This is a genomic window from Psychrobacter sp. G, from assembly GCF_000418305.1.
Classification (GTDB): Bacteria; Pseudomonadota; Gammaproteobacteria; order Pseudomonadales; family Moraxellaceae; genus Psychrobacter; species Psychrobacter cryohalolentis.
Genome location: NC_021661.1, coordinates 2,882,301 through 2,939,971 on the forward strand (window position 1 = coordinate 2,882,301; position 57,671 = coordinate 2,939,971).

A 57,671-nucleotide genomic window follows, 5' to 3' on the forward strand; every position below is an offset into this window, starting at 1 on the left:
TGGGCGCTCAATCAATTGAGCATTTTCGATGACCTGAACCAATGGATGCTTGTTGCTCATGAGAGTTATCTCCTCACATTAGATAATAGAGGCTTGACGCATATCACCTGTTTGTAATAATTAATTATATCTCTTTTTAATAAGACACAACGTAAGTAGGTTATGACAAACGGCCATTATGCTATGACTCGTTTTGTTATTGCTCAAAATTTTATTACTTAACTGTTTATCTTTTTAACCGCTATTTTTTATCAGCTTTTGCTAACGCCTTTAGCCACTTTGCTTGCTCTACCGTTGGCGTAAACGCCTGCCATAAGTCTGGACGACGCGCTTGCGTACGTTCGACTTGCTGACTAAAGCGCCACTTCGCGATATTGGCATGGTGACCTGAAAGTAACACTTCAGGCACTGCCATACCCGCAAACTCATGCGGCTTAGTATAATGTGGACAATCAAGCAAGCCATCGACGAACGAGTCTTGCTCAGCTGACTTATCATCACCCATAATATCAGGCAGACGACGTATCACACTATCCATTAGCACCATTGCTGGTAGCTCACCACCGGTAAGCACGTAATCACCAAGTGATATTTCCATATCGACATACTGCGACAGTAAGCGCTCATCAATGCCTTCGTAACGACCGCATAATATAATCATGCCGTCATACTCGGTCATATCGACCACACTACTCTCACTCAGCGTCTGTCCTTGTGGCGACATATAAATCACCGGACAGTGCGCTTTGTCGACACGGCAGCCATGCTGACTTGCTCGTAGGCGCGCATCCTCGATCGCTTGGGATAAGGGCTTAGCCATCATCACCATGCCAGGACCGCCACCATACGGACGTTCATCAATACGGCGATAATTATCACTGGTAAAATCACGCGGGTTGATGCATTCAATCGTTACTTGCTTCTGAGTGACTGCCCGACCTGTGATTCCAAACTCACGAATCGTGGCAAACATTTCAGGAAAAATACTAATAACGGCAAAATACATCAGATGTCTACTTGCGCAGTGGCTAATATTGGCTAAATAAATCGGTATCACTATTAACAATCTTAAGCGATAAAGTTAAAGCTTATACCACTAAAGCTTGTTTTAATAATTTCTTATTAATCAGTGCTTATTAATAGTCACTTGGCCATGCCACTAGCACTGTCTTTTCAGTCAGATCGACTTTCACTACAGTTTGCTTGTGCCATGGAATTAGGCGCTCTTCTTTATCCAAGCTGTCTGTCGTTGCCGCAACCCGCATAATAGCGTGGGCGCCAGTCTCAAACATCTCAGTAATATCGCCTAGATATTCATCCTGCTCGTTCATCACGCGCAGGCTGACCAAATCCGACCAATAGTATTCATCCTCAGCAGGTTCTGGCAAGATGTCTTGCTCGACCCAAAGAGTTACCCCATTCATGGTCTCAGCAACATTGCGATCAGGAATCTGCTCAAACTGAGCCACAATTCCAGTGCCTTGCTCACGCCAAGCCTTTACTGTCAAAGGTTTCATACCGGTAGCGGTTTTCATCCACCAAGGCTTGATGTCAAATATCGCCGTACGATCGTCTGTTTCACTAAAGACCCAAAGCCAACCTTTGATGCCATAAGGCTTTTTGAGCTGACCAATTTTCATAAGGGCACTAGTGTTTGGAGCAGACGACATAACGGCTAACCTAACAATGATAAAAACAGCGATGATAAATAAAAAGCTATTAAAAACGATAAACGTCGTCAAAAGCGATAAACAGTTAATGGCGTACCCTGGTTAGACCAGTTACGCTAGGTATTCTTAAGCCAACTGATGGATGCATAAATGCACTATCAGTCTATTGCAGCCAAAACTTAAGCAGTAGCTTCAGTTTGAGCAGCAGACTTATTATAAGCTTTTGCTAATGAAGCAACGCGATCAGAAGGTTGTGCACCTTTTGCGACCCACGCATTATACGCTTCCATGTTCAAGCGCACTGCTTCTTCAGAATCTTTAGCGAGTGGGTTAAAAAAGCCGATGTTTTCAATATAGCGACCGTCACGCGCGCGGCGTTGATCAGCAACAACTACTTGATAAAATGGGCGTTTCTTGGCACCGCCCCGTGCTAAACGAATAACAACCATGTGAATTCTCTCTTTCGCAGGTATACCAAAAAGGGCATAATTATACCACAGTCTTATTTTATTGAAAACATAAACTGTGCTTATTTAATTATTTATTAACAATAGCTTAAATCGTTATGGCTGTAAATAAGATTCATCATTCACGCTGCTAATATGATGGATACTCCTCTATCATATGCCTTTATCTTAAGCGGATGATATTGCCAGCGTTGTCGATGAAAGCTGGCAGCGTTATTAATGGGTTATGCTATCCTAGCAATAGCATCTGTCACTTCCTCATTATAATTTGGATTCCTATGACCACGCCAAACCCACCATTGCCTCATAAAAGCTGGTTACCCCGCTCTTACTCTAATAGTCTGCTAACCACTCTAATGGTGGCTTTTATTGTTCTCATTAGCGTCGGGGTATCAATTTTGTTTTTTTGGCGCAGTCTATATTTACCAGAGCTCAAAAGCCATGCGCGCTATTTGACCAGCGAGCTTCGGCTGATGAACAGCGCCAATCGAGACTGGCGGGACAACCCTGAAGTCCGTCAGTGGATTTATCAGCACTCACATGTAGTAGTGGTGGATAATCCAAGTGACTTTCCAGAGGTTGCGGACAAAGCTTTTGTCAGTGTTTTTACGGATGTATTACAGCGAGAAATCAGCGCACAATTGGGGCGACCAGTTGAAGTATATTTTAAATTTAAACCAACCCCTCAGCTTTGGGTACAAGACAGTCGTGATAGCAGTTTTTGGATACGCGAACCTGTGGTCTATTATTCGCAGTACAGCCCTACTTTATTGATCTTGTTTTTGTTTGGGCTACCTATTTTGACACTGTTGACAATTATTTTATTAGCCCGTCAATTAAATCGTCCTCTACGTTATCTTCAACGTGCTGCTACCAACTATATTCAGTTGGGTCATGCAACAACGCTACCGACCCGTCATGGTCCTACCGAGATTCGCCAAGTAAATATGGCTTTTAACCGTCTGTTTACTACTCTCAACCAAGCGCAAAAAGAGCGTACGATTATGTTAGCTGGCATCTCACACGATTTGCGTACCCCGCTGACTCGTATGCGCTTAACTGCTGAAATGCTGCCCGATGATTTTTTTCGTGAAGGGTTGATTTACGATATCGAAGATATGGATGCTATTCTAGAGCAATTTATCTCGTTTATGAAAGATGGCTCCGATGAGCCTGTACGCCTTACCAATTTAGATACCATATTTAATGAGATTATGGTGCAATTTGCGCCGCTAGAGTTTATTTATCAGTCAGAATGCAGCAAGCTTGTGCCCGTACGTCCTATGTCGATTAAGCGCCTGATTATCAATCTGGTGAATAATGCCAAGCGTTATGGTGAGCCGCCTATTTATCTGTCTGCTGTTGTCATGCCAACCTTTGTAGAAAAAGAGGTGATAGAATACAGCGATGTCGTGACCGAAAATACGGTCAATAAAGAAGCAAAAGAGCAGTTGATTATATGTGTGCGAGACTGCGGCGATGGGGTAGCAGAAGACCAACTCGAGCGTGTCATGCAGCCGTTTGAGCGTGGCGAATCAGCGCGTACCACTCAGGGTAGTGGACTCGGCTTGGCGATTGTTGACCGTATCGCGCGCTTGCATCATGGAACAGTTGAGGCTATTAATCATCCAGATGGTGGTCTGCAAGTCTGTATTCGCATCCCTCTCATTTCAGAAGTTGCCGGAGAGCAACCTTTGGATGTCAATCCCGCTACAAAGTCATTCATTGAGAAAGTTGATATTAAATAAAATAGATACGTGATTTTATGGGGCGAGACTGGGACGAATTTTTCTCGCTTAATCACTTTTATATTGAACTAATCATAATAGTGTCAATCAATCATACTAAAAAAGCAACGACTGGCTATCGTTGCTTTTTTTGTCATTTTTCTTTAAATATAAAAACTTCAACGGTTATAAAACTTATTACTTGTTGCCAATAGCCGGTGGAATATACTCAGCACTGTTAGTAAACGCTAAAGGCTGGGTAATTTCATCCTGTGCTACCTTTAGCGTCTGAGTAGTACTTGGCTGCTGTAAGAATAAATAATATCCTAGTATCACAGCATTTAATACCACCAAACCCCCAAATAAATACGGCATACGTTGCCCTCCTCCATTAAAGACTAAATAACAGCAATAAATAACTTGTTAGCCTCATTTATGATCAGTTAGAAATAACATAGCTACAAGTGAAATAGTATTTCGATAGGCGTTTTGATACCTTTATAAAAGTCATCTTAACAGCACTGTTTTATTTCAAAAGTATATTAACGATGCTTATGCATCAAACTCACGCTCACTCTTATCTTGGGTTAATTCATCGGCTGCTAGAATTTGTGTCAGTGGTTTGATAGGCCATGTCATCACAAACCGCGCGCCACCAAGATCTCGGCTCTCATCAACCTTCATACGACCATTAAACCAAAAAGCAATGCGTGATACGATAGACAAGCCCAAACCGTAGCCACCTGAGGCACGCGTCCGACTATCGTCTAAGCGGGAGAATGGAATAAAGACCTTTTCGCGATCTGCTTCTGGAATACCGTGACCATCATCTTCAACGCTGACAAAGGCATTGCCCTTTTTGACCCCAGCACTAATGATAATCGTAGTCTCTGCATAACGCAGAGCATTACCAGCCAAATTCTGAATCACGCGATGTAAGTAGCGTCTATCTGCTATTGCTTCTACTTTAGCATTTGGCAGTTTGGTGACAATTTTAATCGGTTTACCCAAGGCATTGGTTTCACGCTCAATCTGCTCAAGCAGCTCTCGAAGATTGACTGGTTCCAAATCTAGTTTGGGCGAGCCTTCTTCAAGTTTCGCATAGGTGAGAATTTCATCAATCAAGCCATTAAGCGCTTCGATATCTTCATCAATAAAGTCACGCTGCATAAAACGCGAATCTTCATCATCAGTATCTGCCAGCATATCAACAGCAAAGCGAATACGTGCAACGGGCGTACGTAGCTCATGTGACACCGCTCGCGTTAGCTCTCGCTGCGACTCAATCAAACGCTTAATATGAGAAGTCATGGCATTAAAGGTTGCAGCTAAACGGGCGATTTCATCTTGACCAATCACCTGTACTTGACTTTCAAGATTACCTTTACTGACCTCATTTACCCCGACCTGTATCAGTTGTAACTTGCGCTCAAGCGGGAAAATCAGTGCATACACACCCAAACTAATTAAAAACATACTGATCAAAATCATACTGACGATCAAGTTTAGTGGAAACCAATTAAATAAAGGTACTGGACCGATCAAAATTGCCATATCACTAATTTCAGACGGCACAATGACTTTGATAGACGAGTTACTTTTACTGGTATTGGTATCTTGCAATAAGATAACCACCTCATCACGGCGCAAGCGTGCCATCTGATCAGGATCCAAATTGAGCGCCGCTACTGCTTTAAATGCTAAAGGAAATGAAAACTTTTCTTCTAACTGTGCCAAACGTGCACGTTTATCAGACAAAGTAATATAATAGGACAAATCATCTAGCAAAAATACGGCGATAGCTCTGACTTGCTGCTCAGTCACTTGTGAGATACGCGCAGTCAAAACACCTTGATTGTCTGGTAGGCGATAATAGACATCGGCAGTGGTCAGTTGGCTGATATAGCGTACGACCGTGTTTTCTTTCTCAAAACGGCGCAGCTCGCTGGCATTAAAATCAACTTCATCGATAGACACGATCTTAAATTCTGAGCCAAACAAACTACTGGCATCAGACAACCAATAATCACGTTGCGCCTCGTTTTCTTGGTGAGCCAAACCCTCACTCACGATATGAAACGCCCCTGTCGCCATATTTTCACGATAAGATTGGACACGCTCTTTATTGATAGTATCCATCAATAGCTGGGCAAATAGTGCCACACACAAGCAGACTATCAATAGCCCTGCATAAATACGAACAAAAATACTGTGTTTAAGAGAAGAGACTAATGACATACGTGCCGTGACCAACCTGATGAGTAAGCGTTATCAATAGAATAATACCTATTATAACCACTATAGGATAATAGTTGCTGTGATATATATTTAATGATAATTAAACTGGTGCATAAAATTATCGCTTAATTAAACCACATAACGCAGCAATTAAGGTTAAAAACTTAATATTTAAACCCTAAAAAACCAGCTTTACGCTGGTTTCTTATTGCATAACGAGGAACAATCAAGACTTATAGCAAAAGTCGGCGATTAGTTGCCTTCTTTTACGAATAGATAGCCTTTACTACGTACGGTTTTGATACGTTTTGGGTTTTCTGGATCATCACCAATTTTTGGACGGATACGTGAGATACGGACGTCAATAGAGCGATCTTGACCATCATACTCAATACCACGTAGACGCTCAAAGATATCTTCACGTGACAAGATACGACCAGCATTAGAAGCAAGCAACCATAGTAGATCGTATTCTGCACTGGTAAAATCTACTAACTCATCACCTAGATTCACTGAACGACCACCATTATCGATAACCAATTCACCAAACTCTAGACGCTGTGGCACATCTTCTGACGGGGCGTTTTCTGAACGGCGTAATAATGCACGAATACGCGCTAATAAAACACGTGGCTGAGCAGGCTTTGCGACATAATCGTCGGCGCCCATCTCAAGACCCAATACTTGATCCATATCTTCTGTGCGTGCAGTCAGCATCAAGATAGGGTTTTGGTAATGTGGACGTACTTCACGGCAGACTGTCAAGCCATCGCTACCTGGAAGCATAACATCAAGTACAACCAAATCTGGCTGCTCATTGACAATACGACGAATGGCGCGATTACCATCCGTTTCAATCGCCACTTCTAGACCGTTTTTGACCAAATAATCTTGGGTCAACATGGCCAGACGCTCATCGTCCTCAACAATCAAAATTCGGGGGGTGTTGTCATCATCATTCGTTGTCATTGTTATATCCTCTAATACATCTCATTTAAAAGTAGTCAAAATAAGAGCAGTAAAATGAATAGCACTACAAAATAGTGCAACTGCTGTTTATATAGCTGTTACAAACTTGGCAGCACAGTATACTATTAATCCTGCAGCTTCCTATACTATAGCTTATAGTCGTTAACAAAACCTATAAACTACGACCATTAAAACTTTATTTTACGTGCAAAAATCATACCGTTTATCGTATTCAAAAAGCGTCAAATAACTTTATTTGCTCATAACCGTTTTGCTATGTCTAAAGCTTTTGATCATAAGCCTGATCATTAAGTAAAGCGCATAAAACAGCTCAACTCTATAAGTTAGCAAACTATTTTTCAACCCTTAATATAACCATATATTGCCGTTGTTGCTAGTAGCTTTTTGGCTAAAAGCTAAAAACCATCACTATCCAATAAAACCAACAGCCATAAAAAAACAGCCCATAAAGGACTGTTTTTTTATTATTGCTTACAAGAGTAAATATTTACTCTTACAAACAAAAAATATTAAGCACGGTTTTTGTACTTACGGATGGTCTGTAGCTGTGCAACAGATTCCGCTAATGACGCCAAGGCAGCATTAGTTTGTACGGTATCCGACTGGTTGACCAGCATTTGCTCCGCTTTCGTACGTGCTTCAACGATTTTACTTTCGTCAAGATTGTGCGCACGCATGGCAGTATCAGCAAGTACAGTGACCATTTTTGGCTGTACTTCTAGTACGCCACCTGAGACGTAAATCACTTCTTCTTCGCCATTTGGCGTTTGTACGCGCATTGCACCTGGCTTTAGCAAAGTAATAAGCGGAGTGTGACCTGGCAATATACCAATCTCGCCTTCGGTACCACTAGCTATTAACATGCTAATTTCGCCTGAATACAACTCTTCACGAGCACTTACGACGCGACATTGTAACGTTGCCATACTTAATTCCTTACTATCAAAGCGCGATCAAAAACGCAACACGTTACTAAAGAGTAGATATAAAGTTTATATTACACCTACTTTTTAGCGAATACTAATACCACTTACGCAGCAGAAGACTTCATTTTTTCAGCTTTAGCAACGACTTCGTCGATACCGCCAGCCATATAGAAGGCTTGCTCTGGTAAGCTGTCATATTCACCTGCGATGATTGCTTTGAAGCTAGCAATGGTATCGCGTAATGGTACATATTTACCAGGTGCGCCAGTGAAGACTTCAGCGACATGGAATGGCTGTGATAAGAAGCGCTGAATTTTACGAGCGCGATAAACAACCAGTTTATCTTCTTCTGATAACTCATCCATACCCAAAATCGCGATGATGTCTTTTAGTTCTTTATAGCGCTGTAGAACTTCCTGAACACCACGAGCAACGTTGTAATGCTCTTCACCAATAACCAATGGATCAAGCTGACGTGACGTTGAATCTAGTGGATCAACCGCAGGGTAGATACCTTGTGAAGCGATATCACGGCTTAGTACCACAGTTGCATCCAAGTGAGCAAACGTCGTTGCTGGTGATGGATCAGTCAAATCATCTGCAGGTACATATACCGCTTGTACAGAAGTAATAGAGCCTGATTGCGTAGAAGTAATACGCTCTTGCAGCATACCCATCTCTTCAGCAAGTGTTGGCTGATAACCAACCGCTGATGGCATACGACCTAGCAGTGCTGATACTTCAGTACCGGCTAGTGTATAACGGTAGATGTTATCAACAAACAACAATACGTCACGACCTTTGCCAGTAGCAGGATCTTTCGTATCACGGAAGTATTCAGCCATGGTCAAACCAGACAGTGCAACACGTAAACGGTTACCCGGTGGCTCATTCATCTGACCGTATACCATCGCAACTTTAGATTTGCTAAAGTCTTCAGTGTTTACAACGCCAGCTTCTTGCATTTCGTGATAGAAGTCATTTCCTTCACGCGTACGCTCACCAACACCCGCAAATACTGATAGACCTTCGTGCTTAAGCGCGATGTTATTGATTAATTCCATCATGTTGACGGTTTTACCAACACCAGCACCACCAAACAGACCAACTTTACCACCTTTAGCAAACGGGCAAAGTAAATCGATTACTTTAATACCAGTCTCTAACAGCTCAGTACTGTTTGATTGTTCTGCATAGCTTGGCGCTTCACGGTGAATTGACCAGCGCTCATCTGCTTGCACTGGACCTTCTTCATCGATAGGACGACCAAGAACATCCATGATGCGACCTAGCGTACCGATACCAACTGGCACAGAAATTGGGCCACCAGTATTGGTAACTGGAAGGTTACGCTTGAGTCCTTCAGTAGAACCCATAGCAATCGTACGTACGATGCCATCACCCAGCTGTTGCTGTACTTCTAAAGTAGTTTCGGTGCCATCAACTAGCAAAGCATCAAAAATCTTAGGTACTTCATTACGGTTGAACTCAACGTCAAGAACCGCGCCAATAATCTGTACAATACGACCGCTACTCATTGCGTTCTCCTGGAAATTCTGTATATATTGGGTTTTATAAAGGGTTTCAATTATGAAACAGCAGCAGCACCGCCAACGATTTCCGATATTTCTCGGGTAATCGCCGCTTGACGCAGCTTGTTATAAACCAACTGTAAATCGTTAATTAGGTCGCCAGCATTATCTGTCGCCGCTTTCATCGCAACCATACGTGAGGACTGCTCAGAGGCAATGTTTTCCATTACCGCTTGATAGACGATAGACTCAATGTAACGTCCAAGCAATTCATCAATCAATGTTTTGATATCAGGCTCGTAGATATAATCCCAACTAAGTTCTGTCTGAATGCCACTCTCTTCTTCACCAAATGCGCTCTCTGGTAAAGGTACCAACTGATTGACCGTTGGCTTTTGGGTCATTGCATTGACAAACTTATTATAAACCACATAAATGCGATCTATTTTACCGTTTGTATAATCGTCAAGCATCGCTTGAACTGGTGCATTTATCTGCTCAAAAGTAGGTTTATCACCATAATCAGTTACGGCTGAGGTGACTTTACCACCAAAGCTTTTAAAGAAGCTGACACCTTTAGCGCCAATGACAGCAAATTCAGCTTGTACAGACTGCTCTTGGTATTTCTGGATATTCTTAGATAAGGCTTTGAATAAGTTGATATTCAAACCACCCGCTAGACCACGGTCAGATGTGATGACAATATAGCCAACTCTATTGACTGGACGGCTTACCATATACGGATGTTTATAATCGGATGAGGCATGCACCAAATGCGAAATAACCCGGCGCATACTATCAGCATACGGGCGACCCACTTCCATGCGCTCTTGGGCACGGCGCATTTTACTGGCGGCTACCATTTGCATAGCGCGAGTAATTTTCTGGGTGCTTTGAATACTGGTGACTTTGGCACGTATTTCTTTTAAGTTTGCCATAATGATTCCAATATAAGAGGGTTAAAAAAGCATTGGCGCATGCAACAATATTTCAATATAAAACGGTATTCTCATTAACAATGTACAATTTAGCATTGCATCATTGTTTAAATGTTTTAATATCTTGTGGCATGACGCAACCATATACCATGAGTTGTGACTAAAGTGGCGCTGCTGTCTTAATAAAAAGCTTATCAGACAACGCGCCACTCCATAAGCTCTAACACTAAAGCCACAACAAAACTGGCTTAACCCGTTAAATTAATAACTGTGATTTTGTTTAAAAGTCTCTAAAGACGATTTTAAACGACCTGCGATATCATCGTTATAATTCGCAGTGTCATCAATCTCTTTCATTAAGTCGGCTTGCTCATCATGCATGTAGCGTAAGTAAGCTTCTTCAAAAGAACCGATTTTTTCAACTGGTACGTCTGCTAAGAAACCTTCGTTTGACGCATAGATAACAGCGGCTTGCTCAGAGATTGACATTGGCTGATACTGTTTTTGCTTCATCAATTCAGTCACACGCTCACCGTGGTCAAGCTGTTCACGAGTCACATCATCAAGATCTGATGCAAACTGAGCGAATGCTGCAAGTTCACGATACTGAGCCAGTGCGGTACGGATACCACCAGACAGTTTCTTAATAATCTTAGTCTGAGCAGCACCACCAACACGTGATACCGAAATACCAGCGTTCACAGCCGGACGGATACCTGAGTTAAATAGGCTTGACTCTAAGAAAATCTGACCATCAGTGATTGAAATCACGTTAGTCGGTACAAATGCAGATACGTCACCTGCTTGGGTTTCAATGATAGGTAGCGCAGTTAAAGAACCTGTTTTACCAACCACTTCACCATTAGTGAATTTTTCTACGTACGCCGCGTTTACGCGTGATGCACGCTCAAGTAAACGTGAGTGTAAGTAGAATACGTCACCAGGATACGCTTCACGACCTGGCGGACGACGTAATAGTAGTGAGATTTGACGATACGCTACTGCTTGTTTTGATAAATCATCAAATACAATCAGTGCATCTTCGCCGCGGTCACGGAAGTATTCACCCATCGTACAACCTGAGTACGGTGCGATATATTGTAGTGCTGCTGGCTCTGATGCTGACGCTACTACAACAGTAGTATATTCAAGGGCACCAGTTTGCTCAAGCTTACGTACCACGTTAGCAATGGTAGAACGCTTCTGACCGATTGCAACGTATACACACTTAATGCCAGATGATTTCTGTGCGATGATCGCATCGATAGCCATCGCGGTTTTACCCGTCTGACGATCACCAATGATAAGCTCACGCTGACCACGACCGATTGGAATCATAGTATCAACAGACTTATAACCTGTCATTACTGGCTGATCAACTGACTGACGATCGATAACGCCTGGGGCGATCTTCTCAACTTTGTCAGTCATTTTGGCATTAATAGGACCTTTGCCATCAATAGGGTTACCTAAAGCATCAACAACACGGCCTAGCAACTCAGGACCTACCGGAACTTCAAGGATACGACCAGTACAATAGGCTTTTTGACCTTCTTGTAGTTTTAGGAAGTCACCCAGTACTACTGCGCCAACAGAATCACGCTCTAAGTTGAGCGCCATTCCGTAGACTTCACCTTCAAACTCAATCATTTCGCCGTACATGGCATCTTCAAGACCATGAATCTGCACGATACCGTCAGATACTTTGACAATCGTGCCTTCATTCTTTGCAGTTGCACCCGCATCAAGGTCTTGAATGCGCTGCTTAATCAGGTTACTGATTTCCGCTGGATTCAATTGTTGCATTGCCTTGTTTCCTTTAATTTATGATAACCCGCCACTGACGTAAATGCTCTTATATCACGCATGCTTACTTAAGCTACGTTAATGATTGGCATTAGGCCGTTAGCTGTGTTTTTAACTGTTGTAACTTGCCGCGCATCGAATCATCGATGACTTTGTCACCGACTTTGATCGTAACGCCTGCCAAAAGACTGGCATCCACCGATTCATGAATCACTACGCTAGCATTTAGCGAAGCAGCAAGACGTGCTTGTAGCATATCACGCTGATCATCGGTTAATGGATAAGCAGAGGTCACATAAGCGTCAAGCTGCTTTAAGCTTACTGCCTTGTGACGGCGATAATGCTCATAAACTTCAGGAAGCAGCGCCAGACGCTCTTGTTCTGATAACTGTTTAACGAAGTTACTAAATGCTACTGATACTTTTGGATAGCTGGCGTTGCTGTCAGGGCGAACCCCTTTATTTGCATCTAACAACTGCTTAAAAGCAGAATCATTAGCGCTAGCTACTTGCGTATCATAAAGATCGACCAAAGCAGCTGACTTATGCTCAGCAGAAACAGCTGGATTGTCTAGCCAAGTACTGAACGACTTGTCATTGACAACGGTGGCGGCAACAAATAAGAAGTCTTCCCACTCATTTACTGCCCCGTTTTCATTGGCATAGTCAAACGCGGCTTTAGCGTACGGTCGTGCTAAGGTTGATAAGTCAGCCATTATATCCTCACAATTACAGCTTCGCCGCCAGTTGGTCTAACATGCTGGCATGTTTTTGCACATCGACTTTGTCTTGCAAAATCTTTTCTGCACCAAGTACCGCCAATTCAGCAACTTGGGCACGTAATGATTCACGTGCTTGATTGATTTCTTGGTCGATAGAGGCTTGCGCTTGTTGACGAATGCGCTCGCCTTCCACTTGGGCTTGCGATTTTGCATCTTCAACAAGTTGATTGGCGCTTTTATTTGCTTGCTCGATCAGAGCAGCAGCTTTAGTCTTTGCAAGATCAAGCTCCTGCTGTACATCTCGCTCCGCGGTCGCCAAATCTGCTTTTGCTTTTTCTGCGGCATTTAAGCCTTCAGCAATTTTACGCTGACGGTCATTAATTGCGCCGATAAGTGGTGGCCACACGAATTTCATGCAGAACATCACAAAGATTGCAAAAGCAATGGCTTGACCGATGAGGGTAGAATTGATATTCACGTGATCACCTCTTTGTTAATGAAAAATCAGTTTCATTGATCATATTTGATAGCCAAACTTTGGCTATGGTTAAGATACAAAATTTGACTACCAAACATTTACAACTGAGCTTTCTGATTAACCTGCTAGAGGGTTAGCGAACAACAATAGCATAGCAATACCAACACCGATCATCGGAATAGCATCAAGAAGACCTGCTACGATGAACATACGAGTTTGCAACTGTGAACCAAGTTCTGGCTGACGTGCAACGCCTTCTAGGAATTTACCACCTAGAATAGCAAAACCAATACCTGTACCTAGTGCACCTAAACCGATAAGTAGTGCTACTGCGATAACTGTGTAACCACCTAATACTGGATCCATGGATGTATCCTCATTTACCTATTGAATGTCTAATTAATGTTCAGTTGATGATGCAAGTGACATATAAACTATCGTCAGCATCATAAATACGAACGCTTGAAGTGTAATAATTAAGATGTGGAAAATAGCCCACGGTACTGATAACGCCCATTGAATCCAAAACGGCATTAAGGCAATCAGTATGAAAATCAACTCACCAGCATACATGTTACCGAATAGTCGTAAACCTAAAGAGATAGGTTTCGCTATCAAAGTAACAAACTCTAAGATAAAGTTGATGGGTATTAAAATAATTTGTACGATAGGGTTTTTGGCACTAAACGGATGCAGTGTTAGCTCGCCAACAAAGCCGCCCAAACCTTTTTCTTTGATACTATAAAATAGAATCAGTATAAAAACAGAAAAAGACATGCCAAGCGTGATATTAGGATCCGTGGTTGGAACAATCTTAAAGTACACATGATGTGGATCATGTCCCATCAGTGCGCCGATTTGGCCAGCAATCATAGGGATAAAGTCGACGGGTAGTAAATCCATCAAGTTCATTAAGAATATCCATACAAAGATAGTCAACGCCAGAGGCGCAATCAGCTTTGAGGTACCACTATACGAATCACGAACGTTGTTATCAACGAACTCAACGATCATCTCAACCGCAGCCTGAGTTTTACCCGGCACGCCTGAAGTGACTTTCCTAGCGACCATCCAAAAGATGGCGCAGAAAACAATGCCTAGACCAATTGACCAAAGCATAGAATCAAGGTGGATAGCTTTAAAGCCCATTGCACTAGCTTCTTCAGCATTATAGGCAACTTTCCAACCTTCGCCCGGCAGATAGCCGTACGTCCAGTTCGTTAAGTGGTGAGAGATATATTCTGTTGTTGTTTGCTCGCCTGCCATAATGTCAGCTTCTTATTAATCAACGATTTAATCAACTACCAAAAATATGGTTGTCATCTGATGAGAGTTTAGTATGTTTATCTGCCTTACAACAAAGCAAGCAAATGACTCATGCTAACACGCTCATGTAACCAATAACATCCAACCCATAGTTCTATGACTCATGCTGATTTGATAGCGTAAGATAAATTTTAGCTATCAAAAAAGGGCTTATGATAGTTCAGTAATAGCCCTTTACATGTGTACGCAAAATTCTTATGTATATGTTTACTTATTACTGTGTTTTGACAGTTGACGCTTAATACAGCGCTGTTAAGTAAAATATTTAGCTGCATATATTAATGCAGGGTTGTATTCGTGTAAAGTCAATTGTGACTTTTTTATCCGCTGTATGAATAAGTTAGCTGCTAGTGGCGTTTAACACCGTTGCTTCGCATCTATAATTAAATTGTAAGAATTTAATTATAGATAGTAGTAAACGCTCATTTCGCGCTCCCCTACCCGCACATTACTGCACGCTACCTTATATCAAACGCTCATATCACGATAGTTGGTACTGTCCTAAGACAATTATTATGCTTCGACTTTCTAAAATCAGTCATAGAGAAGCTGGACGGCAGGGTGACTTGCTAAGCGCAATGAATACTGTAACTATGTATATAGTTATCATTTATTAACACTAGCGTATATGCCACAACATCCAACTGTGACTAATTTGCATTACCATAAAACCGATAAACAGCGCTGGCGCAGATAGGGGTTGTACGGTAATAAAAATTAGTGCGAAACCAAACACAGTCAATAGCCATTTGGCCATCTGACCCCGATAAAGCTGGCTAACAATATGTAAGCGCGCGTGATATCCGGTATACCAAAAGATAAAAAAGGCAAAGACCGCTTGCGTGGCAAAACTTAGCAAGGCACCAATAGCGGTGCTTTTTGCAACGGTTAGCGAACTGTGCAGCCACATCGTATCTACAAGCCAAGCAATAATAATAAGGATAAACAGTATCCATGCTTGACGTTTGATATAAATACCAACCTTATCTTTCTGTGTGCGTTTGGCAGGCTTGGTCATCGGTATTCCTATAGCCTTAAACATTTGGATTATATCGCTATCTAATATCATTGCGACACTATTATCCGTGAATGGCTCACTCTACAGATGTTACCTTTTAACCAAAATTAAACGCCACTTATTATAGGGAGCGAGCCCCTTTTAAGCAAGTAAAATATACCTTTTATCAGTCACCTAGCTCAATCATCCAGAATTCGGATACTTAAGCGTAGATAACCAGTCTTTGACCAGCACTATATCACAGTCTTTAGGGATTCTTAATTAACAGTTTCAATCACTTATTCTAATAAGTCCATTATGATATACATTGGCGAATCTGCTGTGCCATTGTTTGCCACCCACTGACAAAGTCTTTACTATTACTCATATCTTCTGCCTGAACGGTGTCTTGAACGGGCTGTAACTTGGCAAGTAAACCTTTGGCAGGCACACTTGGACTGACCAGACACATCTGCTTAGCTGGGCGCTGCTCGTTAAGCCAGCGTAATTGACTGGCTTTTGGTGCTAAATGATCATCAGTACTTAAGCTGCCAATGAGCTGTAGGTTGATGCTGTTTTCCATATATTGATAAGCATCATGATAAGCCCAATACGGCAAAGGTTTTTGTTTAGCACTACTGTTTGCCACTGCTGCATCCATACGTTGGGCAAATTTTTGTGCATTGGCATGATAAAGTTCTTTATATTGCGGATTGGCATGACTATGTATGACGGCAAGCGCACGGGTAATGGCTTTGGCGTTGTTAGGATCCAACCAAATATGTGGATCAAGCGTGCCAGCGATAGGCTTGCCTTTGATATCACGCAAAGGATGGCGATTAAAAGCATCAAACTTAAATAAAGCGATAGAGTTAGGCGCGTCGTTTAAATTTGCTGCCAAGTTATTTTCTAGTGACTCACCAAACCAAACCACAAAGGTGCTGTCTTGAATTGCCTTAATATCGCCGGGGCTGATACTACCATGATGCCCAACCTCTCCTGCTTGTAGCAACTGCTTAGCAGGGGGCGCGCCTTCAGTAACTGCTTGGCTTAACAAAAATAATGGATAATTACTCACACTCACCGTTGCCGCTTGAGCTGGTAACGCCAAAAACCCTAACATCAACAAGCTAGCTATTAAGCAGTACTGCTGTGTTAATTGCTGCACTTTATGCAAAAGGTTCTTTTCTTGAACGTTTAAGCTGTTATCTACAATCGGCGTGGCTTTATGAGCATTGGCAATCATGCGTTATTGATCCTATTAAGTCATTGAACTGCGATATCTTTAATATATTAAATTTCTAATCATTATGTTATACTATAACATAATAAAATCCCACTTTTATTTTGCATTTCAGCTATTCTGTTTTTGCTAACCGCAGTCCAACCTATAAAAGCAATGTTGACTAAAAGTAATAGTAAGGTTTGGCAAATCTACGTATTGCTATAGCCATTTACCGTTATACTGTGCGGAATTTAATTAAAACCGAATGCTTTCTGCATTTATTGAAAATGCTTTTGGGAGTTTGTGCTATGCCGACCACTTCATCGAACTGTGAGCATGCTCATGACGTGCAAGATTTTACGCCACAGGATGTGACCGAGCGTTTAGAAGCAGCAAAAGAGCAGTCTCGTATGCGAGGTGTGCGTTTTACCCCCTTACGGCAGCAGATATATACGCTGGTATTGCAAGCCAATAAACCAGTGGGCGCTTATGATTTAATCACTCAGTTACAGCAAATGCGACTCTTAGATAATGACAGTGAGCTTGAGGGCAAGAAAAATGTCGCACCGCCAACTGTATATCGCAGTTTAGAGTTTTTATTGAGCGAAGGCTTGATTCATCAGCTGACCTCTATCAATGCTTATGTACCTTGCTGTCATCCACGCGCTCATCATACGGCAGCCTTTTTAATTTGTGAGCAGTGTCAACGCGTACAAGAGTGTAGCAGCTTACCTGTGCAAGAGATGATGAGCTTTGCTGAAGAAGATATCGGCTTTACCGTTGCTCGTAGTGTGATTGAGCTGAGCGGTCGTTGCCAAGCCTGTCAGTAAAAATTTAGATTACTGTTATATTTAAACCTATTCCCTATCCATATGCGCGGTCATCTGATGAATAATACAAGTAAGCTGCTGAACTTAAGCAATGTCAGCTACTATATTGGTCAACAACGTTTACTGTCTAATATTAATATTGACATTGCAGTCAATGAGACGGTAAGCGTTATTGGTCCCAATGGTGCGGGCAAGTCGACGCTGGTTAAGCTTATTTTGGGACTGATTGTACCAACATCTGGACAGGTCACGCCTTCTGAGCCTTTACAGATAGGCTATGTGCCGCAACGATTTTCTGTGCCACCAATACTGCCATTACGTGTCAGCGACCTTTTAGCGCAAGCCTGTAAAAAACGCCTTACGGCAGAGCAGCGGCAGTTTATATTTGATAAATTATCATTGACCCATTTACTCTCGCGGCAGATGCTGCACCTCTCTGGTGGTGAAACTCAACGGGTATTATTGGCAAGGGCGTTATTAGATAAGCCCAACTTATTGATTTTAGATGAGCCGATGCAAGGTCTTGATCCTGAAACGGAGGTTTGGTTGTATCAATTTATTGATGAACTACCGGAATTTTTACGCTGTGCTATGTTAGTAGTCTCGCATGATTTGCACTGGGTCATGAAAGGCAGTCGACGAGTGATTTGCTTGAATAAGCATATTTGCTGTGAAGGTCAACCGAGCGAGCTTGCCATCAGCAGTGAGTTTCAAAAGCTATTCGGTCATCATTACGAGCAGCCGTATGTCCATCAGCCGCATGCCTGCGAGCATCACGCACCAAGCTAGCTATCATAAAGTCAGATGGCTTAAATCAAAAACGACCTGATTACCTTTTTTATAAAAATTTACGGATATGTATTATGAGTGCTTGGTTAGCCATTATTGCGCCTGCTTGGATTGCCGGTAGTATTTTAGCATTGCTTTCAGCACCTTTAGGATGCTTGGTGTTGTGGCGACGTATGGCTTTTTTCGCTGATGCATTAGCACATGGGACATTACTAGGTGTGGCACTGGCGGTATGGTGGCAGATGCCAATGGGTATCGGTATTGCATTGGTCAGCGTGATGGTGGTATTGGGACTGGTATTTATGGATGATGAGCGCTTACCAGCCGATGCTGTACTAGCAGTGGTTGCCGTATCCTTACTGTGTCTGGGATTATTAACTTTAACCCAACTAACCGATCAGCAAGCAAATGTCTTAGGGTTCTTGTTTGGTAACTTGCTTGAGCTTGATTGGGCAGATTTGCCCTTAATTGCTGGCAGCGTACTAGTCGGATTAGCATTACTCATTTATATATGGCCTGCCCAAATTAAATTGGCAACCCATGAAGCTTTGGCACGTATACAAGGCATTAACCCTACTCGCCAACGTCTGTTTTTTATGGGCGTATTAGCAGGGTTCTGTGCCATCGCTTTGCAAGCTGTTGGCAGCTTATTGATCAGCGGCTTACTGGTATTGCCAGCTCTTACTGCTCGCCTGTGGTCAGCGTCACCAAAACAGATGGTAATTATCGCCCTATTTACAGCACAACTTGGTGTGACACTCGGTGTATGGGGTAGTATTTGGCTTGATATCCAAACTGGACTCTCTATCGTCTTGGTCTTAGCCAGTTTGTTCTTTACCGCTTTAATCATCTCAAAACTGACCACATCAAAATCCATATTGGCAAAGTTTTGGTCGCCACGCCGTTAGAAGGTAGGCCATTTGCTATAACACACTATAGCCACAGGTAATGCTCTCAAATATCTCTTTCCCTTGCACAACTTTATTTCATTAAAATTACTAAAGCTTTCATACGTTTAATGTTGTAAAATTTCACTAATGCTATCAATATGATAGTTAATGGCGCTTTACGCAAGAGGGAACACCCTTCTTATCAGCAGTCTAAAATGCGCTCTATAAAAACGACATTGAGAAATCAGGTGAGCTGCCATGCTGCATTTAATTATCTGAATATCCTAAAAGTGTTCATTGTTAGTCTTCGATAAGGGACAAAATTTAATGCCAAGCTATCCTGTGAGTGCCGTCAGCACGCCAGACGGACAGGTGAATGTATTGCAAATCACTGATTTGCATCTATCATCACATGTGCCGGCTTCTGCTGATGAAACCAGTAGTGAAGTCGCTGTTTGCCAATATAGTTTTGAGGCAATTATCAAGCAAGCATTGAGCAAAGAGATACGGTGTGATTTAATTATTGTAACAGGCGATTTGGTCAATAAAGTAGAGCCTGCTATTTATGACCATATTTTTACAGTATTGAAGGAGACGGGCATTCCTTTTGCCTGTATTGCTGGCAATCATGACGTGACTGATGAGATGGGTGAGGATTTACCTTTTTACCAACGGACGCTGATTGCGAGGGCTTCTGACCCACGTCTGCTTAGCCGTCATTTGATTGAATCTGAGCATTGGCAGCTGCTTTTACTAGACTCGTCGATTACTGGCAAAGTAGAAGGCGAGATTACGGCGACCGACATTGATTGGGTACGTGAGCAGCTAGCATCTTGTGCTAAGCCCGCGCTCATCGCGCTCCATCATCATGTATTGCCCGTAGATTCCGAATGGATTGATAGCCATATGGCAGAGAATGCAAAGGAGTTCTGGCAGCATATAACCCCTTTTGAAAATCTTAGCGTTATTATCAATGGACATACCCATCAAGAGCAAACACGCCATCATCAAGGTGTTGCTGTATATAGTACTCCTTCTACCTGCTATCAATTTAAGCCGTTTGAAGACAATTTTACCTACGATAAAAATATGCGCCCAGGGTATCGTTGGTTGCAATTAGCCAACAATGGAAAGGTTGCAAGCTGGGTTGAAAGACTAGATACTTGACGACCAGTTTTATTGACTAGAATTGATTACTTGTCTGGCTATAATGGTGCTTTGAGGCTGTCGGCTATATTGCTCGCTGATTTTGCTTGATTCGTTATAGAATGGCTGGCACAGTATAGGTTGATATCAATATAACTAATCGCATTTTTGTCTTGAGAGCTATATTTTGAAGACAGCATTACAAACGATAGATAGTGATAAAAATGACAACAGTTTAATATATCATTAGGCAATATTATAATAGCTAGGATGGCTACATCGACCACAATTTAAGTGTTCACAGTCAGTGACTTATTATTTTATTTAGGCATAACCATTTAAATAAAAATATTTATGACAATATACTTGACCATTGATACGTCATTATCAGCATATTGAGACAAACATTTTAATCAGATCAGTTGTGTTACTAAGTGGTAAAACGTTTTATAAAGGGAAAATTTATAGCGTTTGGTAAATTGATAACGTCTGGTCTTTTGACAGCACGTTTTATTGAATTAATTTGAAAAAGTAGGATACCCATATGAGCACCCTGACCACGAATCCAAGTGATGTTAAGTTTACGCCTTATGCACCTGCCAAAGACGAAGAGTATATGTCTGATGAGCAGTTGGCACATTTTAAGGCAATGTTATTAGACTGGAAGCATCAGCTTATCGGTGAAGCGGATCGCACCAAGACTTATATTCAAGATGAGTCGAGTGCCATGCCAGACATCAATGATCGCGCCACTCAAGAAGAAGAGTTTGCGCTGACTTTGCGTACACGTGACCGCGAACGTAAGCTTATTCGCAAAATTGACAAGTCTATCTCAGAAATTGAAAATGATGATTATGGTTTTTGTGAAACCTGTGGCGTAGAGATTGGTTTGCGTCGTCTTGAAGCACGTCCAACAGCAACTCAGTGTATTGATTGCAAAACATTGTCTGAGATTAAAGAACGCCAAAACCAAGGTCATACCTAAAAGCGCTTAGGTTTGCTAAATACAAGATATAGTGAACTGAAGCCATTTTGATTAAGCATGACAATAACGACGAGCGACCATTGATTGGTCGCTCGTTGCGTTTTATAAATAGGCTTTACGCAGGTTGACGAGTCACCAACAAAATAAGCGTATTTGTTAAATATCTTTTTATAATGGGATTGTTTATTCTATTTATCTCTCCAGTCATTTTACAATAACTGTCTATGTTGAAAACCTCTACCCCGTCTAAGTCAGAAAAAACTATGCCAACCAATATTGAATTGACGCAGCCTATCGGCCGTTTTGCGCCTTCACCCACAGGTGAGCTGCATCTAGGTTCGTTAACGACCGCGCTTGCAAGCTTTTGTCATATCAAATCACTCGGTGGCAAATGGTTATTACGTATCGAAGATACGGACACCGAACGTTGTGACAGACAGTTTACCGAGCAAATTTTGATAGATTTAGAGGCGCTTGGGCTCAACTGGGATGACGATGTTATTTTTCAGTCTGAGCGCATTGATATTTATAATGATTATGTCTCTTCAGTATTAAGTCCTCTGACTTATGGCTGTCAGTGCTCACGTAAGCGTTTAGAGCATTATTGGACACAGCAAGAACAAAAAATAGCGCTTAATGATGTAAAATTATCCACTGACTTGTCTATTAACGATAATAGAAAAGTAGATAGCGATCTACAGCCTAATAGGCAACGTTATCCACGTTTTTGTATTGAGGAGGATTTAAGTCCTATACAACATAAACTGCGTATACAGCTGCCAGATTACTGTATTGGATTTAATGATGGTATTCAGGGCATACAGTGGGATAATCCGCAGCAAACTTTAGGGGACATGGTGGCTCGACGTCAAGATGGCATGATTAATTATATTTTGGCGGCAAGTCTTGATGATGGACTACAGCAAGTCACCCATATCATGCGTGGTTTGGACATCTTACCGATGACGACTGCTCAAATCAGTATCATGCAAGCAGCACGCTTACCGACGATTAATCATTGGTATCATCTGCCTTTGATATGCAATTCAGATGGTCAAAAACTTTCCAAGCAAAATCTTGCGCAGCCTATCGATACCCGTCATCCAAGTAAATTACTTGCGTATGCGTTAAAGCTATTAGGGCAGTTACCAGTCGAGCATGACTCGCCAGAGCGTATGCTAAATCAAGCAATTGCTCAATGGGATAACACGCCATTACAAGGTAGGCAGTCTTTAAATGTGCCCACTATTTAATAAAAAAACGCCGCTATAAGCGACGCTTCTCTAAATCAAAAACACCAATTAGTAATAGCGACATTGGCTCTTTTCAATCTCAGGACTTTCTTTATAAATCTTTAGTAGTACCGCCACCATCACTAAGCTAATCAGCATTGATGAGCCACCATAACTAAAGAAAGGCATTGTCAAACCTTTAGTCGGAATTGCACCCATATTCATTGCAGCATTGATAATGGTCTGTGCAATAAATACCACTGCAATGCCAAAAGCAGTATAGCTCATGCGCATCTGCCGACGCTTTAGAGCGGTATAACTGATACGCATGGCACTACCGATAATCAGCGCTTCAAGTATTAGAATCATCGTCACCCCAACGAAACCCAATTCTTCACCCGTAATGGCTAATAAAAAATCGGTATGCGCTTCTGGCAAATGCGACAGTTTTTGCACGCTTTCACCATAACCAACACCAGTAAACTGTCCACGGCCAAAGGCAATTAAACTGCGTGCCAACTGATAATCCGTATCTTGCACATCATCAAATGGGTCTAGAAAAGACATCACTCGTACCAATCGGTACTGTACCGTTGCAACCATTAATACTGCGCCGCCGATAGCGACCGCACCCAAGGCGATAAACTGTTTATAAGGAGCACCAGCGATATAAAAAATCGCAAAGACCATACCAATAATAACCACAAAGGAGCCAAAATCTGGCTGCGCTAATAATAGGAAGGTTATCATCCCAACCACTAACGCAATCCTTAAAAAGCCATCCCAACCATTACGAACTTCGAATGAGCGCCGTACGACAAAGTCTGAGACAAATATAATCATTACAAGCTTTGCAAGCTCTGCTACCTGAAAGTTGAATCCTGCTAAGGTTAACCAACGCTTCGAGCCATTAATGGGCGTGCTAAATAAGGTTGCAAATAGCAAGGCTCCCGTAATGGCTAAGAGTATAAATTGAGTTTCGGTCTTATATAAGGTCTTTAAGGATACAACCCGATAAGAAACCGCTGCGATAGCCAGTCCAATGCCCATGTATAGAAGCTGATTGTAGAAAAACTTTAGCTCTGTCATGCCGCGACTGAGCGCAAAAGGAATAGACGCCGAAGCCACCATTAACAGGCTCAGAACCAACATACAGCCAACGCTAGATAATAAAATCGCGCGCGCAGATGGCATAGATAAAACGCCATCTGAACCGTTAGGTTGTCGAGATTGAAAAGAAGAACGAAAGAGAGAAGAGAGCGCCATAATTTTATATACACTAGCAAACGAAAAAACACGGCGTTTATGCAACGCCACCGTTTAAAAATTAAAAAGAGATATTGTTAAATAGACTTGACTAAAAAGTTGCGCATAAGCAAGTGTCGATTAGAAAACCTTCAATGAATACTCATCAAAGTATTCATTGTCTCTGCTACAGCCTGTAATTCCTGACCGTAATGCTTTTCTTTGACAGTAGCAGCAATTTATAAGCAAAACAATCATTTATCCAGAAAATGCTTGTCGTGTTTACGATTATAAAGCGCAGGTCACATAATATTGTAACAAGGCGCTTTATAAGACTGAATAGGGCGATATAAATGCTTAGGTTTTGCCGTTCATGATCGAAATCTTTAAGACACAACATCCAATTGTTTAACGAGCTGGCTAAAGTGCTCGCCGCGCGCGACAAACCCATCAAACTGATCGAAGCTTGCACAAGCAGGTGACAATAATACCGCCTGTACTTGCGACAAACTACTTGCTGTTACTTGCTCAATCGTCGCAAAAGCATTTTCTAATGTCTGACATTGATGCAGGCTGACCTCATCGCTGAGACCCGCTGCACGTAAATGCTGCTCAATCTGCTTACCGTCTTCACCAATAAACAGCACTTGACTCACATATTGATTGATAAAGGTCGAAAGTTCACCGAACTGCTGACCTTTACCTTGACCGCCCAATATTAATAGCAGCTTACCGTCTTTTGGCGCATAAACTGCACCTAAACCTTCAACAGCCGCCATAGTTGAACCAATATTAGTGCCTTTAGAGTCATTAAAATAATCAATACCAGCGACTGTAGAGACATATTGGCAGCGATGCTCAAGCCCTGCAAACTGCTGCAAAGTAATGAGCATACTTTCAAGCGGCAAACCAGCAAGCTCGCCCAATGCCAACGCTGCTTGGGCATTGAGCAGGTTATGACGCCCTTTTATCTTAAGTTTGTCTGCCGATATTAGACGCTCTGTGCCGCGTGCCAAATAAGTCTGTCCGGCGGTATCCGTAATAAGTCCATAATGTCCCTTGTTAGGCGCATGGATACCAGTACTCAATCTTGGCAAACTGTCTGATACCAGTGGCCGAGTCAAGGCATCTTCTCGATTAATCACTACTGATTTGGCGCCTTGAAAGATACGATGTTTGGCTTGGTGATAGCCGAGCATATCCCCATGACGATCTAAGTGATCAGGCGACATATTGAGGACTGTCGCGACCTGCGCTCCTAAGTTGGTGACCGTTTCTAACTGAAAGCTGGATAACTCTATAACCGCCAGCTCCATCTCTTTATTACTCAGTAGGCTCAGCGCTGGAACACCAATATTACCGCCTACGCCAACATTGATGCCTGCATCTGCCGCCATTTGTCCGACCAGTGTCGTAACGGTGCTCTTGGCATTTGAACCTGTAATCGCAACGATTGGTACCGTACAAGCCTCACAAAATAGCTGAATATCACTGACCACTGGAATATTTGCAGCTCGTGCCGCGGCAATGGCGACATTATTTAAAGAGATACCAGGGCTGATAATAATCCGTGCCGCTTGTTGTAATAATTCGGCATCGATCGCACCAAACTGCCTGATATCAATAGTAGCAGGTAGTTTATCTGCTAACGCAGGATTTTCCTGATTGTCAGTGACGGCAACTTGGTAGCCTTGCTCGGCCAAATAATGCGCGACCGATAACCCCGACTGCCCCAAACCGACCACGACTTGTAAACCACTGCCTTTATGAAGTAAGGTTTCTGTTGCGGTGCTAGCGGTCATGGCTTTTCCTTTTATGAAACGAATAAATAAACGAACAAAATGATATCAAGAAAACAGACAATCAATGTACTGCACATATCGCCTGAACCATTTGATTAAAATGAATAGCATGATAACGGTATCAACCATATTTCGGTACTGATTTTTCAATACTTTATACAATGAGACGGCGGTTTTTATATTGAGTGGCTAATGCTATAATAGCGACCTTAGTAAGAGCGACTATATTGACGACAACTTCAGCATAGCATTTTAGTTTAGCATGTTGTCACGACTATCGTGCGACTGTCGCCTCTTATTAGCAATGTTTCATATTACGCTAATAGTATGATAGGCATGTTCTCCCTTATTTTTCATCATATGTATTTTTATAATTTTTCTGACGGTTTATCTGTCTTCTTCTACCGCAGACCATGATTGCGGACACAGTTTTATCATTCTAGAAATGCTCATCACAATGCAATCATTCTGTCACTGAGTAATGATTGCTTTTTTTGTCCCCAACTATATGCAGTTTACTTATGACATCTTTTTTTGGTAATTTACGTGAAGAGTGGTTTTCCAATATTCGTGGCGATACCTTATCGGGTTTAGTCGTTGCTCTGGCACTGATTCCAGAGGCCATTGCCTTTTCTATCATCGCCGGTGTCGACCCAAAAGTTGGTTTATATGCCTCATTTTGCATCGCAGTAGTCATCAGTTTCGTTGGTGGACGTCCGGGTATGATTTCGGCAGCTACAGGAGCCATGGCACTGGTCATGGTTGACTTGGTTGCCGACCACGGTCTGCAATACCTACTTGCTGCAACCTTATTGTGCGGTGGTATTCAAGTCGTTATGGGCATCTTAAAGCTGGGTAATCTGATGCGTTTTGTATCGCGCTCAGTCGTTATCGGTTTTGTGAATGCGCTGGCAATTTTGATATTTGCCGCGCAGTTGCCTGAGCTCAACCCTGCCACTGAACGCGTTGGTCTGACGGTTTATATAATGACTGCCGCAGGTTTGGCGATTATTTATTTATTTCCCCTCATTCCTAAAATTGGTCGCGTTATTCCATCGCCACTGATTTGTATTGTAGGCTTGACAGCTGTTGCCATGTATATGAATCTTGATATTCGTAACGTTGGCAGTATGGGCGACTTGCCAGATTCATTACCGATGTTTTTGCTTCCTGATATTCCCCTAAACTTGACTACCTTACTTATTATCGCGCCTTATTCTATCGCGCTTGCCATCGTAGGTTTGTTGGAATCTATGATGACAGCAACCATTGTCGATGAGCTGACCGATACACCAAGCGATAAAAACCGTGAATGCCGTGGTCAAGGTATCGCTAACGTCGTATCAGGATTCTTTGGCGGTATGGCTGGCTGTGCAATGATTGGGCAGTCAATGATTAACGTAAAATCTGGTGGGCGTACCCGTTTATCATCGCTCATCGCTGGTGTCGTACTACTGATTATGGTGGTGTTTTTAAATGATTGGGTCAGCTTGATACCGATGGCGGCGCTGGTAGCTGTGATGATTATGGTATCTATTGGTACCTTTAACTGGCAGTCTATTCGTGAATTTAAGACCCATCCTATGTCATTTAATATTGTCATGCTAGCGACAGTTTTGACCACCGTTTTTACTCACAACTTAGCATACGGCGTGGGTGTTGGCGTACTATTATCTGCTTTAGCTTTTGCTAACAAAATTGGTCAATTCTTAACCGTATTTAGCGAATATGATGACAGTAGCAATACGCGTTATTATTACGTTCAAGGGCAAGTGTTCTTTGCATCTACCACGCAGTTTTTGCAAAGCTTTGATACCAAAGAGGCATTAGATAATGTTCACATCGATGTGAGCCAAGCGCATTTTTGGGATATCAGCGCAGTAGATACCTTGGATAAGCTGGTGATACGCTTGCAGCGCGAAGGTATTGAGGTAAAAGTCGTTGGATTGAACAGTGCCAGCCGTACGCTTATCGATCGTTTTTCGATTCATGATCGCCGAGATATTGGCTTATTAGATTAGCACTGTATGTGTGTTATCAAGCTGATATAAACGAGTGGTTTATTGATCAGTAATTATATTGGTATATAAATCAGGTTGGGCAGTTGAGCGCCATATCTCGACTGCCCAGCTTGCATTTAAGTTATTGAAATGATGTGATGCCTTTATGAGTAATTTGAAGCCAGATAGCGTGATTGCCTGCTTAGACTGCCCAAACCATGTGCAAGCTGTATTGGAAGCAAGCATGTGGGCGTCTATCCGCTTGCAAGCCCCGATTGGACTGCTGTATTCGGTGCCAAGCTTACAGCAAAAGGCAGCCGTTGATTATTCAGGCTGCCTCAATATTGATGATGAAAATACCTTACTAGATCAATTCACTACAAAAGAGCACTTGAGTAATTGCGAGTTAAAAGCGCAAGGTAAGCTTCTTTTACATCAAGCAAGCAGCTATTGCGAGCAGCAACGTCACAAAATCAAGACTTATACGCTGCATCGGCATGAAAAGCTCGATGACAGTATTAATTATGTTGATGACCAAGCCCAACTTATCGTGATTGGTCATCATGTCACTTGTAAATCGACTCTAAGCCAGCTTATCCGCTCAAGTCACTGCCCCATTTTGGTGACTCATGCACCATTTTTGCCCCCTACCAGTGCTTTATTTGCGTTTGATAATAGTCCTACTTCGCACAAAATGCTGAATTGGCTTTGTAAAACACCTTTAGTGCGCGCCTTGATGATCCATATCGTCATGGTCGGCAAAGAGAACTCTGAAAACTGCGATGCATTACGTGAAGCCTACGCGCGCCTAAAACAAGCTGGTATTAAATGCAAAAAAACCTTGCTCGACTGCCGTGATGTCACTGCAGCGCTAACCTACTATCAACGTGACAACGATATTGGTCTACTGATGACAGGTGCTTTTGCCCAGCCGCGTTTGATTGAGCTACTCAAAGGCAGTGACACCAAAAAGCTATTAGGTAGCACCACTACTCCGTACTTATTGTTCCCCAAGGCCTAAAGACAGCCTCTTAGCTTATTCTTTTTGACACTCAGGCTACTTATTTATCGATATAGAGACTACTCTTTATATCGATAAACAGGTAGCCTTTGTCTTTGCTAGCTGTTTTTATATCCTACAATCATTTAGCAAATCATCACAGGAAATAAAGCCATATCCTCCCCCAAGTGATTAAAAAGTTAGTTATAATAAAGTTTGTATTCATGTAACGTTACAGGTTAATTGTCTATTTATACACAGTAAAATGAGGATTATATTTGCTGTATAGACGCCATTTTTGTCATTGTGCTAATGATTTTGAGTAAATGCGCCTTATTTTACCTTCCCCCTTGAGTAAGTTTGGCACAATTCTTGAATCATTTAATATAAGCATGATCATAATATGTTGCATCAAATGGCATCTATTGACCTGCGACATCACCCATATAAGGATTTTTTTATGAAGCTAATCACTGCGATCTTAAAACCGTTTAAGCTCGATGATGTGCGTGAAGCGCTTTCTGACATTGGTGTAAAAGGCGTTACCGTCACTGAAGTCAAAGGTTTCGGTCGTCAAAAAGGTCATACTGAGCTCTATCGCGGCGCCGAGTACGTGGTGGATTTTTTGCCTAAAGTAAAAGTGGAAGTGGCGGTGATGGATGAGATGGTTGAGCCAGCTATTGAAGCTATCACGCGTATCGCTAGTACCGGTAAAATCGGAGACGGTAAGATATTTGTGACCAATCTCGAGCAAGTCATTCGTATTCGTACGGGTGAGACAGGTCCTGACGCTATCTAAGCGCAAGACTTACCTATAGATATCTCTTTATAGGTCATACCGATCTCTGTATTGCATATATTCAAGGGGGAATTAACATGCAAAATCAAATCTTTGAGCTCCAGTACGCGCTAGATACGTTTTACTTTTTAATGTGTGGCGCGCTTGTCATGTGGATGGCTGCGGGCTTCACAATGTTAGAGGCAGGGCTGGTTCGCTCAAAAAATACTGTCGAAATCCTAACAAAAAATATCGCGCTTTTTGCGACTGCCTGTACCATGTATATGATATGCGGTTATGCCATCATGTATGACGGCAATCTGTTTTTGAGTGGTATTGCAGGTACCGAAAGTTTGGTCACTGATGCATTAGCTACCTCAGCTGAAAACGGTTTTAATGGCGATGCCGTTTACTCCAGCGCGTCCGACTTTTTCTTTCAAGTGGTCTTTGTAGCCACCTGTATGTCTATCGTCTCAGGCGCGGTCGCTGAACGTATGAAACTATGGGCATTCTTACTGTTTGCCGTGGTGATGACTGGTGTCATTTATCCATTAGAAGGCAGCTGGACATGGGGTGGCAAGGAAGTCTTTGGCTTATATAGTCTAGGCGACTTGGGTTTCTCTGATTTTGCAGGCTCTGGCATCGTACATATGGCAGGTGCGGCAGCGGCGTTATCAGGTGTACTACTCTTAGGAGCGCGCCTAGGTAAATACGGCGTTAAAGGCGAGATACGCGCTATTCCTGGTGCAAACTTACCACTGGCAGCGCTTGGTACCTTAATCTTATGGATGGGCTGGTTTGGCTTTAACGGTGGTTCTGTATTAAAACTGGGTGATATCGCTAGCGCCAATTCTGTCGCTGTCGTGTTTTTGAATACCAATGCCGCCGCTGCTGGTGGAGCGATTGGTGCCTTGCTCATCGCACGCCTTATATTTGGTAAAGCCGATTTAACCATGCTCTTAAATGGTGCATTGGCAGGTTTGGTTGCCATCACTGCCGAACCTTTAACGCCGTCAGCATTACAAGCTACCTTATTTGGTATGACTGCTGGTGTCATCGTTGTCTTATCGATTTTACTACTAGACAAAATAAAAATTGACGATCCGGTAGGCGCTATTTCTGTCCATGGTGTGGTGGGTTTATTTGGTCTGCTTATTGTACCGCTGACCAATCCGGCGGCGTCATTGCTTGGTCAACTAGTCGGTGCTGCGACTATTTTTGCATGGGTCTTTATAAGCAGCTTAATCGTTTGGAGCATTATCAAGTTTGTCATCGGTCTGCGTATCTCTGAAGAAGAAGAATATCAAGGTGCTGATATTGCCGAATGTGGTATGGAAGCCTATCCAGAATTTATAAGATAGGGGATATATTAATAACTCTGCTTTAAGAATGCTGTAGTGCTGCTAGCAGAGATTTCAAAGTCTCTGCCACGCATTGCTCACAGTTTACGATGAACATCTATCCTAGCAAAGCTACAGTTAGCTTATACCGCTTTTGTTTTGAGTTGAATATCTAATCAGGATCTTAATTTTACTTTAAACAGAAATATAACAACAGACACCACTAAAAATCCCGCAAAACCTTTCGGCAATGCGGGATTTTTTTATCCTTTATTAAGACTTAGCTTAATAAAGAGAGTTACAGTAACTCAGACTTATTTCTTTTTCCACGTTTGACTACGTGAAAATGGCCCTAAATGACCTTTTAGATCAAGATTGCTACCATTCAAGTTAGCAGTCAATTTATAAGTCTTGTTTTTTTCAGGGTCAGTAATCTTACCACCACTGTATTTACCATTACCATCAGCTTTTAGTCCAGAGATAATCGTCATACCAACGTGCTTCTGACCTTTCTCTGACACGGTGCTGATAAGCTTACCAGTCAACACGCCATTTGACTCAGTGATTTTAACCACGCCTTTTGGCTTGCCTTCGTCATAAGTCTGCCAAGTAGTATTGGCTAATGGATCAGCAGCGAATGCCATGCTTGCTAAACTGATACCAACAATTGCTAATGTAGTTTTTGCGAATAGTTTCATAAATAGACTCCCTTCATTCAATGATTATTAGAAACGATATGTTTCTATGTCCTAAGCTCATCCTTTGCCAACAATTTTTTATCACAGCTCAGTGGTACTATATTCAGTTTTCGCTCATTAGTACAGCAAATACCAAATGACCAATTTACTCTTTATAAAAAATCTGGACAGCATAAGCGTTGTCTTGACCCATTATAAGCAATTTTAAGAATTTGCCTAGTAATTTTTTTATAGTTTATTATTTCTATAAAATCAAAACTATATCAATAAGTTACAGGAAAGGATTGTCTATAATTTTGCCCGATTGGTCATCTTTTTCTTTTGACTTAGCCTCATCATTGCTATAAAGACTTTTACTTTCGAAGGCGCTTAAAATTTTACCGCTAAGCTCATGCAGCTGCTTTGCCTGCTCATATCCAGTGTCATTTAAGACCAGATTAATGTCCCCATAAATAATAATTTTATCTTCTTGATTTTCAATCACTAGCTCACCAATTTGCATGCTTTGGTGGTTATTAGCAAATGGGTCAATCATTTAATCCCCCTTTTTTCATGAGTACCATATTACAGGATGTATCAGAATCACACAGGTTTAGCAATATTTAAACGACCTATGTTTGCAATTGTGTCATGAGCCATTCAAAGATTGCTACTACGAATAATATCCAAGCAGGCTCTTCTACCTCTGTGGTTGGTAGATCTATCGCTTCGCCAGCCTTTAGCGGTAAATCCAGAGCTTGTACTTTAGTCTTTGCATCAAGTACCGGCAAGACGTCAATACCAATTTTAGACGTCAATTCGTCAATACTAATGATTTCTATACGCTCAGATTCGTCGTTTGGCGCATAGTAAACACCTGCTTGATTGATCGCTGGAATATAAACGGCTTTAAAAAAATGACTGGGCACCAGTACCCGCCCTGCTAGTTGCTTAGCTTTTTTATCAGTAAATGCAACCCCTGTGACAGTATAGACTTCACCATATTGCTGCGTTAAATAGCGAGTCGCCGATTCAATATTGCGCCAGATATAGCGATTATTACGTGGTGATTGCGGGGCTATATTAGCAAGGCTAAAGCTATCATACTGCTGACTTCGATTGGCCATGTCACCATTAGGCGCTAAATGTCCGCGGTCATAACCTGAGCCTGAATAGTCAGAGAGCTTGGCACGCATGGACTGTGGCAATCGGCTTTCTTCATGAAAGCTGTCTTCACGGTCGATTTGTTTGGCCTGCTGTAAACGCTTACGATCCAGATATTCTGCTGACCATAATGGTGTACGTGATATACCAGAATACATGACAGCGAAACCGTCCATACATAGTGCTTGGGTATTATTACTGAGCTTCGTATTGCTGAATTCAGGATAGACACCGCCATAAAATGATTGGCTGCATTGTGTGAAATCATCAGCATGTGCCGTTGATACGCTTAAAACGGTAGCAATTATTACCGTTATCGTGCTGTTTTTTAGATTAAATCTTCGCTTAAAAACACTTCTCATGCAACTTTCAACCATTTATGCTTACTATTACGTATGCTCTATCCTAGCAGGCGTCTACCAATAAAGAAAGATACTGCGCACACCGTGACATTTTAAATGCTATCCGCTATACTAGGTCCTGCAAAAATCAGTGCCTGTATATCATATACAGTATTTAAAAGCTTGGAGTCCTAATCAGATTATCAATGGTCTGTGTAGTATTTAAGTGAGTATAACTCAAAACGGTGAAGTGGGTGAGTGGCTGAAACCGCACGCCTGGAAAGTGTGTATACGTTAATAGCGTATCGAGGGTTCGAATCCCTCCTTCACCACCAATCTTAGTTATTCCCTGTTTTCCTGTCTTGTCCTACCCTATCCTAAACAACCCTTAAAACCTTTAATAGCAAGACTTTCAGTCTATGCTTATTCTCTATTGCTGTCCCAATCATTCCCGTTCAACCCTATGTATCCCACGTGTTGTGTTGGTCTATTCGTTGGTCATACTATTTTCCTCTTTGGGTTAGTATAACCTCTTAGGCGCTGTCCAATTTAATTATGCCACTACAGTCATATACAAACAAAAAAAACGGTGCCTCAAGTAGGCACCGTTTTTAAATTATTAAACACAGCTACCAAGTATTTTTTGATCAATTACGAGCATGACTATGTTTATTATCTAAATTGGTTTTGACGTAATGGGTTATGCAGGCTTCTCATTAATTATTTTTATCAAGGATAGAGCCTAAACTTAGTCAAAAGAGTTCTTAAAAACGGAAAAACAGTCTTTACAGCTGAATTCTCAATACTTTATTAGACTAAGGCATACTACAACACTCCGATACCGCTCAATAATAACTGACCGCCTGCCACTAATAACAACATACCGAATGCTCGCTTTAGCATCAAGGCTGGCAATATATGGGCAAGCTTAGCCCCAACTTTGGCCATAGCGAAGCTTGCAACTGAGATACATATAAATCCACTAATATGTATAAAGCCTATAGTGCCTTTAGGAAGATTGACAACATCTTGACCAAACCATGCAAAACCCACCGCTCCAGCTACAGCAATTGGTAAACCACAAGCAGCCGACGTTCCCACCGATTGTCTCATCGGTAATCCTGCCCAATTTAAAAATGGAACAGTCAAGCTACCACCGCCAATACCGAAAATAGAAGATGCCATACCAATAGCACTACCAGCACCAAACTGCACACTAGCAGGCGGTAAAGGCCTGTCTAATTGTTCCTTATTGGATAAAAACAACATTTTCAAAGCCATTAATAATGCCCCAATACCAATAATGATTTGCAATATATCACCATCAATCATATCGGCAATCCCTGCCCCAACTAGACCACCAATTACTAAACCTAATGCCATACTACGCCAGACTTCCCAACGTACACCACCACGTTTATTATGTGCGGTCAATGAACTAATAGAGGTTACGGCAATAGTCGCTAGAGAGGTTCCAATAGCTAAATGTGTGACTACCTCAGGTGAAAAATTGTATGCGGTAAAAATCCACACGAGTACTGGTACAATAATCATGCCGCCGCCTACACCAAACAAACCAGCACTGACCCCTGCGAACGCACCTGCAATAACAAACCACACATACAACATGTAGAGCCTACCTTTTGATTATAATAAATCACAAATAATGATGATTATTTTATCTGATGGCCTTATTAAAAATTTTATAAAAAACCACTTATCAGGCTCTAAATTATAAAACTATTAACTAGCACCTTAGCTATTTCTGTCTATCCACTCTTTTAACCCATCTACATTACGAAAGTCGTCCCAACTTCTACAAGGCACATGCGGCAGCAAATTATTTACCATTCTGGACAAAGCATTTCCTGGCCCTATTTCTATCACCATACTTGGCTGATATTCTTCGATATTTTCCATACAAAAGTACCAGTCTAACGCATGGTCTATTTGACGTGACAAGATTTCTAAACCTTGATGTGTATCGCTGTACCTTATTCCTTCAGTTGCACTAATGATGGGAGTTGTCATAGAAGGTAAAGCCAATGTCTTAGTATATTTACGAAATCCTTCTGCAGCACCTTGCATCATTACTGTATGGGATGGCACAGACACGTTTAACAGCTGCACACTTTGTGCACCTAGTGTTTGTGCAACTTGTGCAGCCTGTTCAAGATCATTTTTATTACCGCCTATAATGAATTGGTCCCTATTGATCTTTATAGACAGATAGGTGTTGCTTTCTTCAAGCAGTTGCTCAAGGTTCCTATCAGAAACACCTTTGATTGCTAATAACCCGCTAGACTCTGTTACTTCTTGCTGCATGAGGTTGGCTCTTTTACTAACTAAATCTAACCCGTCCTCAAATGTGAGTTGGCTACTACAACAAAAGGCACTTGCTTCTCCCAAAGAATACCCAGCAAAAGCCGTTGGTGCTGAAATCAATTGACGTAGCTGATGCCATCGATAATATTGCAAAGTATAAATAAACGGTTGCGCAACTTTGTTATCAAATAATTTATCACTATCAGAATTTTCATTGAAGAGCTCGGGTGCAATAGCACTTAGAATCGATCGCTCGTGCTCCGAGGTATAGGTCAGTATTTCATTCACATGCTTTTGGCTTTGTAGGCCTTGCCCACTAAATAAGATAATTAAATTCATTTTCCACCTTATAAAAGAAGATTGTGACGGCTAGTAAGTCGGCACTGCCACCTGGGCTGAGGTTATTATGAATAAAATATTGATTAATATTACTTACTTTCTGCCGCCAATTTAGCTGATGTACACCACCTTCCTGCAAAAACTGTTTCGCCAACGCTTGCGCATTTTCTAAGTCTTTTATCCCGCCTCGCCACACGATATTAGTATCTGACAATACAGATATCAGTGTCATTAATGCCTGCATACTGGCTTTTTCAAAATCTCGAGTGCTATAGATAGTGTCATAGAAGCATGGCAAAACGTCAGTTAAAATAATCTCAAAGCCATTAGAAACCATTTCGATAGCACCAGTTATGCCGTGCTTCTTAAACATTTTTTGACCGTGGCTATCTGGCTCACGCTGCAGACGAGTCGTTAAATCAAACTGCCACCTATCCACCAGTTGCTCACAGATACTGTTAGCGGTTAATGGTATTTCTGCTTGTATACATCTACCAATCGCTGCACAGACAAAACCTAAATTAAATATAGCCCCTTTATGGGTATTAACATTCTTGGTCGCCTCTCGCATTTTTGCTTCTTGATAAATTCCCATATTTTTTAAATCATCAAATGGTCTGTCATCATAGCCAAACTGACTTAACGTGGAAAAATACCCTTTCAAAGATGTGATGCTATTAATAAAAGTAAGATGGTTCATATCTGTGTGACTGCCATTACTGGAGGGACAGACAAGACCTGGTTTATTTTCCAAACTTAACTCATCATATAAAGCTTCACATGCTAATTCATCAATCTGCTGCCAGACTGCCTGTATGGGCAATAAAGGTTTGTTTGTTTGATCTAATAAAGTGTTCAAATTCATCAGTATTCCATCCTAGTAATACGTCTATTTTTTGAAGCTTGATATCACAAAGGGTTTTTACTAAAACGGTTGGAATATCAAACATAATGGCGTAGATTAGTTCATTAAAAGATATGTCGTTACATCCATGTAATCTTATCTCCCCATCAATTTTTAAACCCACAGTAGATTTTGCAAACAGGTTCAAGGCTTCCACTTCTAACAATATTTGTGAGATATTATTGCTGTGTGCAACGATCAAAACATCCAAATCTGATGTTGGTTTCACAAAAGGCAAATCCGTAAAATATTGATTGGCAAAGGAGCCATAGACATGCACATCACAATCTAAATGAGAACAGCGTTCGATAAATTTTTGAGTGTGTTCTCGAATCGCTTTCGGCAACTGAGGCACTAAAACCTCAAGCGCTAAAGGTGGCTTGATAATTTCAGGTGTTTTAGATAGTGTTAGTGCCAATCGATATTTACGACCGTCTTCTATATAACTAGTAGCAACTTTGCTTACATTGGCAATGTCTTGTCTACAAGCAGTCAGTGGCTGTTGAGATTCAATCATCTTACCAACAGCCATCGTCACAGATAAAGGTAGGGATGCATTCATAAAATCGTATGACTCATGTGGTTGTAAGTAAACTAAATCATGACGTTGCATACATCTCACCTCTATAAAAATCTGCTTAGAATTAAGCCATCAGAACTGACTCAACAATCTCGTTGCATAATAAACGCCCTTTTCTTTCTTCTGCTACTTGCCGGCGATCATCTATAAGAAAATCATCAATATGCATCAGCTGGGATTCAAGAGCATTTTCGACCAGATGTTCATTAAGCTCTTTCCAGATATCATCAACTGCTCCCATTGCATAATAGTTCTCTACACCTGGAGCAAAAATGGCTGATGTCTGTGACAAGGACTTCAGTTTATCTAACGGTATTTTGGTTACCCTGGACATCGCATTTAAGTCCATTACTTTAACTTGGCTTGATTGCATAGCAAATACTTGATTTGCCATGAGACCATAAGATAAAAACCCACCACTAACCGCCTCACCCAAGACAATGGCTATATTTGGATGAGCGCTACGTCTGAGCAAATCTACACAAGATGCTAGATGAGCAAATGTTCTGTTTAAACATAACAGCTCATCAGCTCTCGATGAGTCTTGCCCCATCGTGTCTACAATAAATACGATGGGTGTTTTTTGACCTTTTGCTATGACATCTAATATCTCATTAGCAAGGGTCATCGCAATCAGCTGGTTCATAGCTGCAGAATCGACTGTACCAATAATTTCAACTCTCCCAAGTTTAGTGTCTGCACTACCTCGTATCATTGAATGCTCAATGCGATACTCAAGATTATTGGGAAAAAGCTTTTCTAAAATTGTTTTGGTTTGCATGATATTATCCTTTTTTAATAGCTCTAACCTGTTGAGCGCTAAGCATGGAAATAGATTCAGGGTTGTCTATATTCATTGCCTGCCAAATTTGTATACTATCTTTCTCACCAAACCACTGATCATATTGGTTCTGCAATGACGCTTGCTGTTGCTGCAAATACGGTAAGTCTAAATCCACAGCAGGTCGCTGAAGAGCCTCAATAATCCCTTGAGTAATATCATTTACATCGTCTTCTACCAAAAACTCGACATGATCGAGCAAATAACGTGTTTTACCACCTGTCACTCGCCATACTAAAGCCCTGTCTTTAGAGTCAAACTCTTCTACACCCTTAATAGTTTCAATGACTTCAGGACCTGAAAGAGCCAAACGTCCCTCTTCTGTCATGATAACGTGCGTACTTAGGCACGCACATATACCCATGCCACCAAAGGCACCATTCGTACCACCAATGACGGTAATAATAGGAATGCCAGCATTTCGAACTTTTAACATCGCACGCATAATCTCAGAAATCGTGATCAAACCAGCGTTTGCCTCGTGAAGGCGAACACCACCTGAATCAACCAAAAATATGATGGCTTTAGGCTTTTCCTCAATAGCTTTGAGTAACATGCCGACAATTTTTGCCCCATGTATTTCCCCTACAGCACCCCCCATGAATTTGCCTTCTTGAGCAATCATGTATACTGGCTCATCTTGAATTTTTGCTTGCCCAATAATGACACCATCATCAAAACTGCCTACAATATCTAACGAGGCAAGGTTGGGACTCACAGGGATACTGCCGGGTTTAAGAACTTCTTGAAAACTATTCTTATCAACAATACTCGTGATTCGATTACGTGCCGTCTTTTCATAAAAGCTTTGTTGAATATTTGAATTATCCATTTGATTCTTCCTCTAAGATATTAATCGCTTGGCTTAAACGTAAACTCACTACTGCAGGAGTCGCACCCATATCATTGACTTTAAACTCCAATCCGCCTACTGCATAACGACTAGAAAAATCCTTTAACACAGTCTCCCAAATATGATCAAAGCCTGCGACTGAGGTATCAATAATGAATTTGCTACTTTCATTGTTCGCTAGCGGTGTTACTAATACTTCTAAGTTGCCTGACCCAACCACACCGCAAATAACTTCTTTTTTGATATTTTCGATTGGTTGTGAAATGAAGTCGAAATTAAGTACATTCATAGTTATATCCTTAGTATTGTTTTACCAGTTTCTAAAACGGCTTGGTGGAGAGTAAGTACCATTGGACCACTTCACTAAATCTTTGACAGATTTGGCTGCCAATAAATCCCTCGTCGCTTTTGAAGCATCTACGCCAATATCTTCTGGTCTTTGGATAATCCCACGCTGTCTTAATTCTTTGACTTTTTCATGATCTCGTTGCAGACCGACAGGTGTGTAACCCGCTACACCGCGAATGGCCTGCTCTCTCTCTTCTGGAGTGCGACACAATAATAAGTTTGCGATACCTTCCTCGGTCACAATATGTGTGACATCATCGCCATAGATCATGATGGGTGGAAAGTCACTTCCCATCTTTTCTTGTAGTTGCCATGCATCAAGCTCTTCCACAAAGACAGAATCCATATGCTCACGATAAGTTTCTACCATTTGCACCACTAGCTTACGACCTTTTACCACGCGTCCATCTGTCGCTTCTTTACCTGCTTTGAGATATGCATAGCTAGAATGTCTACGTCCATGTGGATCTGACCCCATATTGGGAGCCCCACCAAAACCTGCAATGCGGTCTACCGTCGCTGTCGAACTATTACCTTGTAGATCAATCTGTAAAGTTGCCCCTATAAATAAATCGCAAGCATACAAACCTGCCGTTTGACTAAAAGCACGGTTGGATCTCATACTTCCATCTTTGCCTGTAAAAAATACATCAGGGCGGCTTTGAATGTATTCATCCATCCCTACTTCTGAGCCAAAGCTATGAATACTATCCACAAACCCACTTTCTATCGCTGGAATCATAGTCGGATGAGGATTAAGTGCCCAGTTAGTACAAATTTTACCTTTGAGGTTTAATTCTGCGCCGTAGGTAGGTAAAAGCAACTCAATTGCTGCTGTATTAAAGCCAATTCCATGGTTTAAGCGTTTGACTTGATAGGGAGCGTAAATACCTTTTATAACCATCATTGCCATCAATATCTGTACTTCGGTAATCTGGGCTGGATCACGTGTAAACAGAGGCTCTATATAGTTAGGCTTAGGTGCAACAATGAAAAAATCCACCCAATCCGAAGGAATATCAACTCGTGGAACGCTATCTACTAACTCATTCACTTGTGCAATGACAATACCGCTCTTGAATGCCGTGGCTTCTACAATTGCTGGTGTATCTTCAGTATTTGGACCGGTATATAGGTTACCTTCTGCATCGGCAGAATGTGCTGTGATCAAGCACACATTCGGTATTAAGTCGATAAAATACCTACCATATAACTCTAGATAGGTATGAATCGAGCCAATTTGGATTTTTTGTTGCTGAACCAGCTTTGCTAATCTTAATGCTTGTGGACCAGAAAAAGAAAAATCTACTTTACTGGCAATACCCTTTTCAAATATATCGATATGGCTGGGTAGTGCTAAAACCGACTGTAATATATGCAAGTCGTTTAGCACTTCATTATTACATTGAGACAAACATTCAGATAAAAAGTCAGCTTGCTTTTGATTATTACCTTCAATACAAACTTTATCTTCAGGTGCAAGTACCGTTTCCAGTAGTTCAATTGTTCTATCACTCGGGACTAGTTTTTCTAATCCTTTGTCTTTTGCAGCATTTAGTTTGGTAAGCCGTCTAGTTTTTTGTGTATCCCATACTTTTTTGTCAATATTCGCTTTCATAAGACTTCCTTTCTCTACTTATTAAAATATTGCGTTTAGTGTTAAGAAAAATATAGATGGTCCTAATAAAGCACCTAGGCCCGTATAGAAAGTGGCTACCAATGCTCCATATGGAACCAGCCTTACATCAGTACCTGCCAAGCCAGCTGCTACTCCACTAGTAGTACCTACCAAGCCACCGAAAATCATGGCTGAACGTGGGCTTTTAAGATACATAAATCTGGCAAGTAAAGGGGTTGCGATCATAAAGAAGACGGCTTTAATCAAACCAATGGCAATGGATAAAGCAATCACATCAGAGCTTGCTCCAATTGCTGTACCTGTAATAGGTCCCACAATGTAAGTCATTGCACCTGCTCCAATAGTGGTCATAGAGACAGCATCTCTATAGCCTAATGTCCATGCAACACCGGCTCCTACCACAAACGGTATAACGCAGCCCAATATCAAGGCAACAATACCAATCTTCCCAGCACGCTTTATTTCTTTAACGTCTACTTCAAAAGCAGTAGATGCAATGGCAAGATCTCTGAGCATCGCGCCACCTAAAAGAGCAAATCCAGAGAAAAGCTCTATATCGGAAATGCCTTTTTCACCACCAGTATATAAACCAGCAAAATAGGCAGCAATGAGACCAAGGGTGATAGCAATTGCAGATGACTGTAGCTTATTGTTTGTTAGGTACTTGGATAGTATTTGAGAGAAGAGCATCACTAGGCCTGTTACTGCTAGAGCAGTTACAAAGGCATTTTTAGTGAGGGTTTCTATAATTAAGTCCATTTAATTACTCCATTGCGCGATTGAATTGGTAGTTTCAGTTTTCTTATAGTGTTGATAATATTGATGAGACACTCACAATTGGTCACGATGCTCTTCAGTATCATCCCAAGTGAATGTATCGTAATCATTACCAATATTATTAAGTAAGCGTACGACAAAGACAGTTGCAGTAAGCGCAATAACAGAAACAACAGCTGCTACCATTCCGCCAGATAGTGCAGCGACTACGTTCTGTCCTGCAGCCATCGCAACAACGATAGGGATGTACATACCTGCCCAATATAGAACACCAAACTGCGTCGACTTAGGTAGATAACCTTTTTTAGCAAGCATTTCTTTGCCGACAATTAGTAGAATCATTGCGATAGCTACACCACCAATATTAGCGTCAACCCCTAATATTTTTCCTAACAATCCACCAAGAAAAACTCCTAGCAAATAGCTAACCGCCAATAAAGCAGTACCATATATGATCATAAAAACCTTCCTTGGATATCATGACAGCCTTTTTGGCAATATCTAACTTGATATACGGGCTGTATAAATAAGAATCTAAATTAATAACAATTAGATATAGATACAAGCGCAAATAATTGTAGCTTGATGATGTCTTTCAGGGTTCTTCGAATTTCCTTATCTACCCCTACCTTATAAAGAATATAAGCCTTAATAGAGCTCAAAACCTTTGGAAGGATCTATCACCTACTACCCACTTGTTTGATATAATCTAATACAGATAGTTTTAAAGTGCAACCATATTGTATTTATTAAAATATATATTGTATACAAATTGAGGTATTATGAGTTTAATTGATGATTTACCCTTATCAGTACAAGTTAGTAAAAAAATAGAAGACGAGATCATTTACGGTCGGCTTCCTCCTGGTACTAAACTTGATGAAGCAAAGCTTTGCGAAAAATATGGTGTATCAAGAACACCTATTCGTGAAGCTTTGAAACTTTTAGCATCTGAAGGATTAGTAGAAATACGCCCACGTAGAGGTGCAATCATCCCTACTTTAAATATTGTGACGCTATTTGAAATGTTTGAAGTAATGGCATATCTTGAGGGAATGTGTGGAAGGTTAGCTGCCAGAAGAATAAATGAAGAAGAAAAAGTTGAGCTACTGTCTTTACATAATCAATGTAAACAGTACTTAATGGACCAGAACACAGAAAGCTATTATGAAGCAAATAGGACGTTTCATTTCTTCCTATATCAACTTAGTCATAATAGCTTTCTTATAGAGCAAGCAAGCAATTTACACAATCGACTACATCCATATAGGCGTTTGCAGCTTCGAGTAAATAACCGCATGCAACATTCTTTTGAAGAGCATCAAAGGATCGTAGATGCAGTTATTAGTGCTGATGAGGATTTAGCTGAGCGTTTAATCAAAGAACATGTCTCAGTACAAGGAGAAAGGTTTACAGACTTAGTTGCAACTATGAGTCCTGATAACTCACAAGATTAAGCTTATATGCACCATTATAAAACTTGATAGTTTTATTATTTATATAAGTATGCTTTTATGGCACTTTAAGACTGTATTTTAATTGATTTATATGAGCCTTTAACTAGTAACGATAGGTTTAGAGGTTCTTATAAAGCTAGGAATTACGATGTTCGCTAACTGAGAGCACTTAACTTTCTGATCAATTTTCTAGCAGGAATCAATTTACAATGGTTATATTCCTCAAAAAACCTTTTTTAGTGATAATATAGTTTTGAAACTAAAGCGTAGAAACATTTAGTTTCAACTTATTCTGAGATAAATCCCGATATTTACCCTGCATCCAACACTTGAATGATGTTGGTCTAATAGCTGGTCTATAAATACGTATTTAAAATTAAATACATTAAAAATCAAAGTCTTATGTTAATAGTTCGAATCCCTCCTTCACCGCCAATCTTGGTCATTCCCTGTTTTCCTGTCTTGTCCTACCCCTTCCTAAATACCCCTTAAAAACTGTTAAGATAAATCTTATAGTTTTCTCATGCTTGTTTTTCTGATATCACCTTCTATGATTTTCTTAGCACTAAATTTACATTAATGGATGATTTCTTCAACCTTAAACCGCTTTAACTCTCTCTTCCACCCTTATCATTGAATTTGCCTTTCCTAGTAACAACAATGAGACGTTATCTCAAAACAGGGTGCGTTATCATGGGATCAACCAGTCTCTTATCAGACATGCTAAAGCGTCCAAACTAATATCACCATAGAAGATCCATTGAATATATTGCCTTTAAACAATCGTATACCCCTGTCAAAAAACTTCATGATGCCAGTGCGAGTTATATTAACCCTTATCGGTAGCCTTATGATCGTCGACTGTACGATTTTGATGGCAGTAGGTAAGGTAAATTTTGGTTCTGTTGTACCCTTCTTAGTAGGTATGGTGTTTGTTGCTCATGGTATTTTTTGGCGTAACATAATAAGATTTATCTGCCAAAATCGTTGGTTAAGCCGTCTGTGGTATGGGCTATGGATGGTGTTTTTTATCTGGTTAATCAGTTTTGGTATTTTTGCTTATGCATTACAGCAGCAGATTAAACAAAGTGCTAAACCCATACCTGAAGTCGCTGCCATCATTGTGCTAGGGTCAGGTACGGTCGCAGGCAAACCCACACCAACACTTGCCAAACGCTTAGATACTGCCGCGCCCCTTATCGATTCACAAAAAAGCGCGCTAGTCATCACTAGCGGTGGTATAGGTTTTGGTCAGACACGTAGCGAAGCCTATATTATGGCAACCTACTTGTACGATACATATGACATTCCTCTTAAGCATATTTTGCAAGAAGGTCAAAGCACGAGTACAGCAGAAAACCTTATTTATAGCCAAGAGATATTAGCGGCAAAAGGCATTTCTATTAAAGCGCCCATCGCTATCGTGACCAGTGATTTTCATATTATTCGCGCCGCAAACATCGCTCGGCATCAAGGCTACGTGCAACCTATTATGCTTGCCAGCCCTACTCCGTTATCCATCCGCTATAACGCGTGGTTTAGAGAGTACTTTGCCTTTGTCAGCGGTTGGCTTTTTGGAGAATACTAGACGGTTTTCATAGTACTTCTCTTTTTGATTAGTTAAAGCGATTGATACTTTTTAGATATAAAATAATAATAAGGGACGCTGTTATGATCGTAGATATTTTGTTGACGATACATTTTATCCTACTGATACTGATTTCTTTACGGGTCTTATCTCGCCATGATTTGACCTCGCCTGCCAGATTAGCATGGATTGTCATCCTGTTTATTTTGCCTTATTTTGGCGTGCTGATTTACTGGATGTTTGGTGAAGTGCATTTGGGTCATGACTTTGGGCAAAAACGCGACGATATCATTAAGCGATTAAATACTCATAGTCCAAGCGTTCTTGGTCATGAGACGACGTTAGAGAAGATGATCAAGCCCGCTTATCAAGCTTCCTTTGCTTATGCAGCAAAAGCCACCGGTTTTCATACTATGGAGGGTAATCAGGCAGAGCTCATGGCAGATGCAAGCGAAACACGCAGACGCATGATTGCTGATTTTGATGCTGCAACAGACCATATCCATGTGCTGTATTACATTTGGCTTGTCGATGGCATGGGTATTGATACCGCGCAAGCTCTCATCCGAGCAGCAAAGCGCGGCGTTACTTGTCGAGCAATGGTTGATGGCATGGGCTCACGGAAGATGGTGAGCTCAAAGATATGGCAAGAAATGCAAGATGCTGGCGTACAAGTCAGTGTAGCTCTCCCACTGACCAACTTTGTAAAAGTAATGCTGTTTAGCCGTATTGATCTGCGTAATCACCGCAAAATTACCGTTATTGATGGCAAAATTGGTTACTCTGGTAGTCGTAACTGTGCTGATCCTGAATTTATGGTAAAGCCAAAATATGCGCCGTGGGTCGATATTATGCTGCGTATCGAAGGACCTGTGGTCGCGCAGAATCAGATGTTATTTGCCAGTGATTGGTTGACTGAAAATCCAGACACTCCGCTTGATAGCTTTTATTATAATAGCACGCCAAAGCCTAATGGCTTTCCTGCCCAAGTTTTTTCAGATGGCCCTACTCAGCGGCACGGTACCACGCCACAGTTTTTGGGTGCTTTGATTAGCCAAGCGCAAGAGACGCTGATTATCTCTACGCCTTATTTTGTGCCCGATTATTCACTCGTCAGTATTTTATGCGCTACCGCCTATCGCGGGGTTGAAGTGACGATGGTTTTTCCAAAAAATAACGATTCCTTTATCGTTGCCGCGACCAGTCGCAGTTATTATTGGCAATTGCTCGAAGCGGGCGTAAAAATTTATGAATATAAACCAGGCTTGTTACACGCTAAGACCTTGACGATTGATGGTGAAATTAGCTTGATTGGCTCGACCAATTTAGACTTGCGTAGCTTTGATTTGAATTATGAGAATAACGTTGTCTTTAGCGATAAAAAGCTGACGGCGGATATTATCGAGCGCCAATACCAATATATCGCTGACTCAGACGAAGTAACACGTGAAGAGGTCAAAAACTGGCCACTATCTTCTAGGATTTGGAACAACATCATTGCTACGATGGGACCTGTTTTATAAGCCTCTTACTTTAAGCCCATCAGGTTATTTTGTGAAGTGTCTTGATAAGATGACATAGCGATAAGTAAACTTATAAGTTCGTTGTTTTCTGCAAAATATATATGACAAACTTGGCTTCAGTTGCAAATGTTTCGGTTGCAACTAAAGCTAGTAACGCTTGTCTTTTTTCGCTATGCGCACGATATGCATAAGGAGTCATAGTCAGCAAATCAGCCAAATCATCTGCTGATAATTTTAACTCAGTACTGACATTATAAGTGTTAAGCAGCGTAAAATATGGCGCTAATTCCTGCAAAAACTTGTCAGAATCGTGCTCACGGACATCGTCAAACAAAGCCTCACGCATCGTTGCTAAATGACCGATATCTGGCTTAGCAATGATTAAATAACCCTCATCGCTTAATACTTCATTGAACGCTTCTGGCAGAATGGGACTAAAAATACTGCTAATCCCATTGATCCTTTGCGCACGCAAGGGCAAATGAGCAGCACTGGTTACTAATGGATAAATCACTGCTGTTTTAATACTATCGTTCTTATCTTGCTGATTCCAAAGAGAACTTGCTGCCTTGCTCACTTTTGCAAGCTCTACTATGGCAGGTTTACTAATATCTGCCGCAATAAGTGTATTCATACCCGTCTGAGCCATCGCTTGGGTGTAATAACCTTCGCCGCAACCGATATCCAGCCAATTGACTGGTTTACCAGTTTGTTCAGATGGCAACTCGTTTTTTGCTAACAGTTCCACCATTTTTTGGCATATCAGTGCCTGTAATGGCTGATAATGCCCTGCATTTAAAAATCGTTTCCGTGCCTCGATGGATGCTTGACTATCACCTGGTGCTTTAGATTTTTTTTGTTGGACGGGCAGCAGATTAACGTAACCCTGACGCGCCACATCAAAAGGATGCGCAGTTTGTTTCAGGTGCAAGCTACCATCACAGCGCCATGTATCGATTGCGGGCTGCAGTGGCGACTGACAAAGGGGACAAATAAATAAGGACACAGGTATCTCAAATAATAGTAATATGGCTGTTATTTTATCAAAATTCATCCTCAGTAAGTAATAAAAGGCATGAGAAAAGAGAAGATAGAATAGAAAACAAAAAAGCCATCTCAAACTTGTTGAGATGGCTTTTTAACGAAGAATATCGAGATTAATCTGAGTTACTGTTCTAACGCAGCTTTAACGTCATCAATCCAAGGATAACCAAGATAATGGCGATAATCCAAAACCTTGCGACCACTTGGGTTTCTTTCCAGCCAATCTCTTCAAAATGGTGATGCAGCGGTGCCATACGAAAGACGCGCTTTTTGCGTAGCTTATATGAGCCAACCTGTAGCATTACCGACAATGCTTCTGCAACGAACAGTCCGCCCATAATTGCGAAAGCGATTTCTTGACGGGTCATTACCGCAATGGTACCGAGCATTGCGCCCAGTGACAGCGCACCCACATCACCCATAAACACTTGCGCTGGATGGGCGTTAAACCATAAAAAGCCAAGCCCTGCGCCAATCATCGCGCCACAGACAATAATCACTTCAGAGTTATAGGCAATATAAGGTACGTGCAAGTAATCCGCAAAGCGTACGTCACCGGAGACATATGCCATCGCGCCCAAGCCTGCAGCAACCAAGACCACTGGCAAAATCGCCAAGCCATCCAAGCCATCAGTTAAATTGACAGCGTTAGAGGCGCCATTAATCACAAAGTAAGTAAAGATAATAAAGCCAATACCAAACGGCACTGCCGAAAATGGAATCATCCAATCTTTAAAGATAGGTATTAATAAATCCTGCATCTCGCGAGTCGTCGCAATATCTGGCTGCAGTGTGGCAATATAATATAAAGAAATGCCGACGAACAATGCGCCCATCGAGAGCCAAAAGTATTTTTTGCGAGCGATTAGACCTTTGGGGTTCTTATATTTAATTTTGAGCCAATCATCCGCCCAGCCTACCGCACCAAAGATAATCATGACAATGAGCAAAATCCAAACGTACGGATTATTCAAACGCGCCCAAAGCAAGGTTGATACCCCAATTGCGCTCAAAATCAGCACCCCACCCATGGTCGGGGTGCCAGTTTTGACCAAATGCGACTGTGGTCCATCATTACGAATCGCCTGACCGTACTTCAGCGACCGCAAACGTCGAATAACGCGATTACCAAAAACCATGCTAAAAGCAAGGGCGGTAATGACCGCCAGTAACGCGCGCAGCGTCAAAGAAGAAACCGCATAAAACGGGGCATAATAATGACCAAGCCAGCTAAACAACCAAACTAACACCGCCTACTCCTCGACTAGCGCATTGATAAGTGTTTCCATTTCCATGGAACGAGAACCTTTAAACAACACCGTACAAGGTTGCGCCTGCTGCGCTTGCAAATAAGGTTTCAAGTACGCCAATAAACTGTCTTTATCGGTAAACGCATGGGCATTGATATCAGAAATCTCCTGCGCACCTTCGACTGTATAAGGGGCATATTCACCAACGCAAAGCAGCACATTGATGCCTGTGGTCGCAATGGTACGACCCAAGCTTCGATGCTCGCTCACTGCAGCCTCACCTAACTCAGCAATATCGCCTAATACCATCACTTGCGTACCCGTTTGCGCTGCCAATACTTTGGCAGCCGCCCGTACCGAATGTGGATTGGCATTATAAGTATCATCAATCAGTCGATGCATGCCTAACAGCTGACTGTTCAAGCGACCTTTGGCAGGACGCGCATTTTCAAGTCCGACGACGATATCACTAACTTCAATATTTAATGCATGGGCACAGGCAGCAGCGGCTAAAGCATTATTGACATTGTGCTCGCCCGCTAGTGGCAAGTTGATATCATGGACTTGATTGCCAATATGCAGCTTAAATTCACTGCGCTCAGGCTCGACATCTAAATGGCTGGCACTAACATCAGTATTACCAAAGCCAATCACGTGTGACGTATGCTTTTCAGCGATACGGCGTAATTGATTGGTAAAATCATCTTTGTCAGGAACGATCGCAAATTGACTGTCATTCAAGGTATGGTAAATCTCAGCCTTGGTTTGGCAAATCCCTTCACGGCTGCCAAACTCACCCAAATGCGCTGTACCAATATTTAAGATACACGCAACATCTGGCTGGACAATCTCCGTAGTATAAGCAATTTCGCCAATATGGTTTGCGCCCAATTCCAAAATGGCATAGCGATGATGGTCGGATAATTCGAGCAACATCATTGGTACGCCCAAGTCATTATTTAGGTTGCCACGCGTGATAAGCGTTGGGGCAAGTCTGCCAAAGATACTACCCAGCATCTCTTTACAGGTGGTCTTACCGCTAGAGCCAGTAATAGCAATAACGGTTAAATTTTGATGCTGTTGACGACGATATGCAGCCAATTGTCCTAACGCTAAACGGGTATCGCTCACCACTAACTGCGGAATACTGTTTGCATCAGCTGTAGCAATAGGGCGGGCGACGATAGCCGCAACCGCACCTTGCGCGATGGCAGTATCGAGATAATCGTGACCATCAAAATTGTCACCCGTTAACGCTAAAAATATATCACCAGGCTTTATCGTACGGGTATCGGTGGCAATACGAGTGCTCATTACATCGTTTTCTGAGCCGGATTGTCCTTCACTCAGCTGCCAATGCCCGTTGAGTGCTGCGGTTGCCGCGAGCAGATTGTCTGCTTGCCAAACATACAGCCCTTGCGACTGAATGCTGTTATCGTTGTCGGCTGTCATAATGATTACCTTATATATGATGACTACTTATTTATTTTTTATAGTTAACGACTAATACTTTTTAAATAGCATGGAAAACTAACTGTAAGCGCTATTATTTATCTATAAATGCTATACACGCCCTGCTTGTTTTAAGGCGTTTTGCAAAATAACACTGTCGTCAAAATCATAACGAACATGGTTAATTTCTTGATAGGTCTCATGACCCTTGCCCGCGATAACGACGATATCATCAGCCGCTGCTTGATTGACCGCATACTCAATCGCTGCTTGGCGCGCAGGCTCAATATGGGTACGCTGATATTGTTCAGTACTCATCCCTGCCTGCATATCTTGCAAAATCGCGTTGGGGTCTTCAGTACGTGGATTGTCTGCCGTTAACACGACTTTATCCGCGCCTGCCAATCCTGCTTGCGCCATCAAAGGACGTTTGCCCGCATCACGGTCGCCACCGCAGCCAAACACTGCCCATAGTTGGCCTTTACAATGAGTTTTTAGACTAGCAAGCACCTGACTGAGTGCATCAGGGGTGTGAGCATAATCGACGATGAAACAACCATCATTCGATGGTACACGCTGCATACGCCCAACCGCACCTTGCAGTTGCGGAATGACTGCAGCAATCCGCTCAAGATTAATGCCTAAAGCTACGGCAGCTGCGATAGCAGCAAGTAAATTCGCCACGTTAAAACGCCCCAATAATGGGCTGACGATATTAATGCTATTGGCTTCTTTATTTTTAAAATCCGTATTATCAAAGTCAGTACGTAGCGTAATCTCAACACCTTGTAAACTTGGCTTGATTCCAGCAGCAACAAAGGTTGCAGATTTTGATGGGTCTAAACTATACGTCCAAACTATTAATTGGCTAGCGTGTGCCGTATCAAGCATAATCTGGGCATGCTCGTCATCGATATTGATAATAGCGTGGGTCAAATCCGGAAAATGGGCTTTATCAAATAGCTTGGCTTTAGCCGCCGCGTACTTTGCCATATCAGCATGATAATCTAAATGATCGCGACTCAGGTTGGTATAAATCGCAACCGACACTGGCATACCTTGCAGACGCTGCTGATCCAAACCATGTGAGCTGGCTTCTAATGCCAATAATTCAGCATTCTCTGTACCCATTTGATATAAAAATTGCTGGACCGCTAAGGCATCGCCCGTGGTATGGCTGGCTTGTACCAAAGCACCAAGCCTACCATTACCTGCCGTGCCCATAACTGCGCTGCTTATACCTGTCAGCTGCGTCAATTGCGCCACCAATTGACTAATGGTGGTTTTGCCATTGGTGCCCGTCACCGCTATGACAGTTGGTAATATCACGGGCTGCTGATACTGTAAACGTGCTTGAATTAAGCTGCCCAGAAAATCACGGATATGAGGTATATATAATACGGGGCAAGGCAAAGTATCTAATTGCTGCTGTGCGATAGATTTTGCATTATCGGTTTTAGTCAATTCGAGATTGGCGTGAGGCGGGACATTAGCGGTGGTAAGCAAAGCAATAGGGTCGATTTCCGATAGGATAAAAGCCGCATTGTTAGCGGCTTGATAAAGGTGGTCACGGCTTTTTTGGCAATTTGGCGTATGGCTTTTTAACAAGACGAACACGTCGTTGCTGGCTAGTTGACGGCTGTCTAAACAGAACTGCTGGAATGGAATATTGATCACCGCATCCAGTTGAACAGAGGTCATTTGATGCGATAACTCGCTAACAGCTGCGGTCATATTCGCTGTAAATACCTGCTGTAGACTATGTCTATCGTCGCTGCTACTAGCTGCAAGCAGCTGTTGCAAGGTAACTGTGATACTGCTTGGCGACAAGGTAGACAGGGTCATTGGCAAATCCTAAACGGTTAAAACACATCAAATAGTTAAGAGGTGGATATTAAAAAATTTACTTTTATATCTATTGAGCTTCGGTTTTGAGCGGCTTATCTAAGGGCACATTATATAAACGTAGTGCCTCTTTCATGACATTATGAAAAACAGGAGCCACGGTTAAACCAGCATAAATCTGACCACGCGGGTCTTCGATTAACATGACACCGACCAGTTTTGGATTAGAAGCGGGTGCCATACCCGCAAAGACATTACGATACTGGTCAGTATAGTAGCCACCTTTTGGATTGATACGGCGCGAGGTTCCTGTTTTACCAGCAACGCGGTAACCATCAATAGCCGCACCTTTAGCCGTACCGCCGTCTTCTGTGACACTTTCCATCATCTGTACGATGGCCATCGCTTGTTCATGCGCCATAATACGTTTGCTTGGTAGCGCTTTGTCATTTTTATTCAACGTTAGCGGATGCATGACGCCACCTGCCGCCAGCGCTGAATAAGCTTGCGCTATCTGTGCCAGCGTCACCTGTATACCATAGCCATAACTGACCGTTGCTCGTCTCGAAGTTTCTTTTTCTTCTGGTGTCACCACAAGCCCACTGCCTTCACCTGGGAATTGCAGTGGTGTTTTTGCCCCAAAGCCAAACTGTCTTTGCATATTGGTAATGCCGTCAGCCGGTAGAGACAAAGCAATCTTGGTCGAGGCGACGTTACTAGATTTCTGTAGTAGCGTTGCCATCGTGATCCGCCCTAAATTATTATGGTCACGAATCGTATAACCACGGACACGGATAGAGCCAGGATTGGTATCGATCAAAGTAGTGGCAGTGTATTTCCCTGAATCTAAAGCCGCAGCAACGGTGAATGGCTTCATGACTGAACCGGGTTCAAAGACATCAAGGAGCGCACGGTTACGCTGATTTTCACCCGTCATCTCATTGAGATTATTAGAGTTAAATGACGGCCATGTTGATAGCGCCAGTACTTCACCAGTTTGTACATCGACTACCATGCCCGTCGACCAGCGCGCTTTTTGCAAACGCCCCGCCTTTTCTAGCTCTTTATAAAGCAAATATTGCAAACGCGAATCAATGGTCAATGTCACATCTTTGCCTGGTACTTCTGGTTCAACCTGTTTGATTTCTTTAAGACTGTTTTGTTTGGCATCTTTGAGCACCAAAACCTTACCATCATCACCCGCCAGATCTTTCTCATACTGACGTTCGATACCAGCACGTCCTTCATAACCACCTTCAGGATCGTTGGCATTTTGTCCCATGAAACCTAGTAGTTGCGAGTTAGGCTGTGGCTGCGGATAATAGCGCTGAAAAAAGTTTTTCTCATTAACACCAGGAAAATCAAGCGAGCTAACGCTTTCTGCAATCTCCGGCGTTACCTTATTTAATAATGGCAAATAATGCGAGCCTGCACCCGATGGCAGCGCTGCTTTGACTGCCACTTCATCCGTTACATCAATAGTAGGGTCGATAGCTGTCACTCTTTTTAGCTCATCGGCTGAGATATTGGCAGCCGCCGCAAGCGTCGTCAAATCCATATTATCCAAGCGCTTTTGCATACGTGCGATAAGCTGCGGACTTTCAGGATTGGTGATAATAATACGCTTAAGCTCGTAGTATTCACGGGCATAGTCATGTGGGCTAAAAGAGACTGTCGCAAGTGGTGCACTGACAGCCAATGGCAAATCGTTGCGATCCGTAATCATGCCACGATAGGATTTTTGCGTGCGTACACTGGTGATGAGCTCATTGCCTTTATCTTGATAAAACTGAGTATTGGCAATTTGAATGTAGTAAGCACGACCGATAAGTGCCACCAAAATAAGCAGCGCTATACCCCAAATCAAACGGAAACGGTTCTTATCTTGTTCGACACCGCCGCGAGAGGAAGCACCAGATGCTTTACCCAAAATTGATCTTTTGCTTTTTAGATTTTTGACACTGGTATAAGCACCCTGTTCTTCATTCTTTTTTAAGCGACCAAATAGCTTGGCTTTACGGCCATCATCTGATTTATGGTCAGGCTTGCTACTCGTTTGCCCAGATTTGGCCGCACTAGCACGGCGTAGTGGCTTAGTAACCTTGCCGCTGGCGGGTTTTTTGCTGGTCGCTTTAGCACTGGGTTTTTTATCGCTCATTGTCCTGCCTCCGCTAGGTCAGAATCGGTAGCAGCAGTCTTAACGGGTGCATCGCTCACAGCATCAACTTCGAAAACATCAGAATCATTCGTCGTTAAAGTGTCTGGAGTACTGGCATCAGGGTCCACGAGTGCAACTGCTGTCGCAGCACCTGGCTGGATAATCAACTTATCTTTGAGTGTCGGTGAAAACATACCCAATTCAGAAACCGCACGACTGGCAATCTGCGGCGTCGCACTAAAGGTCTGCTGTTCAATAAGCAGACGCTGATGCTCAACTTGTAATTTTCGCTCTTGTTTTTTCATGTCTTGCAAGGTTTTATAATCCTGATGATATTGCTGAACACCTTCAGCCGTTTTGATGCCACTCCATACAATACCAGCCGCCAACAGTACCAATATAGCCACATAGATATTTGATATTTTAAATTTACGCACAAATAAGGCACCAACATCGGTATTTGATGGCGTTGCGGCGCGGCGGTTTACAGGTTTGTCGGATATTGCCATGACAATCTCAAAAAAGTGAACTTCAAAATATAAAAAGCGATAGCCATTTACGAGTTATAAAACTCTTATAAGCCATCAGCACCATCAATAAAAACAATACCAAGCAAAAAAGTAACTGCTGAGCCTAGCAGATAATGTTTACAGCTTTTTAACAGCCGCGTAATCATTAAAACATTCAGTCATATTTAAACCACATAATTTAATAATGGCATTCATGGATGAACATCTGCTACATAGTCAGCATCAGTACGTGTTGCCATGCGTAACCATGCACTACGCGAGCGTGGGTTATGACTTATCTCTGCTTTACTTGGACCGACGCGTTTTGGCTTACTAAAGTAACGTGGACGCTTGGGTGGCATCGGTAGATTCTCATCTTCTGGATATTGCCCTTTACTATGACGCTGCAAAAACTGCTTGATACGTCGATCTTCTAAGGAGTGGAAACTAATCACTGCTAGCTGCCCGCCTACCTTCAATATCGGAATACTTTGTTCTAAAAAGTTATCGACATCACCAAGCTCGTTGTTAATAAAAATCCGCATCGCTTGAAAGCTCTGGGTCGCTGGATGCTTGCCGCGTTGCCAGTTTGGGTGCGCAACTTTTATCACTTCAGCCAATGCTAAAGTAGAGTCGTAACTGTCCATCTGCTTAATGGCACGAGCGATACGGCGACTGTGACGCTCTTCACCAAACTCATAAAGGACATTGGCCAAGGTTTCATCATCGACCGTCTCAAGCCACTCAGCAACCGACTGCCCGCGGCTAGTATCCATACGCATATCGACCGCGCCATCGCGCATAAAACTAAAACCACGACTGCCATCATCAATTTGCGGTGATGAGATACCCAAGTCTGCCATTAAACCGTCAACTTGGGTGATTCCCATTGCAGCAAGACTGTCTGTTAACGTCGCAAAGCTATCATGTACCACTTTTACGCGACTGTCGCTATTTGCCAATTCACGAGCAACGCTAATGGCCGTTGGGTCTTTATCAAAAACAATCAAGGTTGCGTCATCGGCAAGCTGGCTCAATAGCAAGCGACTATGGCCACCACGACCAAAGGTAGCATCGACGTAGATACCGCTTGCTTGCAAGCTATTTTGACTTTCGTCGTCTGTCTGCTTCGGTAGAGATTTGACACCCAACACTGCGGCGACTGCTTCTTGCAATAGCACCGCATCATGGGCAAAACTCAATTCGTCAGATGTAGCTTGATCTTCACTAGACTCTTGTATAAGTTTTTGAGTAGAAGTGCTTTCTTCAGAAAACAGACTCGCCGCTGACATAGAATGATCAGGGTCAGAAGGATTGTGATTAGCATTTGGCGTATTTTTTGGCTTACTATTCGATATGGACACAAACAACTCAATAGATGATGGTCAAATTGACCAGTAATAGTAAAAAATCAGATGAAAATAAACAAGTTATGACTTACCTAACATTATTATCGCAAGGATACACGGGTAGTCAAGCGCTAGAAGGGCATTTCGTTAAAAATATCCCATCTCTCTGTTATACTAGCGCTATATTTTACGCTATTTTTCAACGTTGACTTCCATTCTTTCGTTCATATTTTCACTTTTCACTACTACTTTTGACTGTCCCATTCATTAACAACAACATTCTGAGATTTTTATGATGCAACCATCTACTTCTACTAATAGCATACGCCCTGTTCGTACCCGTATTGCCCCTTCGCCTACTGGCTTCCCGCACGTTGGCACTGCTTATATCGCACTGTTTAATCTAGCCTTTGCCAAAGCTCATGGCGGCGAATTTATTTTGCGTATTGAAGACACCGACCAAACGCGCTCGACAGAGCAATCTGAAAAAATGATTTTGGATGCACTGCATTGGGTCGGTCTCGACTGGGCGGAAGGTCCAGATATCGGCGGTCCGCACGCGCCTTATCGTCAAAGCGAGCGTAGTGATATCTACAAAAAGCATGCAGAGCAACTGATAGAAAACGATCATGCGTTTCGCTGCTTTTGTAGCAGTGAAGAATTAGATATTATGCGCGCTGAGCAAATGGCCAATGGCGAAACACCACGCTATGACGGTCGCTGTGCCCATTTAGCATCAGAGAAAACTGCGCAATTGGTTGCTGAGGGCAAACCAAACGTCATTCGTATGCGTGTGCCAACCGAAGGCGTCTGTCAAGTACAAGATATGCTGCGCGGTACGGTCGAGATTCCTTGGACGCAAGTGGACATGCAAGTGCTTCTCAAAACCGACGGCATGCCGACTTATCATTTAGCCAACGTTGTCGATGACCACTTGATGGACATCAGCCATGTGTTGCGCGGTGAAGAGTGGCTCAACTCTGCGCCGAAACATCAGCTGCTTTATGAGTATTTTGGTTGGGAGATGCCCGTACTTTGCCATATGCCATTACTGCGTAACCCTGATAAATCAAAACTGTCTAAGCGTAAAAACCCTACCTCTATCACGTATTACCGTGATGCCGGCGTGCTACCTGAAGCCTTGCTAAATTACCTTGGTCGTATGGGCTACTCAATGCCTGACGAAGCTGAGAAATTTACCTTGGATGAAATGATTGCCAGCTTTGATATTCAGCGTGTGTCACTTGGCGGCCCTATTTTCGATATCGAAAAGCTCAATTGGCTTAATGCCGAATGGCTACGGGCGCTAACGCCAGAAGAACTCAAAAACAAAATCCTCGACTGGGCAAGTAACAGCGATAAATTAACCGCTATCGCAGCAGCGATTCAGCCTCGTATTGAATTATTGTCTGATGCAGTTAATTGGGGTGGCTTTTATTTCCAGAACTTACCTAATATCAATGCTGAGAGCTTTACCCATAAATTACTCTCGGCTGAACAAATTACTGAGATGCTGCAATTAGCGCTTTGGCAGCTAGAAGTCTTGCCAACGTGGTCAGAAGAAAATATCTACGCCACCCTCAAGGGTCTTGCCGCACATCTTGATATTAAAATGCGCGATTTTATGGCA

54 protein-coding genes and 1 tRNA gene (2 of these 55 cut by a window edge) are annotated in these 57,671 nt (G+C 42.1%); 16 read left to right on the forward strand and 39 right to left on the reverse strand.

The annotated features are described in order from the left end of the window. The 4 genes from rplS to rpsP all read right to left on the reverse strand — a co-directional run. On the reverse strand, positions 1 to 60 hold the 5' portion of the coding sequence (rplS, locus tag PSYCG_RS12060) for a 50S ribosomal protein L19 (RefSeq protein WP_020444426.1). Its footprint begins 369 nt before the window's first position; 60 of the gene's 429 nt are visible here — the first part of the coding sequence; its start codon is at positions 58 to 60; its stop codon lies off the left edge, out of view. Between the two features lie 181 nt (positions 61 to 241). Then, positions 242 to 1,006, reverse strand: a complete 765-nt coding sequence (trmD, locus tag PSYCG_RS12065; protein ID WP_020444427.1) for a tRNA (guanosine(37)-N1)-methyltransferase TrmD — start codon at positions 1,004 to 1,006, stop codon at positions 242 to 244. Between the two features lie 130 nt (positions 1,007 to 1,136). Then, complete coding sequence (gene rimM / locus PSYCG_RS12070; RefSeq protein ID WP_020444428.1) at positions 1,137 to 1,670, reverse strand: ribosome maturation factor RimM; 534 nt, start codon at positions 1,668 to 1,670, stop codon at positions 1,137 to 1,139. Between the two features lie 179 nt (positions 1,671 to 1,849). Next, positions 1,850 to 2,119, reverse strand: a complete 270-nt coding sequence (rpsP, locus tag PSYCG_RS12075; protein WP_011281274.1) for a 30S ribosomal protein S16 — start codon at positions 2,117 to 2,119, stop codon at positions 1,850 to 1,852. 296 nt (positions 2,120 to 2,415) lie between these two features. Here rpsP and PSYCG_RS12080 point away from each other — a divergent pair, with 296 nt between their 5' ends. Beyond that, the gene (locus PSYCG_RS12080) at positions 2,416 to 3,885 is read left to right on the forward strand and encodes an ATP-binding protein (protein WP_020444429.1); all 1,470 of its coding nucleotides are present in this window, start codon (positions 2,416 to 2,418) and stop codon (positions 3,883 to 3,885) included. A gap of 177 nt (positions 3,886 to 4,062) precedes the next feature. Here PSYCG_RS12080 and PSYCG_RS13465 read toward each other — a convergent pair whose 3' ends face one another. The 13 genes from PSYCG_RS13465 to PSYCG_RS12140 all read right to left on the reverse strand — a co-directional run bounded on the left by PSYCG_RS13465 (position 4,063) and on the right by PSYCG_RS12140 (position 17,062). After that, the gene (locus PSYCG_RS13465; RefSeq protein ID WP_020444430.1) at positions 4,063 to 4,239 is read right to left on the reverse strand and encodes a hypothetical protein; all 177 of its coding nucleotides are present in this window, start codon (positions 4,237 to 4,239) and stop codon (positions 4,063 to 4,065) included. A 177-nt stretch (positions 4,240 to 4,416) separates the two neighbouring features. Beyond that, positions 4,417 to 6,102, reverse strand: a complete 1,686-nt coding sequence (locus PSYCG_RS12085) for an ATP-binding protein (protein WP_020444431.1) — start codon at positions 6,100 to 6,102, stop codon at positions 4,417 to 4,419. 252 nt (positions 6,103 to 6,354) lie between these two features. Then, positions 6,355 to 7,071: a response regulator gene (locus PSYCG_RS12090; protein WP_020444432.1), complete on the reverse strand. Its 717-nt coding sequence runs from the start codon at positions 7,069 to 7,071 to the stop codon at positions 6,355 to 6,357. 530 nt (positions 7,072 to 7,601) lie between these two features. After that, on the reverse strand, positions 7,602 to 8,018 hold the full coding sequence (locus tag PSYCG_RS12095) for a F0F1 ATP synthase subunit epsilon (protein WP_020444433.1): 417 nt from the start codon (positions 8,016 to 8,018) through the stop codon (positions 7,602 to 7,604). Positions 8,019 to 8,122: 104 nt separating this feature from the next. After that, the gene (gene atpD / locus PSYCG_RS12100; RefSeq protein ID WP_011514633.1) at positions 8,123 to 9,556 is read right to left on the reverse strand and encodes a F0F1 ATP synthase subunit beta; all 1,434 of its coding nucleotides are present in this window, start codon (positions 9,554 to 9,556) and stop codon (positions 8,123 to 8,125) included. Positions 9,557 to 9,606: 50 nt separating this feature from the next. Then, positions 9,607 to 10,488, reverse strand: a complete 882-nt coding sequence (gene atpG / locus PSYCG_RS12105) for a F0F1 ATP synthase subunit gamma (protein WP_011514634.1) — start codon at positions 10,486 to 10,488, stop codon at positions 9,607 to 9,609. Positions 10,489 to 10,749: 261 nt separating this feature from the next. Further along, positions 10,750 to 12,294: a F0F1 ATP synthase subunit alpha gene (gene atpA / locus PSYCG_RS12110; RefSeq protein WP_011514635.1), complete on the reverse strand. Its 1,545-nt coding sequence runs from the start codon at positions 12,292 to 12,294 to the stop codon at positions 10,750 to 10,752. 91 nt (positions 12,295 to 12,385) lie between these two features. Next, the gene (locus PSYCG_RS12115; protein WP_020444434.1) at positions 12,386 to 13,009 is read right to left on the reverse strand and encodes a F0F1 ATP synthase subunit delta; all 624 of its coding nucleotides are present in this window, start codon (positions 13,007 to 13,009) and stop codon (positions 12,386 to 12,388) included. A gap of 13 nt (positions 13,010 to 13,022) precedes the next feature. Then, positions 13,023 to 13,493 (reverse strand): F0F1 ATP synthase subunit B, encoded by a 471-nt coding sequence (locus PSYCG_RS12120; RefSeq protein WP_011514637.1) that lies wholly within the window; start codon positions 13,491 to 13,493, stop codon positions 13,023 to 13,025. Between the two features lie 117 nt (positions 13,494 to 13,610). Then, entirely contained in the window at positions 13,611 to 13,859 is a 249-nt protein-coding gene (atpE, locus tag PSYCG_RS12125; protein ID WP_010197960.1) for a F0F1 ATP synthase subunit C, read from the reverse strand. Positions 13,860 to 13,892: 33 nt separating this feature from the next. After that, a complete protein-coding gene (gene atpB / locus PSYCG_RS12130; protein ID WP_011514638.1) occupies positions 13,893 to 14,759 on the reverse strand; it encodes a F0F1 ATP synthase subunit A in 867 nt (288 codons plus the stop codon). A gap of 679 nt (positions 14,760 to 15,438) precedes the next feature. Continuing rightward, positions 15,439 to 15,837, reverse strand: coding sequence for an ATP synthase subunit I (locus tag PSYCG_RS12135; RefSeq protein WP_020444435.1), 399 nt, complete (start codon positions 15,835 to 15,837; stop codon positions 15,439 to 15,441). Positions 15,838 to 16,132: 295 nt separating this feature from the next. Then, positions 16,133 to 17,062, reverse strand: a complete 930-nt coding sequence (locus tag PSYCG_RS12140) for a metal ABC transporter solute-binding protein, Zn/Mn family (RefSeq protein WP_020444436.1) — start codon at positions 17,060 to 17,062, stop codon at positions 16,133 to 16,135. Between the two features lie 287 nt (positions 17,063 to 17,349). Between PSYCG_RS12140 and PSYCG_RS12145 the strand changes: the two genes are divergently transcribed. The 6 genes from PSYCG_RS12145 (at position 17,350) to gluQRS (ending at position 22,934) form a co-directional block, all read left to right on the forward strand. Beyond that, positions 17,350 to 17,871 (forward strand): Fur family transcriptional regulator, encoded by a 522-nt coding sequence (locus tag PSYCG_RS12145; protein ID WP_020444437.1) that lies wholly within the window; start codon positions 17,350 to 17,352, stop codon positions 17,869 to 17,871. 57 nt (positions 17,872 to 17,928) lie between these two features. Further along, a complete protein-coding gene (locus PSYCG_RS12150) occupies positions 17,929 to 18,660 on the forward strand; it encodes a metal ABC transporter ATP-binding protein (protein WP_226939313.1) in 732 nt (243 codons plus the stop codon). A gap of 74 nt (positions 18,661 to 18,734) precedes the next feature. Further along, positions 18,735 to 19,568 (forward strand): metal ABC transporter permease, encoded by an 834-nt coding sequence (locus PSYCG_RS12155; RefSeq protein ID WP_020444438.1) that lies wholly within the window; start codon positions 18,735 to 18,737, stop codon positions 19,566 to 19,568. A gap of 309 nt (positions 19,569 to 19,877) precedes the next feature. Next, positions 19,878 to 20,717 carry a metallophosphoesterase gene (locus PSYCG_RS12160; RefSeq protein WP_020444439.1) on the forward strand — a complete coding sequence of 280 codons (840 nt, stop codon included), beginning with the start codon at positions 19,878 to 19,880 and terminating at the stop codon, positions 20,715 to 20,717. 523 nt (positions 20,718 to 21,240) lie between these two features. Further along, a complete protein-coding gene (dksA, locus tag PSYCG_RS12165) occupies positions 21,241 to 21,681 on the forward strand; it encodes an RNA polymerase-binding protein DksA (protein WP_011514645.1) in 441 nt (146 codons plus the stop codon). A gap of 263 nt (positions 21,682 to 21,944) precedes the next feature. Then, positions 21,945 to 22,934, forward strand: a complete 990-nt coding sequence (gene gluQRS, locus PSYCG_RS12170; protein WP_020444440.1) for a tRNA glutamyl-Q(34) synthetase GluQRS — start codon at positions 21,945 to 21,947, stop codon at positions 22,932 to 22,934. A 48-nt stretch (positions 22,935 to 22,982) separates the two neighbouring features. On the opposite strand, the gene PSYCG_RS12175 is transcribed toward gluQRS, so the two are convergent. Both PSYCG_RS12175 and murD read right to left on the reverse strand, forming a co-directional pair. Further along, positions 22,983 to 24,107, reverse strand: a complete 1,125-nt coding sequence (locus tag PSYCG_RS12175; RefSeq protein WP_020444441.1) for an FtsW/RodA/SpoVE family cell cycle protein — start codon at positions 24,105 to 24,107, stop codon at positions 22,983 to 22,985. 437 nt (positions 24,108 to 24,544) lie between these two features. Then, a complete protein-coding gene (gene murD / locus PSYCG_RS12180; protein ID WP_020444442.1) occupies positions 24,545 to 25,960 on the reverse strand; it encodes a UDP-N-acetylmuramoyl-L-alanine--D-glutamate ligase in 1,416 nt (471 codons plus the stop codon). Between the two features lie 521 nt (positions 25,961 to 26,481). Between murD and PSYCG_RS12185 the strand changes: the two genes are divergently transcribed. The 4 genes from PSYCG_RS12185 (at position 26,482) to PSYCG_RS12200 (ending at position 31,099) form a co-directional block, all read left to right on the forward strand. Beyond that, positions 26,482 to 27,981 (forward strand): SulP family inorganic anion transporter, encoded by a 1,500-nt coding sequence (locus PSYCG_RS12185; RefSeq protein ID WP_011514649.1) that lies wholly within the window; start codon positions 26,482 to 26,484, stop codon positions 27,979 to 27,981. Positions 27,982 to 28,126: 145 nt separating this feature from the next. After that, positions 28,127 to 28,981, forward strand: a complete 855-nt coding sequence (locus tag PSYCG_RS12190) for a universal stress protein (RefSeq protein WP_020444443.1) — start codon at positions 28,127 to 28,129, stop codon at positions 28,979 to 28,981. Between the two features lie 439 nt (positions 28,982 to 29,420). Next, positions 29,421 to 29,759, forward strand: coding sequence for a P-II family nitrogen regulator (locus tag PSYCG_RS12195; protein ID WP_011514651.1), 339 nt, complete (start codon positions 29,421 to 29,423; stop codon positions 29,757 to 29,759). Between the two features lie 77 nt (positions 29,760 to 29,836). After that, on the forward strand, positions 29,837 to 31,099 hold the full coding sequence (locus PSYCG_RS12200; protein ID WP_011514652.1) for an ammonium transporter: 1,263 nt from the start codon (positions 29,837 to 29,839) through the stop codon (positions 31,097 to 31,099). 293 nt (positions 31,100 to 31,392) lie between these two features. On the opposite strand, the gene PSYCG_RS12205 is transcribed toward PSYCG_RS12200, so the two are convergent. The 3 genes from PSYCG_RS12205 to PSYCG_RS12215 all read right to left on the reverse strand — a co-directional run bounded on the left by PSYCG_RS12205 (position 31,393) and on the right by PSYCG_RS12215 (position 33,281). Further along, positions 31,393 to 31,776, reverse strand: a complete 384-nt coding sequence (locus tag PSYCG_RS12205) for a DUF2147 domain-containing protein (protein ID WP_020444444.1) — start codon at positions 31,774 to 31,776, stop codon at positions 31,393 to 31,395. Positions 31,777 to 32,047: 271 nt separating this feature from the next. Then, a complete protein-coding gene (locus PSYCG_RS12210; RefSeq protein ID WP_020444445.1) occupies positions 32,048 to 32,311 on the reverse strand; it encodes a hypothetical protein in 264 nt (87 codons plus the stop codon). A gap of 76 nt (positions 32,312 to 32,387) precedes the next feature. Then, a complete protein-coding gene (locus PSYCG_RS12215) occupies positions 32,388 to 33,281 on the reverse strand; it encodes a DNA/RNA non-specific endonuclease (protein WP_227500745.1) in 894 nt (297 codons plus the stop codon). A 223-nt stretch (positions 33,282 to 33,504) separates the two neighbouring features. On the opposite strand from PSYCG_RS12215, the gene PSYCG_RS12220 reads away from it, so the two are divergent. Further along, a tRNA-Ser gene (locus tag PSYCG_RS12220) sits at positions 33,505 to 33,595 on the forward strand. 490 nt (positions 33,596 to 34,085) lie between these two features. Here PSYCG_RS12220 and PSYCG_RS12225 read toward each other — a convergent pair. The 10 genes from PSYCG_RS12225 to madL all read right to left on the reverse strand — a co-directional run bounded on the left by PSYCG_RS12225 (position 34,086) and on the right by madL (position 42,325). Next, the gene (locus tag PSYCG_RS12225; protein WP_020444447.1) at positions 34,086 to 34,889 is read right to left on the reverse strand and encodes a sulfite exporter TauE/SafE family protein; all 804 of its coding nucleotides are present in this window, start codon (positions 34,887 to 34,889) and stop codon (positions 34,086 to 34,088) included. A 126-nt stretch (positions 34,890 to 35,015) separates the two neighbouring features. Beyond that, on the reverse strand, positions 35,016 to 35,924 hold the full coding sequence (gene mdcH / locus PSYCG_RS12230; protein WP_020444448.1) for a malonate decarboxylase subunit epsilon: 909 nt from the start codon (positions 35,922 to 35,924) through the stop codon (positions 35,016 to 35,018). Continuing rightward, positions 35,902 to 36,789, reverse strand: coding sequence for a triphosphoribosyl-dephospho-CoA synthase MdcB (mdcB, locus tag PSYCG_RS12235; protein WP_020444449.1), 888 nt, complete (start codon positions 36,787 to 36,789; stop codon positions 35,902 to 35,904). Before mdcB ends, mdcH begins: the two co-directional genes overlap by 23 nt. Then, complete coding sequence (mdcG, locus tag PSYCG_RS13145) at positions 36,716 to 37,441, reverse strand: malonate decarboxylase holo-[acyl-carrier-protein] synthase (protein ID WP_020444450.1); 726 nt, start codon at positions 37,439 to 37,441, stop codon at positions 36,716 to 36,718. The genes mdcB and mdcG overlap by 74 nt, the downstream gene beginning before the upstream one ends. Positions 37,442 to 37,472: 31 nt before the next feature. Further along, positions 37,473 to 38,189, reverse strand: coding sequence for a biotin-independent malonate decarboxylase subunit gamma (mdcE, locus tag PSYCG_RS12245; RefSeq protein ID WP_020444451.1), 717 nt, complete (start codon positions 38,187 to 38,189; stop codon positions 37,473 to 37,475). A gap of 4 nt (positions 38,190 to 38,193) precedes the next feature. Next, on the reverse strand, positions 38,194 to 39,081 hold the full coding sequence (locus tag PSYCG_RS12250; protein WP_020444452.1) for a biotin-independent malonate decarboxylase subunit beta: 888 nt from the start codon (positions 39,079 to 39,081) through the stop codon (positions 38,194 to 38,196). Next, entirely contained in the window at positions 39,074 to 39,391 is a 318-nt protein-coding gene (gene mdcC, locus PSYCG_RS12255; RefSeq protein WP_020444453.1) for a malonate decarboxylase acyl carrier protein, read from the reverse strand. The genes PSYCG_RS12250 and mdcC overlap by 8 nt, the downstream gene beginning before the upstream one ends. A 21-nt stretch (positions 39,392 to 39,412) precedes the next feature. After that, the gene (gene mdcA, locus PSYCG_RS12260; protein ID WP_020444454.1) at positions 39,413 to 41,068 is read right to left on the reverse strand and encodes a malonate decarboxylase subunit alpha; all 1,656 of its coding nucleotides are present in this window, start codon (positions 41,066 to 41,068) and stop codon (positions 39,413 to 39,415) included. A 21-nt stretch (positions 41,069 to 41,089) separates the two neighbouring features. Beyond that, positions 41,090 to 41,848 carry a malonate transporter subunit MadM gene (madM, locus tag PSYCG_RS12265; RefSeq protein WP_020444455.1) on the reverse strand — a complete coding sequence of 253 codons (759 nt, stop codon included), beginning with the start codon at positions 41,846 to 41,848 and terminating at the stop codon, positions 41,090 to 41,092. 72 nt (positions 41,849 to 41,920) lie between these two features. Next, a complete protein-coding gene (gene madL / locus PSYCG_RS12270) occupies positions 41,921 to 42,325 on the reverse strand; it encodes a malonate transporter subunit MadL (RefSeq protein ID WP_020444456.1) in 405 nt (134 codons plus the stop codon). Between the two features lie 323 nt (positions 42,326 to 42,648). On the opposite strand from madL, the gene PSYCG_RS12275 reads away from it, so the two are divergent. The 3 genes from PSYCG_RS12275 (at position 42,649) to cls (ending at position 46,434) form a co-directional block, all read left to right on the forward strand. Then, the gene (locus tag PSYCG_RS12275; protein WP_020444457.1) at positions 42,649 to 43,323 is read left to right on the forward strand and encodes a GntR family transcriptional regulator; all 675 of its coding nucleotides are present in this window, start codon (positions 42,649 to 42,651) and stop codon (positions 43,321 to 43,323) included. A gap of 850 nt (positions 43,324 to 44,173) precedes the next feature. Further along, complete coding sequence (locus tag PSYCG_RS12280; RefSeq protein WP_020444458.1) at positions 44,174 to 44,911, forward strand: YdcF family protein; 738 nt, start codon at positions 44,174 to 44,176, stop codon at positions 44,909 to 44,911. Between the two features lie 83 nt (positions 44,912 to 44,994). Continuing rightward, the gene (gene cls / locus PSYCG_RS12285) at positions 44,995 to 46,434 is read left to right on the forward strand and encodes a cardiolipin synthase (protein WP_020444459.1); all 1,440 of its coding nucleotides are present in this window, start codon (positions 44,995 to 44,997) and stop codon (positions 46,432 to 46,434) included. Positions 46,435 to 46,504: 70 nt separating this feature from the next. On the opposite strand, the gene PSYCG_RS12290 is transcribed toward cls, so the two are convergent. The 7 genes from PSYCG_RS12290 to rsmH form a co-directional block, all read right to left on the reverse strand. Then, positions 46,505 to 47,446 (reverse strand): putative RNA methyltransferase, encoded by a 942-nt coding sequence (locus PSYCG_RS12290; protein ID WP_084674219.1) that lies wholly within the window; start codon positions 47,444 to 47,446, stop codon positions 46,505 to 46,507. 163 nt (positions 47,447 to 47,609) lie between these two features. Continuing rightward, on the reverse strand, positions 47,610 to 48,728 hold the full coding sequence (gene mraY, locus PSYCG_RS12295; protein WP_020444461.1) for a phospho-N-acetylmuramoyl-pentapeptide-transferase: 1,119 nt from the start codon (positions 48,726 to 48,728) through the stop codon (positions 47,610 to 47,612). A 3-nt stretch (positions 48,729 to 48,731) separates the two neighbouring features. Beyond that, positions 48,732 to 50,180 (reverse strand): UDP-N-acetylmuramoyl-tripeptide--D-alanyl-D-alanine ligase, encoded by a 1,449-nt coding sequence (locus PSYCG_RS12300; RefSeq protein ID WP_020444462.1) that lies wholly within the window; start codon positions 50,178 to 50,180, stop codon positions 48,732 to 48,734. 111 nt (positions 50,181 to 50,291) lie between these two features. Further along, positions 50,292 to 52,025: a UDP-N-acetylmuramoyl-L-alanyl-D-glutamate--2,6-diaminopimelate ligase gene (locus PSYCG_RS12305; protein ID WP_020444463.1), complete on the reverse strand. Its 1,734-nt coding sequence runs from the start codon at positions 52,023 to 52,025 to the stop codon at positions 50,292 to 50,294. A gap of 70 nt (positions 52,026 to 52,095) precedes the next feature. Then, the gene (locus PSYCG_RS12310; RefSeq protein WP_011514683.1) at positions 52,096 to 54,183 is read right to left on the reverse strand and encodes a peptidoglycan D,D-transpeptidase FtsI family protein; all 2,088 of its coding nucleotides are present in this window, start codon (positions 54,181 to 54,183) and stop codon (positions 52,096 to 52,098) included. Continuing rightward, positions 54,180 to 54,692 (reverse strand): cell division protein FtsL, encoded by a 513-nt coding sequence (locus PSYCG_RS12315; RefSeq protein WP_020444464.1) that lies wholly within the window; start codon positions 54,690 to 54,692, stop codon positions 54,180 to 54,182. Before PSYCG_RS12315 ends, PSYCG_RS12310 begins: the two co-directional genes overlap by 4 nt. A gap of 212 nt (positions 54,693 to 54,904) precedes the next feature. Further along, positions 54,905 to 56,056, reverse strand: a complete 1,152-nt coding sequence (gene rsmH / locus PSYCG_RS12320) for a 16S rRNA (cytosine(1402)-N(4))-methyltransferase RsmH (RefSeq protein WP_020444466.1) — start codon at positions 56,054 to 56,056, stop codon at positions 54,905 to 54,907. Between the two features lie 277 nt (positions 56,057 to 56,333). On the opposite strand from rsmH, the gene gltX reads away from it, so the two are divergent. Beyond that, positions 56,334 to 57,671 carry the 5' portion of a glutamate--tRNA ligase gene (gltX, locus tag PSYCG_RS12330; protein WP_020444468.1) on the forward strand. The gene runs 192 nt beyond the window's last position, so the window shows 1,338 of its 1,530 coding nt (coding positions 1-1,338); the start codon lies at positions 56,334 to 56,336; its stop codon lies off the right edge, out of view.

What these genes read in the sequence shown, in the direction of transcription:
- PSYCG_RS12175 (WP_020444441.1), bottom strand. Translation starts at nt 24,107, where the DNA reads ATGCCATCTGCGCGCGCGATTTTATTATCTAGCGTTGGCTGTATGTTG.
- rimM (WP_020444428.1), bottom strand. Translation starts at nt 1,670, where the DNA reads ATGTCGTCTGCTCCAAACACTAGTGCCCTTATGAAAATTGGTCAGCTC.
- PSYCG_RS12085 (WP_020444431.1), bottom strand. Translation starts at nt 6,102, where the DNA reads ATGTCATTAGTCTCTTCTCTTAAACACAGTATTTTTGTTCGTATTTAT.
- PSYCG_RS12280 (WP_020444458.1), top strand. Translation starts at nt 44,174, where the DNA reads ATGATCGTCGACTGTACGATTTTGATGGCAGTAGGTAAGGTAAATTTT.
- mdcG (WP_020444450.1), bottom strand. Translation starts at nt 37,441, where the DNA reads ATGCAACGTCATGATTTAGTTTACTTACAACCACATGAGTCATACGAT.
- mdcC (WP_020444453.1), bottom strand. Translation starts at nt 39,391, where the DNA reads ATGAATGTACTTAATTTCGACTTCATTTCACAACCAATCGAAAATATC.
- atpD (WP_011514633.1), bottom strand. Translation starts at nt 9,556, where the DNA reads ATGAGTAGCGGTCGTATTGTACAGATTATTGGCGCGGTTCTTGACGTT.
- PSYCG_RS12225 (WP_020444447.1), bottom strand. Translation starts at nt 34,889, where the DNA reads ATGTTGTATGTGTGGTTTGTTATTGCAGGTGCGTTCGCAGGGGTCAGT.
- atpA (WP_011514635.1), bottom strand. Translation starts at nt 12,294, where the DNA reads ATGCAACAATTGAATCCAGCGGAAATCAGTAACCTGATTAAGCAGCGC.
- cls (WP_020444459.1), top strand. Translation starts at nt 44,995, where the DNA reads ATGATCGTAGATATTTTGTTGACGATACATTTTATCCTACTGATACTG.
- dksA (WP_011514645.1), top strand. Translation starts at nt 21,241, where the DNA reads ATGAGCACCCTGACCACGAATCCAAGTGATGTTAAGTTTACGCCTTAT.
- gluQRS (WP_020444440.1), top strand. Translation starts at nt 21,945, where the DNA reads ATGCCAACCAATATTGAATTGACGCAGCCTATCGGCCGTTTTGCGCCT.
- PSYCG_RS12300 (WP_020444462.1), bottom strand. Translation starts at nt 50,180, where the DNA reads ATGACAGCCGACAACGATAACAGCATTCAGTCGCAAGGGCTGTATGTT.
- mdcH (WP_020444448.1), bottom strand. Translation starts at nt 35,924, where the DNA reads ATGAATTTAATTATCTTATTTAGTGGGCAAGGCCTACAAAGCCAAAAG.
- PSYCG_RS12195 (WP_011514651.1), top strand. Translation starts at nt 29,421, where the DNA reads ATGAAGCTAATCACTGCGATCTTAAAACCGTTTAAGCTCGATGATGTG.
- madL (WP_020444456.1), bottom strand. Translation starts at nt 42,325, where the DNA reads ATGATCATATATGGTACTGCTTTATTGGCGGTTAGCTATTTGCTAGGA.
- PSYCG_RS12145 (WP_020444437.1), top strand. Translation starts at nt 17,350, where the DNA reads ATGCCGACCACTTCATCGAACTGTGAGCATGCTCATGACGTGCAAGAT.
- PSYCG_RS12135 (WP_020444435.1), bottom strand. Translation starts at nt 15,837, where the DNA reads ATGACCAAGCCTGCCAAACGCACACAGAAAGATAAGGTTGGTATTTAT.
- PSYCG_RS12210 (WP_020444445.1), bottom strand. Translation starts at nt 32,311, where the DNA reads ATGATTGACCCATTTGCTAATAACCACCAAAGCATGCAAATTGGTGAG.
- PSYCG_RS12090 (WP_020444432.1), bottom strand. Translation starts at nt 7,071, where the DNA reads ATGACAACGAATGATGATGACAACACCCCCCGAATTTTGATTGTTGAG.
- PSYCG_RS12185 (WP_011514649.1), top strand. Translation starts at nt 26,482, where the DNA reads ATGACATCTTTTTTTGGTAATTTACGTGAAGAGTGGTTTTCCAATATT.
- madM (WP_020444455.1), bottom strand. Translation starts at nt 41,848, where the DNA reads ATGGACTTAATTATAGAAACCCTCACTAAAAATGCCTTTGTAACTGCT.
- PSYCG_RS12140 (WP_020444436.1), bottom strand. Translation starts at nt 17,062, where the DNA reads ATGATTGCCAATGCTCATAAAGCCACGCCGATTGTAGATAACAGCTTA.
- PSYCG_RS12150 (WP_226939313.1), top strand. Translation starts at nt 17,929, where the DNA reads ATGAATAATACAAGTAAGCTGCTGAACTTAAGCAATGTCAGCTACTAT.
- rpsP (WP_011281274.1), bottom strand. Translation starts at nt 2,119, where the DNA reads ATGGTTGTTATTCGTTTAGCACGGGGCGGTGCCAAGAAACGCCCATTT.
- PSYCG_RS12115 (WP_020444434.1), bottom strand. Translation starts at nt 13,009, where the DNA reads ATGGCTGACTTATCAACCTTAGCACGACCGTACGCTAAAGCCGCGTTT.
- PSYCG_RS12080 (WP_020444429.1), top strand. Translation starts at nt 2,416, where the DNA reads ATGACCACGCCAAACCCACCATTGCCTCATAAAAGCTGGTTACCCCGC.
- PSYCG_RS12160 (WP_020444439.1), top strand. Translation starts at nt 19,878, where the DNA reads ATGCCAAGCTATCCTGTGAGTGCCGTCAGCACGCCAGACGGACAGGTG.
- PSYCG_RS12095 (WP_020444433.1), bottom strand. Translation starts at nt 8,018, where the DNA reads ATGGCAACGTTACAATGTCGCGTCGTAAGTGCTCGTGAAGAGTTGTAT.
- mdcE (WP_020444451.1), bottom strand. Translation starts at nt 38,189, where the DNA reads ATGCAAACCAAAACAATTTTAGAAAAGCTTTTTCCCAATAATCTTGAG.
- PSYCG_RS12310 (WP_011514683.1), bottom strand. Translation starts at nt 54,183, where the DNA reads ATGAGCGATAAAAAACCCAGTGCTAAAGCGACCAGCAAAAAACCCGCC.
- trmD (WP_020444427.1), bottom strand. Translation starts at nt 1,006, where the DNA reads ATGTATTTTGCCGTTATTAGTATTTTTCCTGAAATGTTTGCCACGATT.
- atpE (WP_010197960.1), bottom strand. Translation starts at nt 13,859, where the DNA reads ATGGATCCAGTATTAGGTGGTTACACAGTTATCGCAGTAGCACTACTT.
- mdcB (WP_020444449.1), bottom strand. Translation starts at nt 36,789, where the DNA reads ATGAATTTGAACACTTTATTAGATCAAACAAACAAACCTTTATTGCCC.
- murD (WP_020444442.1), bottom strand. Translation starts at nt 25,960, where the DNA reads ATGACCGCTAGCACCGCAACAGAAACCTTACTTCATAAAGGCAGTGGT.
- PSYCG_RS12250 (WP_020444452.1), bottom strand. Translation starts at nt 39,081, where the DNA reads ATGGATAATTCAAATATTCAACAAAGCTTTTATGAAAAGACGGCACGT.
- PSYCG_RS12205 (WP_020444444.1), bottom strand. Translation starts at nt 31,776, where the DNA reads ATGAAACTATTCGCAAAAACTACATTAGCAATTGTTGGTATCAGTTTA.
- atpB (WP_011514638.1), bottom strand. Translation starts at nt 14,759, where the DNA reads ATGGCAGGCGAGCAAACAACAACAGAATATATCTCTCACCACTTAACG.
- PSYCG_RS12305 (WP_020444463.1), bottom strand. Translation starts at nt 52,025, where the DNA reads ATGACCCTGTCTACCTTGTCGCCAAGCAGTATCACAGTTACCTTGCAA.
- PSYCG_RS12200 (WP_011514652.1), top strand. Translation starts at nt 29,837, where the DNA reads ATGCAAAATCAAATCTTTGAGCTCCAGTACGCGCTAGATACGTTTTAC.
- PSYCG_RS12190 (WP_020444443.1), top strand. Translation starts at nt 28,127, where the DNA reads ATGAGTAATTTGAAGCCAGATAGCGTGATTGCCTGCTTAGACTGCCCA.
- PSYCG_RS12315 (WP_020444464.1), bottom strand. Translation starts at nt 54,692, where the DNA reads ATGGCAATATCCGACAAACCTGTAAACCGCCGCGCCGCAACGCCATCA.
- mdcA (WP_020444454.1), bottom strand. Translation starts at nt 41,068, where the DNA reads ATGAAAGCGAATATTGACAAAAAAGTATGGGATACACAAAAAACTAGA.
- PSYCG_RS12215 (WP_227500745.1), bottom strand. Translation starts at nt 33,281, where the DNA reads ATGAGAAGTGTTTTTAAGCGAAGATTTAATCTAAAAAACAGCACGATA.
- PSYCG_RS13465 (WP_020444430.1), bottom strand. Translation starts at nt 4,239, where the DNA reads ATGCCGTATTTATTTGGGGGTTTGGTGGTATTAAATGCTGTGATACTA.
- atpG (WP_011514634.1), bottom strand. Translation starts at nt 10,488, where the DNA reads ATGGCAAACTTAAAAGAAATACGTGCCAAAGTCACCAGTATTCAAAGC.
- PSYCG_RS12155 (WP_020444438.1), top strand. Translation starts at nt 18,735, where the DNA reads ATGAGTGCTTGGTTAGCCATTATTGCGCCTGCTTGGATTGCCGGTAGT.
- PSYCG_RS12275 (WP_020444457.1), top strand. Translation starts at nt 42,649, where the DNA reads ATGAGTTTAATTGATGATTTACCCTTATCAGTACAAGTTAGTAAAAAA.